Annotated in this window: 48 protein-coding genes, 2 tRNA genes, 1 other RNA gene and 2 pseudogenes (2 of these 53 cut by a window edge); 22 read left to right on the top strand and 31 right to left on the bottom strand. The window is 58.8% G+C overall.

The window, feature by feature from the left end; translation table 11 throughout:
* The 11 genes from HX818_RS01460 to HX818_RS01410 all read left to right on the top strand — a co-directional run.
* Positions 1-329, top strand: partial view of a sensor histidine kinase gene (locus HX818_RS01460; RefSeq protein ID WP_023659379.1) — the final stretch only. Its footprint begins 2,626 nt before the window's first position; 329 of the gene's 2,955 nt are visible here — the last part of the coding sequence; its start codon lies beyond the left edge, outside the window; it ends in the stop codon at positions 327-329.
* Between the two features lie 22 nt (positions 330-351).
* A complete protein-coding gene (locus HX818_RS01455) occupies positions 352-1,791 on the top strand; it encodes a sigma-54 dependent transcriptional regulator (RefSeq protein WP_003212159.1) in 1,440 nt (479 codons plus the stop codon).
* Positions 1,792-2,502: 711 nt separating this feature from the next.
* Positions 2,503-3,909, top strand: coding sequence for a polynucleotide adenylyltransferase PcnB (locus HX818_RS01450; RefSeq protein ID WP_003212161.1), 1,407 nt, complete (start codon positions 2,503-2,505; stop codon positions 3,907-3,909).
* A gap of 4 nt (positions 3,910-3,913) precedes the next feature.
* Positions 3,914-4,411 (top strand): 2-amino-4-hydroxy-6-hydroxymethyldihydropteridine diphosphokinase, encoded by a 498-nt coding sequence (gene folK / locus HX818_RS01445; RefSeq protein ID WP_177019343.1) that lies wholly within the window; start codon positions 3,914-3,916, stop codon positions 4,409-4,411.
* Positions 4,412-4,626: 215 nt separating this feature from the next.
* Positions 4,627-5,427: a 3-methyl-2-oxobutanoate hydroxymethyltransferase gene (gene panB / locus HX818_RS01440; protein WP_008436874.1), complete on the top strand. Its 801-nt coding sequence runs from the start codon at positions 4,627-4,629 to the stop codon at positions 5,425-5,427.
* Complete coding sequence (panC, locus tag HX818_RS01435) at positions 5,424-6,275, top strand: pantoate--beta-alanine ligase (protein ID WP_177019342.1); 852 nt, start codon at positions 5,424-5,426, stop codon at positions 6,273-6,275. Before panB ends, panC begins: the two co-directional genes overlap by 4 nt.
* Positions 6,276-6,500: 225 nt before the next feature.
* Complete coding sequence (gene pgi / locus HX818_RS01430) at positions 6,501-8,165, top strand: glucose-6-phosphate isomerase (RefSeq protein ID WP_003212168.1); 1,665 nt, start codon at positions 6,501-6,503, stop codon at positions 8,163-8,165.
* A 184-nt stretch (positions 8,166-8,349) separates the two neighbouring features.
* A complete protein-coding gene (acs, locus tag HX818_RS01425) occupies positions 8,350-10,287 on the top strand; it encodes an acetate--CoA ligase (RefSeq protein WP_177019341.1) in 1,938 nt (645 codons plus the stop codon).
* A gap of 6 nt (positions 10,288-10,293) precedes the next feature.
* Positions 10,294-11,169, top strand: a complete 876-nt coding sequence (locus HX818_RS01420; RefSeq protein WP_102604509.1) for an oxygenase MpaB family protein — start codon at positions 10,294-10,296, stop codon at positions 11,167-11,169.
* 43 nt (positions 11,170-11,212) lie between these two features.
* On the top strand, positions 11,213-12,229 hold the full coding sequence (locus HX818_RS01415; protein ID WP_177019340.1) for a class I SAM-dependent rRNA methyltransferase: 1,017 nt from the start codon (positions 11,213-11,215) through the stop codon (positions 12,227-12,229).
* A gap of 108 nt (positions 12,230-12,337) precedes the next feature.
* Entirely contained in the window at positions 12,338-15,277 is a 2,940-nt protein-coding gene (locus tag HX818_RS01410) for a DUF748 domain-containing protein (protein ID WP_177019339.1), read from the top strand.
* A 330-nt stretch (positions 15,278-15,607) separates the two neighbouring features.
* On the opposite strand, the gene HX818_RS01405 is transcribed toward HX818_RS01410, so the two are convergent.
* The 16 genes from HX818_RS01405 to rlmE all read right to left on the bottom strand — a co-directional run bounded on the left by HX818_RS01405 (position 15,608) and on the right by rlmE (position 31,878).
* Complete coding sequence (locus HX818_RS01405) at positions 15,608-16,228, bottom strand: BON domain-containing protein (RefSeq protein ID WP_003212178.1); 621 nt, start codon at positions 16,226-16,228, stop codon at positions 15,608-15,610.
* 295 nt (positions 16,229-16,523) lie between these two features.
* Positions 16,524-18,629: a polyribonucleotide nucleotidyltransferase gene (gene pnp, locus HX818_RS01400; RefSeq protein ID WP_003212180.1), complete on the bottom strand. Its 2,106-nt coding sequence runs from the start codon at positions 18,627-18,629 to the stop codon at positions 16,524-16,526.
* 194 nt (positions 18,630-18,823) lie between these two features.
* Positions 18,824-19,093 (bottom strand): 30S ribosomal protein S15, encoded by a 270-nt coding sequence (gene rpsO / locus HX818_RS01395; RefSeq protein ID WP_003177875.1) that lies wholly within the window; start codon positions 19,091-19,093, stop codon positions 18,824-18,826.
* 159 nt (positions 19,094-19,252) lie between these two features.
* Positions 19,253-20,170, bottom strand: a complete 918-nt coding sequence (gene truB / locus HX818_RS01390) for a tRNA pseudouridine(55) synthase TruB (protein ID WP_003212182.1) — start codon at positions 20,168-20,170, stop codon at positions 19,253-19,255.
* A 3-nt stretch (positions 20,171-20,173) separates the two neighbouring features.
* Entirely contained in the window at positions 20,174-20,575 is a 402-nt protein-coding gene (rbfA, locus tag HX818_RS01385; protein WP_003212184.1) for a 30S ribosome-binding factor RbfA, read from the bottom strand.
* A gap of 159 nt (positions 20,576-20,734) precedes the next feature.
* The gene (gene infB, locus HX818_RS01380) at positions 20,735-23,257 is read right to left on the bottom strand and encodes a translation initiation factor IF-2 (RefSeq protein ID WP_003212186.1); all 2,523 of its coding nucleotides are present in this window, start codon (positions 23,255-23,257) and stop codon (positions 20,735-20,737) included.
* A gap of 27 nt (positions 23,258-23,284) precedes the next feature.
* On the bottom strand, positions 23,285-24,766 hold the full coding sequence (gene nusA / locus HX818_RS01375; RefSeq protein ID WP_003212187.1) for a transcription termination factor NusA: 1,482 nt from the start codon (positions 24,764-24,766) through the stop codon (positions 23,285-23,287).
* A gap of 47 nt (positions 24,767-24,813) precedes the next feature.
* Positions 24,814-25,272 (bottom strand): ribosome maturation factor RimP, encoded by a 459-nt coding sequence (rimP, locus tag HX818_RS01370; protein ID WP_003235029.1) that lies wholly within the window; start codon positions 25,270-25,272, stop codon positions 24,814-24,816.
* A 140-nt stretch (positions 25,273-25,412) separates the two neighbouring features.
* Positions 25,413-25,489, bottom strand: a tRNA-Met gene (locus HX818_RS01365).
* A gap of 96 nt (positions 25,490-25,585) precedes the next feature.
* Positions 25,586-25,671, bottom strand: a tRNA-Leu gene (locus HX818_RS01360).
* A 21-nt stretch (positions 25,672-25,692) separates the two neighbouring features.
* Complete coding sequence (gene secG / locus HX818_RS01355) at positions 25,693-26,076, bottom strand: preprotein translocase subunit SecG (protein WP_026078118.1); 384 nt, start codon at positions 26,074-26,076, stop codon at positions 25,693-25,695.
* 4 nt (positions 26,077-26,080) lie between these two features.
* Positions 26,081-26,836: a triose-phosphate isomerase gene (tpiA, locus tag HX818_RS01350; protein ID WP_003212194.1), complete on the bottom strand. Its 756-nt coding sequence runs from the start codon at positions 26,834-26,836 to the stop codon at positions 26,081-26,083.
* A 66-nt stretch (positions 26,837-26,902) separates the two neighbouring features.
* On the bottom strand, positions 26,903-28,240 hold the full coding sequence (glmM, locus tag HX818_RS01345) for a phosphoglucosamine mutase (RefSeq protein ID WP_177019338.1): 1,338 nt from the start codon (positions 28,238-28,240) through the stop codon (positions 26,903-26,905).
* Between the two features lie 16 nt (positions 28,241-28,256).
* Positions 28,257-29,108 (bottom strand): dihydropteroate synthase, encoded by an 852-nt coding sequence (folP, locus tag HX818_RS01340; RefSeq protein ID WP_177019337.1) that lies wholly within the window; start codon positions 29,106-29,108, stop codon positions 28,257-28,259.
* Between the two features lie 8 nt (positions 29,109-29,116).
* Positions 29,117-31,027, bottom strand: coding sequence for an ATP-dependent zinc metalloprotease FtsH (gene ftsH, locus HX818_RS01335; RefSeq protein WP_008436840.1), 1,911 nt, complete (start codon positions 31,025-31,027; stop codon positions 29,117-29,119).
* 200 nt (positions 31,028-31,227) lie between these two features.
* On the bottom strand, positions 31,228-31,878 hold the full coding sequence (gene rlmE, locus HX818_RS01330) for a 23S rRNA (uridine(2552)-2'-O)-methyltransferase RlmE (RefSeq protein WP_003212203.1): 651 nt from the start codon (positions 31,876-31,878) through the stop codon (positions 31,228-31,230).
* A gap of 105 nt (positions 31,879-31,983) precedes the next feature.
* Between rlmE and yhbY the strand changes: the two genes are divergently transcribed.
* Positions 31,984-32,292, top strand: a complete 309-nt coding sequence (yhbY, locus tag HX818_RS01325; RefSeq protein WP_003212205.1) for a ribosome assembly RNA-binding protein YhbY — start codon at positions 31,984-31,986, stop codon at positions 32,290-32,292.
* An 8-nt stretch (positions 32,293-32,300) separates the two neighbouring features.
* Here yhbY and HX818_RS01320 read toward each other — a convergent pair whose 3' ends face one another.
* From HX818_RS01320 to grpE, 8 genes are all read right to left on the bottom strand, one after another.
* On the bottom strand, positions 32,301-32,705 hold the full coding sequence (locus HX818_RS01320; protein ID WP_003212207.1) for a hypothetical protein: 405 nt from the start codon (positions 32,703-32,705) through the stop codon (positions 32,301-32,303).
* 28 nt (positions 32,706-32,733) lie between these two features.
* Positions 32,734-33,210: a transcription elongation factor GreA gene (greA, locus tag HX818_RS01315; RefSeq protein ID WP_003212209.1), complete on the bottom strand. Its 477-nt coding sequence runs from the start codon at positions 33,208-33,210 to the stop codon at positions 32,734-32,736.
* Positions 33,207-36,428, bottom strand: a complete 3,222-nt coding sequence (carB, locus tag HX818_RS01310) for a carbamoyl-phosphate synthase large subunit (protein WP_003212212.1) — start codon at positions 36,426-36,428, stop codon at positions 33,207-33,209. Before carB ends, greA begins: the two co-directional genes overlap by 4 nt.
* Positions 36,429-36,533: 105 nt before the next feature.
* The gene (gene carA / locus HX818_RS01305; protein WP_003212214.1) at positions 36,534-37,670 is read right to left on the bottom strand and encodes a glutamine-hydrolyzing carbamoyl-phosphate synthase small subunit; all 1,137 of its coding nucleotides are present in this window, start codon (positions 37,668-37,670) and stop codon (positions 36,534-36,536) included.
* Positions 37,671-37,929: 259 nt separating this feature from the next.
* Positions 37,930-38,736: a 4-hydroxy-tetrahydrodipicolinate reductase gene (dapB, locus tag HX818_RS01300; RefSeq protein ID WP_134325716.1), complete on the bottom strand. Its 807-nt coding sequence runs from the start codon at positions 38,734-38,736 to the stop codon at positions 37,930-37,932.
* A 10-nt stretch (positions 38,737-38,746) separates the two neighbouring features.
* On the bottom strand, positions 38,747-39,871 hold the full coding sequence (dnaJ, locus tag HX818_RS01295; RefSeq protein WP_003212219.1) for a molecular chaperone DnaJ: 1,125 nt from the start codon (positions 39,869-39,871) through the stop codon (positions 38,747-38,749).
* A 316-nt stretch (positions 39,872-40,187) separates the two neighbouring features.
* Positions 40,188-42,104: a molecular chaperone DnaK gene (gene dnaK, locus HX818_RS01290; RefSeq protein ID WP_003212222.1), complete on the bottom strand. Its 1,917-nt coding sequence runs from the start codon at positions 42,102-42,104 to the stop codon at positions 40,188-40,190.
* Between the two features lie 102 nt (positions 42,105-42,206).
* On the bottom strand, positions 42,207-42,767 hold the full coding sequence (grpE, locus tag HX818_RS01285; RefSeq protein ID WP_003212224.1) for a nucleotide exchange factor GrpE: 561 nt from the start codon (positions 42,765-42,767) through the stop codon (positions 42,207-42,209).
* Positions 42,768-43,020: 253 nt separating this feature from the next.
* Here grpE and recN point away from each other — a divergent pair, with 253 nt between their 5' ends.
* Positions 43,021-44,694 carry a DNA repair protein RecN gene (gene recN / locus HX818_RS01280; RefSeq protein ID WP_177019336.1) on the top strand — a complete coding sequence of 558 codons (1,674 nt, stop codon included), beginning with the start codon at positions 43,021-43,023 and terminating at the stop codon, positions 44,692-44,694.
* Positions 44,695-44,790: 96 nt separating this feature from the next.
* On the opposite strand, the gene fur is transcribed toward recN, so the two are convergent.
* On the bottom strand, positions 44,791-45,195 hold the full coding sequence (gene fur, locus HX818_RS01275; protein WP_003212228.1) for a ferric iron uptake transcriptional regulator: 405 nt from the start codon (positions 45,193-45,195) through the stop codon (positions 44,791-44,793).
* 98 nt (positions 45,196-45,293) lie between these two features.
* Here fur and HX818_RS01270 point away from each other — a divergent pair, with 98 nt between their 5' ends.
* Positions 45,294-45,821, top strand: a complete 528-nt coding sequence (locus HX818_RS01270) for an outer membrane protein assembly factor BamE (protein WP_003212232.1) — start codon at positions 45,294-45,296, stop codon at positions 45,819-45,821.
* A gap of 62 nt (positions 45,822-45,883) precedes the next feature.
* Here HX818_RS01270 and HX818_RS01265 read toward each other — a convergent pair whose 3' ends face one another.
* A complete protein-coding gene (locus HX818_RS01265; RefSeq protein ID WP_177009217.1) occupies positions 45,884-46,198 on the bottom strand; it encodes an RnfH family protein in 315 nt (104 codons plus the stop codon).
* Positions 46,191-46,625 (bottom strand): type II toxin-antitoxin system RatA family toxin, encoded by a 435-nt coding sequence (locus tag HX818_RS01260; RefSeq protein WP_177019335.1) that lies wholly within the window; start codon positions 46,623-46,625, stop codon positions 46,191-46,193. The genes HX818_RS01265 and HX818_RS01260 overlap by 8 nt, the downstream gene beginning before the upstream one ends.
* Before the next feature lie 168 nt (positions 46,626-46,793).
* On the opposite strand from HX818_RS01260, the gene smpB reads away from it, so the two are divergent.
* Positions 46,794-47,276 carry an SsrA-binding protein SmpB gene (smpB, locus tag HX818_RS01255; RefSeq protein ID WP_003212238.1) on the top strand — a complete coding sequence of 161 codons (483 nt, stop codon included), beginning with the start codon at positions 46,794-46,796 and terminating at the stop codon, positions 47,274-47,276.
* 55 nt (positions 47,277-47,331) lie between these two features.
* On the opposite strand, the gene HX818_RS01250 is transcribed toward smpB, so the two are convergent.
* Positions 47,332-48,099, bottom strand: coding sequence for an FCD domain-containing protein (locus HX818_RS01250; protein ID WP_003212240.1), 768 nt, complete (start codon positions 48,097-48,099; stop codon positions 47,332-47,334).
* Between the two features lie 261 nt (positions 48,100-48,360).
* On the opposite strand from HX818_RS01250, the gene HX818_RS01245 reads away from it, so the two are divergent.
* From HX818_RS01245 to HX818_RS01225, 5 genes are all read left to right on the top strand, one after another.
* A complete protein-coding gene (locus HX818_RS01245; RefSeq protein WP_177019334.1) occupies positions 48,361-50,055 on the top strand; it encodes a lactate permease LctP family transporter in 1,695 nt (564 codons plus the stop codon).
* Between the two features lie 70 nt (positions 50,056-50,125).
* Complete coding sequence (locus HX818_RS01240) at positions 50,126-52,936, top strand: FAD-binding and (Fe-S)-binding domain-containing protein (RefSeq protein ID WP_177019333.1); 2,811 nt, start codon at positions 50,126-50,128, stop codon at positions 52,934-52,936.
* A 186-nt stretch (positions 52,937-53,122) separates the two neighbouring features.
* The gene (locus HX818_RS01235) at positions 53,123-53,407 is read left to right on the top strand and encodes a hypothetical protein (protein WP_008436825.1); all 285 of its coding nucleotides are present in this window, start codon (positions 53,123-53,125) and stop codon (positions 53,405-53,407) included.
* A gap of 103 nt (positions 53,408-53,510) precedes the next feature.
* Positions 53,511-53,904: a transfer-messenger RNA gene (ssrA, locus tag HX818_RS01230) on the top strand.
* A gap of 137 nt (positions 53,905-54,041) precedes the next feature.
* Entirely contained in the window at positions 54,042-54,527 is a 486-nt protein-coding gene (locus HX818_RS01225) for a hypothetical protein (protein WP_177019332.1), read from the top strand.
* Positions 54,528-55,113: 586 nt separating this feature from the next.
* On the opposite strand, the gene HX818_RS01220 is transcribed toward HX818_RS01225, so the two are convergent.
* A complete protein-coding gene (locus tag HX818_RS01220) occupies positions 55,114-55,875 on the bottom strand; it encodes a hypothetical protein (RefSeq protein ID WP_177019331.1) in 762 nt (253 codons plus the stop codon).
* Between the two features lie 326 nt (positions 55,876-56,201).
* Here HX818_RS01220 and HX818_RS01215 point away from each other — a divergent pair, with 326 nt between their 5' ends.
* Positions 56,202-56,354 carry a hypothetical protein gene (locus tag HX818_RS01215; protein WP_177019330.1) on the top strand — a complete coding sequence of 51 codons (153 nt, stop codon included), beginning with the start codon at positions 56,202-56,204 and terminating at the stop codon, positions 56,352-56,354.
* 105 nt (positions 56,355-56,459) lie between these two features.
* Here HX818_RS01215 and HX818_RS01210 read toward each other — a convergent pair whose 3' ends face one another.
* Together HX818_RS01210 and HX818_RS01205 are read right to left on the bottom strand one after the other, a co-directional pair.
* A complete protein-coding gene (locus HX818_RS01210; RefSeq protein ID WP_177019329.1) occupies positions 56,460-56,969 on the bottom strand; it encodes a lysis system i-spanin subunit Rz in 510 nt (169 codons plus the stop codon).
* A pseudogene (locus HX818_RS01205) lies at positions 56,966-57,217 on the bottom strand (cell wall hydrolase); the annotation flags it as partial. The pseudogene HX818_RS01205 and the gene HX818_RS01210, both read right to left, overlap by 4 nt.
* Between HX818_RS01205 and HX818_RS01200 the strand changes: the two are divergent.
* A pseudogene (locus HX818_RS01200) lies at positions 57,215-57,671 on the top strand (site-specific integrase); its annotated part runs 125 nt beyond the window's last position; the annotation flags it as partial. The pseudogenes HX818_RS01205 and HX818_RS01200 sit on opposite strands and share 3 nt — an antisense overlap.

The following is a 57,671-nucleotide window of genomic DNA, read 5'->3' as shown; positions in this document are numbered from 1 at the left end:
ACCTGCTGTCCAACGCCCGCGACGCATCGCCGGCCGGCAGCGCAGTACGGGTCAAGAGCGAGGCTTTCGAGCACACGGTCGATCTGATCGTCGAGGACGAAGGCAGCGGCATTCCACAGAACATCATGGATCGATTGTTCGAACCCTTCTTCACCACCAAGGATCCGGGTGAAGGTACCGGTCTGGGCCTTGCACTGGTCTATTCCATCGTTGAAGAGCATTATGGACAAATCACCATCGACAGCCCGGCTGACACCGAAAGCCAACGCGGCACCCGTATTCGGGTGACCTTGCCGCGTCATGTCGAAGCGACGTCCGCTGTGAACTGAGACCGTCGAGAGAGTTGAATCAATGCCGCACATTTTGATCGTCGAAGACGAAACCATTATCCGCTCTGCCTTGCGTCGCCTGCTTGAACGTAATCAGTACCAGGTCAGCGAAGCCGGCTCGGTGCAGGAAGCCCAAGAGCGTTTCAGCATTCCCACGTTCGACCTGATCGTCAGTGACCTGCGTTTGCCAGGCGCCCCCGGCACCGAGCTGATCAAGCTCGGCCAAGGCACTCCGGTGCTGATCATGACCAGCTACGCCAGCCTGCGCTCGGCCGTGGACTCCATGAAGATGGGCGCGGTGGACTACATCGCCAAGCCCTTCGACCACGACGAAATGCTCCAGGCCGTAGCGCGCATCCTGCGTGACCGTCAATCGGCCAGCAGCGCACCGGCTGAACGCCCGGCAGCGGGCAAGGCCGCCAATGGTTCTGAAAAACCCGGTATTGACAACAGTAACGGCGAAATCGGCATCATCGGCTCCTGCCCACCCATGCAGGACCTGTACAGCAAGATCCGCAAAGTGGCGCCAACCGACTCCAATGTACTGATCCAGGGCGAGTCCGGTACCGGTAAAGAACTGGTGGCCCGTGCCCTGCACAACCTGTCCAAGCGCGCCAAGGCACCGATGATCTCGGTGAACTGCGCGGCGATTCCCGAATCCCTGATCGAATCCGAATTGTTCGGCCATGAAAAAGGCGCCTTTACCGGCGCCAGCGCTGGCCGTGCGGGTTTGGTTGAGGCCGCCGACGGCGGCACGCTGTTCCTCGACGAGATTGGCGAACTGCCGCTGGAAGCCCAGGCACGCTTGCTGCGGGTACTCCAGGAAGGCGAAATACGCCGCGTCGGTTCGGTACAGTCGCAGAAGGTCGACGTACGACTGATTGCGGCTACTCACCGTGACCTGAAGAGCCTGGCCAAGATTGGCCAGTTCCGTGAAGACCTTTATTACCGCCTGCACGTGATCGCTCTCAAACTGCCGGCCCTGCGTGAGCGCGGCGCTGACGTCAACGAAATCGCCACGGCCTTCCTGGCGCGCCAGAGTGCGCGCATCAACCGTACCGACCTGAAGTTTGCTGCCGATGCCGAGCAGGCGATTCGTCACTACTCCTGGCCGGGTAACGTGCGGGAGCTGGAAAACGCGGTAGAGCGTGCGGTGATTCTGTCGGAGAGCCCGGAAATTTCCGCCGAGCTGCTGGGGATCGATATCGAGCTCAGCGACCTGGATGATGATGACTTCATCGGTTTGCCACCACAGCAAGGTGGCGGCAGTAACAACAGCCACGAGCCGACGGAAGATTTGTCACTGGAAGATTACTTCCAGCATTTCGTGCTGGAGCACCAGGACCACATGACCGAGACCGAACTGGCGCGCAAACTGGGCGTCAGCCGTAAATGCCTGTGGGAACGGCGCCAGCGCTTGGGTATCCCGCGGCGCAAGACCGGGGTTGCCAGCGAAAGCTGAGTGGGTTGCCCCCACAGGTAACACCCTCAGATGTGAAAAAACTGTTACCGCTGATTTTTCACGTAACAAAAGCCGGGGCTTACGGTAACGAAGCCCCGGCTTTTTTTCGCCTTCAAAAAACCTGAAAACGCCCCGAACCCCTTATTTTGCTGGGCCTCGCAAAAGTTGGCACGCACCCTGCTATATGCTTAGTACAAAAACAATAACAAGCAAATGTACAAGACAATAAAAATAAGACGAATCGACTCACGCATAACAAAAACAACACGGCGGAGGCGCAGCTAACTGATTCTTTTGGAGAGGCGTTGCATTTGGGGCTTGCCCCGCAACCAGGCCGAGAACAACAAAAACTGCCCTAAGGCAGAGCCTGAACTGGTTGGATCGTAGATCAGCAACACAGCGACCAAAGCAATCCGTTTGCTCTTGGCTCCCGATTGGGAGTGTCATGAAGGTGAAGCTTCATGGCGAGGGCGATCAACAAAAACAAGAAGCCCGAAACCAATAATAAAAATAGAGCACGCAACTACTTCTGGGGGAGCTTCGGCTCCCCTTGTAGTTTCCGCGATTTGGCACCTGCCACCCTTCTTTTAAGCTTCTGGCTCAAGCCTTGCAGCTAGTTCCTACACCATCCCCTGACTAAATGCTAGAATCCCGGCCCATCATGCGGTCATTCTTCGTTATGGCCGAACATTCCTTCAAACAGTGCATCCCATGCTGAAGAAGTTGTTCCAGTCATTCCGTTCTCCCTTGCGTCGTACGCAACACAAACGCAGCACGCCTGAAGTGCTCAATAGCAGCCAGCATTCGCTGCAACGCGCCCAGTTCAGCCGTTATGCGGTGAACATCGTCGAACGTTTGCAGAACGCCGGCTACCAGGCCTACCTGGTTGGCGGTTGCGTGCGCGACATGTTGCTCAATATCACTCCCAAGGATTTCGACGTCGCCACCAGCGCCACGCCGGAACAAGTGCGTGCCGAATTCCGCAATGCGCGGATCATCGGCCGGCGCTTCAAGTTGGTGCACATCCACTTTGGTCGCGAGATCATCGAGGTCGCGACCTTCCGCGCCAACCATCCGCAAAACGATGAAGAAGAAGACACTAACCAGTCTTCCCGCAACGAAAGCGGGCGCATCCTGCGGGACAACGTCTACGGCACCCTGGAAGAAGACGCGCAGCGCCGCGACTTCACCATCAATGCCCTGTATTACGATCCGGTCAGTGAGCGCATCCTCGATTACGCCAATGGCGTACACGACATCCGCAACAACCTGCTGCGCCTGATCGGCGACCCGACGCAACGCTACCAGGAAGACCCGGTGCGCATGCTGCGGGCCGTGCGTTTCGCCGCCAAGCTGAACTTCGGCATCGAGAAGCACACGGCCGCGCCGATTCGCGACCTGGCGCCGATGCTGCGGGAAATTCCCTCGGCCCGGTTGTTCGAAGAGGTGCTCAAGCTGTTCCTCTCCGGCTATGCTGCCGACACCTTCGAAATGCTGGTAGACCTGCAGTTGTTCGACCCACTGTTCCCGGCCAGCGCCGAAGCACTGGAGTACAACCCGACCTACACCCACACGCTGATCAGCGAAGCCTTGATCAACACCGACCTGCGCATCAAGCAGAACAAACCGGTAACCCCGGCGTTCCTGTTTGCCGCCCTGTTGTGGCCAGCGCTTCCAAAACGCGTCATGCGCTTGCAAGACCGTGGCATGCCGGCAATTCCGGCCATGCAGGAAGCCGCTCACGAGCTGATCGCCGAGCAATGCCAGCGCATCGCCATCCCGAAACGCTTCACCATGCCGATCCGCGAGATCTGGGACATGCAGGAGCGCCTGCCACGCCGCAGCGGCAAACGCGCCGATCTGCTGCTGGACAACCCGCGCTTCCGTGCCGGCTATGACTTCCTGCTGCTGCGCGAAAGCGCCGGCGAACAGACCGACGGCCTGGGCGAATGGTGGACCGACTACCAGGACGCCAACGACAGCCAACGCCGCGAGATGATCAAAGAGCTCAGCAGCAAAGGCGAAGCCACCGGCGATGGCCCGAAAAAACGTCGCCGCAGCAGTGGCAGCAAGCGCAAACGCAGCGCTGGCGATTCATCGAGCGCGTCGGGCGAGTAAGCACGTGGAACGTATCTACGTCGGCATGGGCAGCAACCTGGCTGCCCCTGAACAACAATTGCGCGACGCCATCGAGGCCCTCGCGCAATTGCCGGACACTACGCTGGCGGGCGTCTCCGCCTTCTATCAAAGTGATTCCCTGCTCCCGGGCCAGCCGCGCTATACCAATGCGGTCGCGGCCCTGGACAGCGCCCTGGCACCACTGGAACTGCTCGATGCGCTGCAAGCCATCGAGAATGACCAGGGCCGCGAGCGTCTTGAGCGTTGGGGCCCGCGCACCCTGGACCTGGATATCCTGGTGTTTGGCGACCGGCTGATCGACGAGCCACGCCTGAAGGTGCCGCACTATCAAATGCACCTGCGGGCGTTCGTGCTTTACCCGCTGGCAGAACTGGCCCCGGCCAGCCTGCAAATGGCCGATGGCCGCCTGCTCGGCGACCTGCTGGATGCCTGCCCGTTTGTCGGCCTGGAACGCCTGGCGCCTGCTGAATCGCATCAGTAACAGCGGTAACACCACCGCCGTAACAATGCGGTAACACATCCAATTGACTTCCAGAGTCCTCCTCACGACTATAGGCGTCCCGCTGCCGCCTACCCGGCGCTAAAGGGCGCAATCCAGGCCTTATAAGCACTGATCCTTAAGAAAGTGCGCCTGTATAAACGAAGACTCACGCGCGTTACTCGCTGTTTCCAAGCGCCTGAATGAGGACCCTTTTCATGCCAAACGTTACCCTGAGCACCTTGCAGAGCCTCAAGCTCAAAGGTGAAAAGATCACCATGCTGACCTGCTACGACGCCACTTTTGCCCAGGCCAGCAGCCAGGCAGGAGTTGAAGTGTTGCTGGTGGGGGACTCCCTGGGCATGGTTCTACAAGGGAATGACAGCACCCTGCCCGTCACCAACGATGAAATCGCTTACCACACGGCCTGCGTCAAGCGCGGCAACGAAGGCGCCTTCATCATTGCCGACCTGCCCTTCATGGCCGATGCCACCATCGAACAGACGCTGACCAACAGTGCTCAACTGATGCGTGCCGGTGCACACATGATCAAGGTTGAAGGTGCCGCCTGGCTCGCCGAGTCGATTCGTTTGCTGGCTGAACGCGGCGTGCCGGTTTGCGCGCACATGGGCCTGACGCCACAGTCGGTGAATATCCTCGGCGGCTACAAGGTACAAGGCCGCGGCGAAGCCCAGGCGCGCCAGATGCGGGCCGATGCCATCGCCCTTGAACAGGCCGGTGCGTGCATGATTCTGCTCGAATGCGTGCCAAGCGAGCTGGCAGCGGAAATCACCCAGGCCGTTAAAGTACCGGTGATCGGTATCGGCGCCGGTTCTGCCACAGACGGCCAAGTATTGGTACTGCATGACATGCTGGGCCTGTCCCTTACCGGCCGCGTACCCAAGTTCGTGAAGAACTTCATGGCGGGCCAGGACAGTATCCAATCAGCCCTCGCCGCCTACGTCAGCGAAGTCAAAGCCGTCACCTTCCCGGGCGCCGAACACGGATTCTCCGCATGAACACCGTCAAGACCGTGCGCGAACTGCGCGCCGCCGTCACCCATGCCCGCAGCGCGGGCAAACGCATCGGCTTCGTGCCCACCATGGGCAACCTGCACAGCGGCCATGCCACGCTGGTCACCAAGGCTGCGCAACAAGCCGATTTCGTGGTGGCGAGCATTTTCGTCAACCCGCTGCAATTCGGCGCCGGCGAAGACCTGGACAAGTACCCGCGCACCCTGGCGGCCGACCAGGAGAAGCTCTTGCAAGCCGGTTGCAACCTGTTGTTCGCCCCGACCGTCGAGGAGATGTACCCCGACGGCATGGCCGGCCAGACTCGCGTCAGCGTGCCGCAACTGTCCGAAGGCCTGTGCGGCGCCAGCCGGCCCGGGCATTTTGAAGGCGTAGCCACGGTGGTCAGCAAGCTGTTCAACATGGTCCAGCCGGACCTGGCGATCTTTGGCCAGAAGGACTACCAGCAACTGGCGGTGATTCTCGCCATGGTCCATGACCTGAACATGCCGATCCAGATTATCGGCGAGCCGACCGTGCGCGCCGACGACGGCCTCGCGCTGTCGTCGCGCAATGGTTACCTCACCGACGAACAGCGCGCGATCGCACCGGTGCTGTACCGCAGCCTCAGCCAGATTGCCGCCGCCATTGAAGCGGGCGACCGCGACTTCGCCAAACTGCGCGCCGCACAGGTCCAGCAGATCGAAGCGGCAGGTTTTCGCATGGACTACCTGGAGGTTCGCCAGGGCCTGCACCTGCGTCCGGCCACCGCCGAAGACAAGGACCTGGTGATCCTGGTCGCCGCCTACCTGGGCGCCACCCGGCTGATCGACAACCTGCATCTGCACCTGAACTGACCCCGCCGCACACCCCGCCTGTTGCACTGCCTGATCGGCCGGTATAAAAAAGTACCGGCCACAGCGCAGACAAAGCCAAGACAGATCGACACGCTAGGTTTAATGTATTCGCCCTACGCTCTTCGTTGGCGTTGACCGGAGCCTGTCATCTTCACAAAGACAGGACATTCCCGGCTTTCAAGTGTCCTAAAAGCAGTCCCAGCAATAAAAAGGAAACCCGCAGCGATGGCGTACTACCGCACTCCTCATGACGTTACCGCTCTGCCCGCCTGGCAAGCGCTCAATCAACATCGCCAAGCCATGCAGGATTTCAGCATGCGCGAAGCCTTTAATGCCGATCCCCAGCGCTTTACCCAGTTCACCTTGAGCAGCTGCGGACTTTTCCTCGATTACTCGAAAAACCTGATCACCAGCGAAACCCGCGACCTGCTGGTAGGCCTGGCCAAGGAAGTCGACCTTCAGGGCGCGATCAAGTCGCTGTTCAACGGCGAGCCGGTCAACTCTTCCGAAGGCCGCCCGGCGCTGCACACCGCACTGCGTCGCCCGGTGGGTGACAAGCTGTCGGTCAACGGCGTGAACATCATGCCGGACGTGCACAAGGTGCTGAACCAGATCACTGACCTGGTCGGCCGCATCCACGACGGCCTGTGGCGTGGCTACACCGAGAAGCCGATCACCGACGTGGTGAACATCGGTATCGGTGGCTCGTTCCTCGGCCCGGAGCTGGTGTCTGAAGCGCTGTTGTCCTACGCCCACAAAGGCGTGCGCTGCCATTACCTGGCGAACATCGACGGCAGCGAGTTCCACGAGCTGACCATGAAGCTGCGCGCCGAGACCACGCTGTTCATCGTCTCGTCAAAATCCTTCAACACCCTCGAAACCCTGAAAAACGCCCAGGCCGCCCGCGCCTGGTACCTGGCCCAGGGTGGCTCGGAAGCCGAGCTGTATCGCCACTTCATCGCCGTATCGAGCAACAACGCGGCGGCCGTGGCCTTCGGTATCCGCGAAGAGAACATTTTCCCGATGTGGGACTGGGTGGGCGGTCGTTACTCGCTGTGGTCGGCCATCGGCCTGCCCATCGCGCTGGCCATCGGCATGTCCAACTTCAAGGAACTGCTGTCCGGCGCCTACACCATGGACCAGCATTTCCAGACCGCTCCATTCGAGGCGAACATGCCGGTGCTGCTCGGCCTGCTGGGCGTGTGGTACGGCAACTTCTGGGGCGCGCAGAGCCACGCAATCCTGCCGTACGATCACTACCTGCGTAACATCACCAAGCACCTGCAACAGCTGGACATGGAATCCAACGGCAAGAGCGTGCGCCAGGACGGTACGCCGGTTTCCACCGACACCGGCCCGGTTATCTGGGGCGGCGTAGGCTGCAACGGCCAGCATGCTTACCACCAGCTGCTGCACCAGGGCACCCAACTGATCCCGGCCGACTTCATCGTGCCGATCGTCAGCTTCAACCCGGTTTCCGACCACCATCAGTGGCTGTACGCCAACTGCCTGTCCCAGAGCCAGGCCCTGATGCTCGGCAAGACCCGCGCCGAGGCTGAAGCCGAGCTGCGCGACAAGGGCATGGACGAAGCCGAAGTGCAGAAGCTGGCACCGCACAAGGTGATCCCGGGCAACCGTCCGAGCAACACCATTGTGGTTGAACGCATCAGCCCTCGCCGTCTTGGCGCACTGGTGGCGATGTATGAACACAAAGTGTTCGTGCAAAGCGTCATCTGGGGCATCAACGCGTTCGACCAGTGGGGCGTGGAGCTGGGCAAGGAGCTGGGCAAAGGCGTCTACAACCGCCTGACCGGCACCGAAGAACAGCCTGCGGACGATGCGTCCACCCAGGGGTTGATCAACTACTTCCGCGGCCGTCACCGCGGTTGATGGTATCAGCACTACAATGAGGGTCTGAACCTGCGGGAGCGGACCCTTGTAGGAGCTGGCTTGCCAGCGATGCAAACACCTCGGTGAAACTCAATACCGAGGTGATGCAATCGCTGGCAAGCCAGCTCCTACGAGGGTCGCAAAGCTCCCCTCTTGTCGCAAAAAACAAGAATAAGGATCCCTCATGTTCGATATCAGCACGTTCCCCACCGCCGATGCCGTCCGCCGGGCTGCGCAACTCAGTCAAGAGGACTACCAGCGCCTCTACCGCCAATCCGTCGAGCAACCCGATACGTTCTGGGCCGAACAGGCCAAGCGTTTTCTCGACTGGAGCACGCCCTGGCAGACCGTCCAGAAATCCGACATCAAGACCGGCTCCGCCCAATGGTTTGCCGGAGGCCAACTGAACGTCAGTTACAACTGCATCGACCGTCACCTCGCGCAACGCGCTGATCAGCCGGCCTTCATCTGGGAGGGCGATGATCCTGCGACGTCTTCCAAAATTACCTACCGCCAGCTCCACCAAAACGTCAGCCGCCTGGCCAACGTGCTGAAAAGCCGTGGCGTGAAGAAAGGCGACCGGGTGTGCATCTACATGCCGATGATTCCCGAGGCGGCCTACGCGATGCTGGCCTGTACGCGGATCGGTGCGGTGCATTCGGTGGTGTTTGGCGGATTCTCGCCGGACGCCTTGCGCGACCGCATTCTCGACGCCGATTGCCGCACGGTGATCACCGCCGATGAAGGCGTGCGCGGCGGCAAGCCGGTGGCGCTGAAACAGAATGTCGACAAGGCCCTGGCCAGTTGCCCGGGTGTCAGCACGGTACTGGTGGTGCAACGCACTGGCGCGGCAGTCAATTGGACTGAAGGGCGCGACCTCAAGTATCAACAGGCCCTGGATGCAGCCAGCGACGACTGCCCGCCCGAGCCGATGGATGCGGAAGACCCGCTGTTTATCCTCTACACCTCCGGCAGCACCGGCAAACCCAAAGGTGTGTTGCACACCACCGGCGGTTACCTGCTGCAGGCTGCGATGACCTTCAAGTACGTGCTCGATTACCGCGAAGGCGAAGTGTTCTGGTGCACCGCCGATGTCGGCTGGGTCACCGGCCACAGCTATATCGTGTACGGGCCACTGGCCAATGGTGCGACCTCGCTGATGTTCGAAGGCGTGCCGAGCTACCCGGACAGCTCGCGGTTCTGGCAGGTGATCGACAAACACAAGGTCAACATCTTCTACACCGCGCCGACCGCGTTACGCGCGCTGATGCGGGAAGGCCACGGGCCACTGGAAAACACTTCCCGCGCCAGCCTGCGCCTGCTGGGCAGTGTCGGCGAGCCAATCAACCCGGAGGCCTGGGACTGGTACTTCAACGCGGTCGGCGAACAACGCTGCCCGATTGTCGACACCTGGTGGCAGACCGAAACGGGCGGCATCATGCTCAGCCCGCTGGTCAGCGCCCAGCGGATCAAGCCCGGCTGCGCCACCCAGCCGATGTTCGGCGTGGTGCCGGTGCTGCTCGATGAGCAAGGCAAGGAAATCAGTGGCGCCGGCAGCGGCGTGCTGGCGATCAAATCCAGCTGGCCAGGGCAAATCCGCAGCGTGTACGGCGACCCTCAGCGGATGATCGACACCTATTTCAAACCCTACCCCGGCTACTACTTTACCGGCGACGGCGCGCGGCGCGACGAGGACGGTGACTACTGGATCACCGGCCGCATCGACGACGTGATCAACGTTTCCGGGCACCGCATCGGCACCGCCGAAGTCGAAAGCGCCCTGGTGCTGCATGATCAGGTCGCAGAAGCCGCGGTGGTCGGTTATCCACACGACGTAAAAGGCCAGGGCATCTATGCCTTCGTCACGCCCATGAATGGCGTCGAGCCCGACGACGCGCTGAAAAAACACCTGCTGGACCTGGTCAGCAAGGAAATCGGCAGCTTCGCCAAGCCCGAGCTGATTCAATGGGCACCGGCCTTGCCGAAAACCCGCTCAGGCAAGATCATGCGGCGGATCCTGCGCAAGATTGCCTGCAACGAGCTGGACAGTTTGGGAGATACATCCACACTGGCCGACCCGAGCGTGGTGGACGGCCTGATCGACAAGCGCCTCAACCGCTAGGAACCCATGGAATTCATTCGCAGCCGCATCGAAAACCAGCTGATGAGCCTGACCGGCTTGTCGCTGGGCCAACTCGACCTGGAGAACCCCAAGGGCGATCCGGGTCTCTTTGGGCCGAACTCGGTGAGCTGGAAGGTCCATGGCGACTTCAGCAGCATGTTGATCGGCGGCATCAGCGCGTTGATGTTGCAGGCATTGCACCCGCTGGCGTTGGCCGGCGTGTGGGACCACTCGAACTTTCGGCAGGACATGCTGGGGCGGTTACGACGCACCTCGCAGTTCATTTCCGGCACCACGTTTGGTTCGCGGCGTGACGCCGAATGGCTGATCGAGAAAGTGCGCACCATCCACCTGCAAGTGGTCGGCCATGCACCGGACGGCCGACCGTATGCCGCCAGTGATCCCGAGTTGCTGACCTGGGTGCATGTGGCGGAGGTCAGCAACTTTCTCGCGGCCCACCTGCGTTATCGCAACCCGGATTTATCTGCGAGGGATCAAGACCGGTACTACAGCGAAATCGCCCTGGTGGCCGAGCAATTGGGCGCGCGCCATGTGCCGCGTTCGCGCCAGGAAATTTCCGATTACCTTGAGCGTATTCGTCCGCAACTGCTGTGTGACCAGCGCAGCCACGAAGTCCTGCGCCTGCTGCTCAATGCGCCGTCTCCGAGCACCCTGGCCAAGCCGTTTGGCTCGCTGATGATGCAGGCCGGTATCGACCTGCTGCCGGACTGGGCCAGCGACATGCTCGGGCAGAAGCAAAGCCCGATCCAGCGCCAGATGATTCGTGCCGGGGTCAGGCGCAGCGCGCCGTTGTTGCGCTGGGCCATGCGCAATGGTTCGGTGCAGCGGGCCCACAGGCGAATGGGCCTGCTGGAGCCATAACTGTTAAACTCCCGCGCCCCAATTACTCTGCAAGGCGCGCACTATGTCTTCCTTGAATCAGGCGCTGCGCGCCGCCCTCGATCATCGCCAGGACCTGCTCGCCGAGTTGCATGCACAAGGTACCGATTGCTATCGCCTGTTCCACGGCAGCCAGGAAGGCGCCGGCGGCCTGACGATCGACCGCTACGGCCCGCAACTGCTGGTGCAGAGTTTTCACCAGTCGCTGGAAAGCGACGACCTGTTGCACCTGCATCAAGCAATCAACCAGCACCTGGGGCTTGAACTGCTGCTGGTCTACAACGACCGCTCCCGGGGCAACTCGCGCATCGACCGTGAAGACACGGTGTACCGTGCCGAGCCCGCAGCCCTGGAAGACCTGGTCGGCCACGAATGGGGCCTCAATTACCGCGTGCGCGGCCGCCATGCCGGGCAAGACCCGCTGTTGTTCCTGGACCTGCGCAACACCCGTGGCTGGGTCAAGGCACACAGCGCCGGAAAAAGCGTGCTGAACCTGTTTGCCTACACCTGCGGCGTAGGCCTGAGTGCTGCTGCCGGTGGCGCTCGTGAGGTGTGCAACCTGGACTTTGCCGAGGGCAACCTGGCGGTCGGTCGCGAAAACGGTCAACTCAACCCGCAATTGCCGACGATGGAATTCATCCAGTCCGACTACTTCCCGGCAATCCGCCAGCTGGCCGGCCTGCCCATCAGCCAGCGTCGGGGGCAGAAGCTGCCGAGTTACCCGCGCCTGGAGCAGCGTCAATACGATCTGGTACTGCTCGACCCACCCGCCTGGGCCAAGAGCGCCTTCGGTACCGTCGACCTGCTGCGCGACTACCAGAGCCTGCTCAAGCCGGCGCTGCTGGCCACGGCCGAAAACGGCGTGCTGATCTGCTGCAACAACCTGGCGAAAGTCGGCATGGACGACTGGCGTGACCAGGTCCTGCGCTGTGCGGAAAAGGCCGGGCGCCCGGTGCGCGACTGGCAGGTCATGACACCCGGCGCAGACTTCCCGTCCCACGACCAGCAACCACCGCTGAAGACCCTGATCCTGCAACTGTAGGACTTGTCCCAAAAGGGTCAGGGCGCAGTAATAAAGGCCCGGCTCTTCGGAACCGTAAACCCGTGCCATACTCCAAGGCACTCTTGATTGACATAGATGGCGTCACATATGCCCAAAGGATTGATTCGCGCCGCTGGCGCCTTGCTGACCGCCCTTGCCCTGTACAGCTTGCTGGGCTTCCTGATTCTCCCCGGCATTGCCCTTCGCGTGGCCAACCAACAGTTGGCCAACTACGCCACGGTGCCGGCGCGTGTCGAGCGTATCGAGCTCAACCCGTTCAGCCTCGAACTGACCGTGTGGGGCCTGAATATCGGTGAGCCGGGCAAGGAGCAAGTGGCCTTTGAACGCCTCTATGCCAACCTGCAGATCGACAGCCTGTGGACCCGCGCCCTGCACCTGGCCGACGTACAACTCGACAAGCCCAAGACCGAGCTGCTGTTCGACAAATCCGGCCAGCTCAACCTGGCGCAGCTGTTCAAATTGCCAGCCAGCGAGCCAACGCCCACCGATCCCAACGCCAAGCCGTTTCCGCTGCGCATCGATAACATCAAGCTGGCAGCCGGCTATGTGCACTTCCAGGATTTGCGCCCCAGCGAACCGATCGAGTTTCTCTACGACAAGCTGGATTTCGAGCTGAAAAACCTCAGCACGCTGCCCGAAGACAACGCTGATATGACGCTGGTTGCCGCAGGCCCCGAAGGTGGGCAGATCGACTGGACCGGTAACTTCAGCCTCATCCCGATTGCCTCCGAGGGCAAACTCAAGGTTACCGACGGCAAGATGAAAGTCTGGTGGCCGTATGTGCGTGATGCGGTGCCGCTGGTTCTGGAAGACGGCATCCTCAACTTCAGCACCGACTACAAGCTGAGCCTGGCCAAGGAAACCGAGCTGAACCTGACCAACGTTGCCCTGAGTGTCGCGCCGTTTGCGATCAAGGCACCGGATGGCCGGCCGCTCGCGCGCCTGCAGAAGCTGGACGTCAGCGAAACCACCGTGGACCTGGCCAAGCAGCAAGTGATCGTCGGCAAGATCCGCAGTAATAAACTCGAAACCTGGGCCGCCCTTGAAGCCGACGGCCAGCTGGACTGGCAGAAGCTGTTTGCCAGCCAACCGAGCAAACCTGCAACTGCACCCGCAGCCGAGCCAGCCACCGCACCCGCTACCGCCGACTCGCCAAAACCTGCACCGGCAGCGCCGAGCAAGCCTTGGCAAGTGCTGCTCAAGGACGTGCAACTGCGCGACTATCAAGTGCATCTGGCTGACCGCTCGGCCAAACCGGCAGTCGCCCTGGAAGTCGGGCCGCTGAACCTTGACCTGCAGGGTTTCGACAGCCTTAACCAGAGCCCGTTTACCCTCAAGCTCGATACCGGCGTAGGCAAACAAGGCAAGCTCGAGGCGACCGGCCAGGTCAACCTGAGCCCGGTCAGCGCCAAGCTGAAAGTGGACACCAAAGACATCGACCTGCGCGTCGCCCAGTCGTATATCAGCCCGTTTATCCGCCTGGAACTGCGTAGCGGCATGCTCGGCAGCAACCTCGACGTGAACCTGAAAAGCACCGCCCCCCTGGCATTCCAGGTGACCGGCCGGGCCCAGGTCGACCAGTTGCACACCCTGGACACCATGAAGACCCGCGACTTCCTCAAGTGGCAGCGCCTGGTGCTGGAAGGCGTGAATTATCAACATGGCGACAGCCTGTCGATCGACAAGGTCAACCTGTTGCAACCCTATGCGCGCTTCATGATCAACGATGACCGCACCACCAACATCGATGACCTGCTGATCCCGCAGCCGGCCAACAGCCCCGGCAAGTCTGCGGCGAAACCTGCGGCCAGCAAAGAGAAGCCCCTTGGCATTCATATTGGTCAAATTGCGATCAACGACGGCTCGGCCAACTTCGCCGACTTCAGCCTGACCCCGAACTTCGCCACGGCCATCCAGCAGCTCAACGGCCAGATCGGCACCATTGACAGTCGCCAGGCCAAACCGGCGAGCGTCGACGTCAAGGGCAAGGTTGACCGTTATGCACCGGTCACCATCAAGGGCAGCGTAAACCCGTTTGACCCGATGGCCGCACTGGATATCGCCACCAGCTTCAAACGCGTCGAACTGACCACCCTGACGCCATACTCGGGCAAGTTTGCCGGGTTCCGCATCCGCAAGGGTCGGCTCAACCTGGACCTGCATTACGTCATTACCAAGGGCCAGTTGAAGGCCGAAAACAAGGTGGTGGTCGAGCAACTGCAACTGGGTGAGAAGGTCGACAGCGCCGACGCCGTGGACCTGCCGATTCGCCTGGCGATAGCCCTGCTCAAGGACTCCGACGGCAAGATCTCGATCGAACTGCCGGTGACCGGCGACTTGAACAACCCGCAGTTCAGCGTCATGCCGATTGTCTGGCAGACCCTGCGCAACCTGGTAGTACGTGCGGCCACGGCACCATTCAAGTTCATTGGCGGCCTGATCAGCGGTGGTGGTGCCCAAGACCTTGGCAACGTGTCGTTTGCGGCAGGCTCGAGCGAGCTGAGCAAGGATTCCCAGTCGGCCCTCGACAGCCTGGCCAAAGCCCTCAAGGAGCGCCCTGCGCTGCGCCTGGAGATCGAAGGCACCGCCGCTGCCAGCAGTGACGGCCCGCTTTTGGCCGCACAACGGCTGGAACGCGAATACCAGTACAACTACTACAAGATCCTCCAGCGCCGTGGCGACAAGGTGCCGGCCCAGGCGTCGCTGCTTGAAGTACCGGAAAAGGAAAAGGCGCCGCTGCTGGAAGGCATCTACCGCACCCGCCTGAAACAACAGCCTCCGGCCGAATGGAAAGACCTGAGCAATGACGAGCGCACCGCCAAGCTGCGGGACGGTGTGATCAAGTTCTGGAGTGGCAGTGACGTGTTGCTGCGCCAACTGGGCCAGGACCGCGCCAGCGCGATCAAGGACTACCTGGTAGACAAGGCGCAGCTGGAAGATGAGCGGGTTTACTTTATCGATGCAAACCTTGGGGAAGCGGAGAAAGATGGTCGGGTGGTAACACCGATGCATCTGGATGCCGAATAAACCGGCACCCGCTGAGCACCTGTGGCGAGGGGGCTTGTCCCCCGTTGGGCTGCGTAGCGGCGCCAATGAGAGCGTCGCGGTCATTCAGGCGGATCACCGTCGTCATACCAAGGGGCCGCTACGCAGCCCAACGGGGGCAAGCCCCCTCGTCACAAGAGCCTCGCTGACCTCCCCACTTTTCTACCCACAATAGAACAGGCCCCGACACAAGTGCCGGGGCCTGTAATGACCACATCCGTGTGGTCGGTCGCATGAACCTGTGAGGTGCATTGAGCGGATATCTAACTCGCTCGTGGCCGCCTCCGCCTAGCTCAGGCGATTCGTTAAGCGTTACTCTGCTTTCAGGCCGTCGGCCGATACAGCTTTAACGCCTTTGATTTTCTTGGTGATGTTCACCGCGGTAGTTTTCTGCGCTTCAGTCACTGCGACGGTCGACGACAGGGAAACTACGCCTTTGTTGGTTTCGACTTTGATGTCGGTGCCAGGAATACCTTTCTCGGTTACCAGGTCAGCTTTCACTTTGGTGGTGATCCAAGTGTCCGAGGTGGACTCTTTGGCACCAGCAGCTGCGCTTTTGGTTTTGTCGACGTTATCAGCCTTGGTAGCGCCGCCAGCCATCAGGCCGTCAGCCGAAACTGCGGTTACGCCTTTGATTTTCTTGGTGATCGCTACAGCAGTAGCTTTCTGAGCGTCGGAGATAGCAACTGTCGAGGACAGGGAAACCACACCTTTGTTGGTCTCAACCTTAATGTCCGAACCAGGAATACCTTTCTCGGTCAGCAGGTCAGCTTTGACTTTGGTGGTGATCCAGGTATCCGAAGTGGACTCTTTAGCCTTGGTGACTTCACCGGCCGCCAGCGTCATAGGGGCTTGGGAAGTCTGAGCAAAGGCTACGTTAGCACCCATGGCCAGGGTCAGAGCGGTAGCAGTAGCGAGAGCGAACTTCTTCATACGAGTAACTCCTGTTTTATTAAAAGTCTGCAGTACGTAAACCTTGATGCTGCAGCGTTAACAGGGATATTGCAGACAGTGTGCCAACTCGATGCGACCAATTAAATCCTTATAAAACAACATGTTATGAAAACAGGTGATTTTCGGAATCGTGCAACTTGCATGAAGACGAACGTGCCTGCATGCAAGTTGCGGCTTTTGGGGTATGGCTAAACGCCTGATTTCGCGACACTTTCCCGCAGGCATAAAAAAAGGACTCCGAAGAGTCCTTTTTCAGCTTGCAGCGACGGGGTGATTAAACGCCCGAAGCCTTGGCTGCTGCTACGTCCTTGATGGACAGCTTGATACGGCCGCGGTTGTCCACGTCCAGTACCAGCACTTCCACTTCCTGGCCTTCTTTCAGGATGTCGGTCACTTTCTCAACGCGAGCATCGCTCAGCATGGAGATGTGAACCAGACCGTCCTTGCCCGGCAGGATGTTGACGAATGCGCCGAAGTCGACGATGCGCTCAACCTTACCGACGTAGATCTTGCCGATCTCGGCTTCAGCAGTGATACCCAGGACACGCTGACGTGCCGCTTCAGCCGCTTCCTTGGTTTCGCCGAAGATCTTGATCGAGCCGTCGTCTTCGATGTCGATCGAAGCCTTGGTCTCTTCACAGATCGCACGAATGGTCGCGCCGCCTTTACCGATAACATCACGGATTTTGTCGGTGTCGATTTTCATCGCGATCATGGTCGGAGCATTTTCCGACAGTTCGGTACGGGACTGGCCAATGATCTGGTTCATCTGACCGAGGATGTTCAGGCGCGCTTCCAGGGCTTGGCCCAGAGCGATTTCCATGATTTCTTCGGTGATGCCCTTGATCTTGATGTCCATCTGCAGCGCGGTAACACCTTTGGCGGTACCGGCTACTTTGAAGTCCATGTCGCCCAGGTGGTCTTCGTCGCCCAGGATGTCGGTCAGGATGGCGAACTTCTCGCCTTCTTTAACCAGGCCCATGGCGATACCGGCAACCGGTGCCTTCATCGGAACGCCGGCATCCATCAGAGCCAGGGAAGCGCCGCAGACCGAAGCCATGGAGCTGGAACCGTTGGACTCGGTGATTTCCGACACAACACGAATGGTGTACGGGAACACGTCGGCGGCAGGCAACATGGCTGCAATCGAACGACGGGCCAGACGGCCGTGACCGATTTCGCGACGACCAGCACCACCCATGCGACCACACTCACCTACCGAGAACGGAGGGAAGTTGTAGTGCAGCATGAACGGGTCTTTTTTCTCGCCTTCCAGGGTGTCCAGCAGCTGTGCGTCACGGGCAGTACCCAGTGTTGCAACAACCAGGGCCTGGGTTTCACCACGGGTGAACAGGGCCGAACCGTGGGTTTTTGGCAGAACGCCGACTTCGATGTTCAGCGGACGTACGGTGCGGGTGTCGCGGCCGTCGATACGTGGCTTGCCGTTAACGATGTTTTCGCGAACGGTGCGGTATTCGATTTCGCCGAAGGCTGCTTTGACTTCGCTGGAAGAAGGCTGGCCTTCTTCACCGGACAGCTTGGCAACAACCTGGTCCTTCAGTTCACCCAGGCGAGCGTAACGGTCGGCCTTGATGGTGATGGTGTAGGCGTCGGAGATAGCGGTGCCGAACTCGGAGCGGATAGCGCCCAGCAGTGCGGTAGCTTCTGGCTGAGGAGCCCAGGTCCAGGTTGGCTTGGCAGCTTCAGCGGCCAGTTCCTTGACAGCGTTGATCACAACCTGGAACTCGTCGTGAGCAAACAGTACAGCGCCCAGCATCTGGTCTTCGGTCAGCTCTTTGGCTTCCGATTCAACCATCAACACGGCTTCCGAAGTACCGGCAACGACCATGTCCAGGCTTGAAGCTTTCTGCTGTTCGTAAGTCGGGTTCAGCAGGTAGCCGGTGCTTTCGTGGAATGCAACACGGGCAGCGCCGATCGGGCCATCGAAAGGAATACCGGAGATGGCCAGGGCCGCCGAGGTACCGATCATCGCAGCGATGTCCGGATCGGTCTTCTTGCTGGTGGAAACGACGGTGCAGACAACCTGCACTTCGTTCATGAAGCCTTCTGGGAACAGCGGACGGATCGGACGGTCGATCAGTCGGGAAGTCAGGGTTTCTTTCTCGGAAGGACGGCCTTCACGCTTGAAGAAACCACCAGGGATCTTACCTGCAGCGTAAGTCTTTTCCTGGTAGTGAACGGAAAGAGGGAAGAAGCCTTTGCTTGGGTCAGCGGTCTTGGCGCCTACAACGGTCACCAATACGGTGACGTCGTCGTCAACGGTAACCAGCACTGCACCGGAGGCTTGACGGGCGATACGGCCTGTCTCGAGGGTAACGGTCGACTGACCGAACTGGAATTTTTTGATAACCGGGTTCACGGTGTCCTACCTTCTTTGTGGCTCTTGGGGAACTTGTCTTCTTGCGAAATTCTTGGGCAATGTCGGGAATCGGCCCAACGCCTGTCCAGGGTAAAACGTGTATCCAGATAAAACTTGAGGCTGGAAGCCTGCCATGGGCCAGCGGGAAACCCACTGACACACGACAGCCAACCAACCTCTAGCGCAATCGCTTATTAGCGACGCAGACCCAGGCGACCGATCAGAGTCTGATAACGACCCAGATCCTTGCCTTTCAGGTAGTCCAGCAGCTTACGGCGCTGGTTTACCATGCGGATCAGACCACGACGGGAGTGGTGATCTTTACCGTTGGCCTTGAAGTGACCTTGCAGCTTGTTGATGTTGTGGGTCAGCAGTGCAACTTGCACTTCTGGCGAACCAGTGTCACCAACAGCTTGCTGATAGTCAGCAACGATTTGTGCTTTTTCTTGAACGTCGAGAGCCATGAGGCAATCCTTTTTTCAGGAAACCACCCAAAGGGCAGTTTCAACAGGCCAGGGACAAATCCCTGTATCTAAAAATGAGTAGTGACCATGCCTGCTAACAGCCACCCTCGTTCCAGTTTGAGTAAAAGCTACTGCGCTTTTACCACAAACTGGTTTCGGTCATTCTGACCGAATCAGTCGACGCGGCGCGATGCGCCCGTCTTCGCTCACTTCACCGATACCGATAAAGCGACCGTTGTGATCTTGTACCCGCACCATGCCGAACTTCGGGGCATCCGGTGCACGTACCGGCTGGCCGTTAAGCCAGTAGAACGCGCTGTGCTCCGAGAAGTGCAGCAATGGCCAATCCAGTAAACCGCTGTCCGATGGCATCAGGAAGCGATCAACCGCTTCGTTGCCGCCTTCGGCATGCACTGCTTCCAGCTCTTCCAGCGTGACCGTCTGGGCCAGGGTGAAAGGGCCTGCCTGGGTGCGTCGCAGTTCTGCAACGTATGCGCCACAGCCTAGTTGCTCACCGATATCTTCCACGAGGGTGCGGATATAGGTGCCTTTGCTGCAGTCCACCGCCAACCGGGCGGTGTCGCCTTCAGCGGCGAGCAATTCCAAGCGCGCAATAGTAACAGAACGCGGTTCGCGCTCCACCACTTCCCCTGCACGTGCCAGCTTGTATAGAGGCTGGCCATCACGCTTGAGAGCCGAGTACATCGGCGGTATCTGACTGATTTGCCCACGAAAAGCAGGTAAGGCAGCTTCGATATCAGCACGACCAACGGTCACCTCGCGAACCTGCAAAACATCACCTTCGGCGTCTGCCGTGGTGGTGGTCTTGCCCAGTTGCATCAGGGTCTCGTAGCCCTTGTCGGAATCGAGCAGGTATTGCGAAAACTTGGTGGCCTCGCCGAAGCACAACGGCAACACGCCGGTGGCCAAGGGGTCGAGGCTGCCGGTGTGCCCTGCCTTCTCGGCATTGAGCAGCCAGCGAACCTTCTGCAACGCCGCATTGGAGGTAAAACCAATGGGTTTGTCGAGCAGAATGATGCCGCTGACATTACGACGGATGCGTTTGACCTGAGCCACCGATTACTCCTTGGCGTCTTCAGGCGTGGCGGATTCCGGGTGCTGATTGTCTTCAGCCACGGCCCGCTCGATCAGTGCCGACAGGTGCGCGCCACGCACGACACTTTCGTCGTAGTGGAAGTGCAACTGAGGAACGCTGCGCAGCTTCATTTCACGGGCCAACTGCATACGCAGGAAACCTGCGGCGGAGTTGAGCACCTTGATGCTTTGCGCGATTTCTTCGCTGTTGTCCTGGCCCATCACGGTGATGAAGATCTTGGCGTGACCAACGTCACGGCTGACTTCAACGGCGGTGATGGTGACCAGGCCAACACGTGGGTCTTTTACTTCACGACGGATCAGCTGTGCCAGCTCACGCTGCATCTGATCGCCGATACGTTGGGTACGGCTGTATTCTTTTGCCATGTCTTGTTACCTGTTGCTGCCACACGGTGAAACCCGTGGGGTCTGAAAGCGGCAAACGCCCGGCCTGACAAAAGCCAGACCGGGCGTTGCGTTTAGAGTCCGGACACAGCGCCAGGCATTTGCATGCCCGGGCGCTGCGTGGCCCTTGAAGTACGCGAGTTAGAGGCTGCGAGCAACCTGGACCTTCTCGTAGACTTCGATCTTGTCACCCGCTTTGACGTCGTTGTAGCTCTTGACGCCAATACCGCATTCCATGCCGGCACGTACTTCGGAAGCGTCATCCTTGAAGCGGCGCAGGGATTCCAGCTCGCCTTCGAAGATAACGATGTCTTCACGCAGTACACGGATTGGACGGTTACGGTGCACAACACCTTCGATAACCATGCAACCGGCGATCGCGCCGAATTTCGGCGAGCGGAACACATCACGCACCTCGGCCACACCCAGGATGTTCTCCCGGACGTCGCTGCCAAGCATGCCGGTGAGGGCTTTCTTGACGTCTTCGATGATGTCGTAGATGACGTTGTAGTAACGCATGTCCAGGCCTTCCTGCTCGACGATCTTCCGTGCGCCAGCATCGGCACGCACGTTGAAGCCGAACAGTACAGCGTTGGAGGCCAGCGCCAGGTTGGCATCGGATTCGGTGATACCACCGACACCGCCACCGACCACACGCACTTGCACTTCGTCGTTACCCAGGCCATTCAAGGCGCCGTTCAACGCTTCGAGGGAACCACGAACGTCAGATTTGAGGACGATGTTAAGCGTCTTCTTCTCTGCCTGGCCCATGTTCTCGAAGATGTTTTCCAGCTTGCCGGCGTGAGCACGGGCCAGCTTGACTTCGCGGAACTTGCCTTGACGGAACAGAGCCACTTCACGGGCTTTCTTCTCGTCCGACAGCACGCTCATCTCGTCGCCAGCGTCCGGGGTACCGTCCAGGCCGAGGATCTCGACAGGGATGGAAGGACCGGCTTCCTTGATTGGCTTGCCGTTCTCGTCGAGCATGGCACGTACACGGCCATAGTTCGAACCGACCAGAACCATGTCGCCTTGGCGCAGGGTACCGTCTTGAACCAGAACGGTTGCAACCGGGCCACGACCCTTGTCGAGACGCGATTCAACCACAACACCACGACCCGGGGCCGATGGAGTTGCTTTCAGTTCAAGAACTTCGGCTTGCAGCAGGACAGCTTCAAGCAGTTCGTCTACACCGGTACCGACTTTTGCCGAAACCGAAACGAATGGCGTATCACCGCCCCACTCTTCGGAAGTCACGCCGTGAACCGACAGTTCGCTACGGATGCGATCGAGATCGGCGCCCGGCTTGTCGATTTTGTTCACTGCAACAACCAGAGGAACACCAGCGGCTTTAGCGTGCTGGACAGCTTCAATGGTCTGCGGCATTACGCCGTCGTCCGCTGCAACTACCAGGATCACGATGTCAGTCGCCTTGGCACCACGGGCACGCATGGCGGTAAACGCGGCGTGACCAGGGGTGTCGAGGAAGGTGACCATGCCGCGCTCGGTTTCAACGTGGTATGCACCGATGTGCTGGGTGATGCCGCCGGCTTCGCCTGCAGCTACCTTGGCACGACGGATATAGTCGAGCAGCGAGGTCTTACCATGGTCAACGTGGCCCATTACGGTCACGACTGGCGCACGGGAGAACGTCTCGCCTTCAAACTTCAGGGACTCGGCCAGGGAATCTTCCAGGGCGGTGTCGCTGACCAGGGTCACTTTGTGGCCCAGCTCTTCAGCAACCAGTTGGGCAGTTTCCTGGTCCAGTACCTGGTTGATGGTCGCTGGGGTACCCAGTTTGAACATGAACTTGATGATTTCAGCAGCCTTGACCGACATCTGATTGGCGAGGTCGCCAACAGTGATGGTCTCGCCGATCTGCACGTCACGCACGACAGGGCCGGTTGGGCTCTGGAAACCGTGGGCGTTGCGCTTCTTCAGCTTGGCCTTGCCGCGACCACCGCGACGGAAGCTGTCGCTTTCTTCGTCGGTAGTACGTGGGGCAACGCGTGGCGCTGGCGCCTTCTCTTTGACCGAAGCACGATGTGGAGCGTTTTTGCGCTCACCATCGCCACTGCCACGACGATTGTTATCGTCGGCACGTGGTTTGTCCGGGCGGCGAGGTTCTTCGCGTTTGCGAGCGTCGGCTGCAGGAGCTGGCGCGGCGGCAACCGGAGCGGCCTCACGAACAGCTTCAACAGGCGCGCTAGGCGCAGCAACGGCCTCAGTGTTAGCAGGTTGCGCAGCAGCAGGCTGGCGACGCGCTTCTTCTTCGGCGCGACGCTTGGCTTCTTCTTCAGCCTTCTGACGAGCAGCATTTTCTACTGCGCGACGTTCTTCCAGTTCGCGTTTGCGCTCGGCTTCGATTTCTTCCGGGCTGCGCTGTACGAAGACTTTCTTCTTGCGTACTTCAACGCTGATGCTCTTGCTGCCAGCAACACGCAGGGTGCTGGTGGTTTTGCGCTGCAATGTAATCTTGCGCGGTTCTTCCACTTTCGCCTTGTGGCTGCTCTTCAAGTGAGTCAGCAAAGACTGCTTCTCACTATCGCTCACACCTTCATCGGCGGCGGTGTGCGGCAGACCTGCCTCACGCATCTGCTGCAACAGGCGCTCTACCGGTGTTTTGACCTCATCGGCCAGTTGTTTCACCGTGACTTGCGTCATGCACTTCTCTCCTCAGGCCGCGCCTAATTACTCGAACCAATGGGCTCGGGCGGCCATGATCAACTTGCCGGCACGATCATCGTCAATGCCGTCGATGTCGAGCAGGTCGTCAATAGACTGCTCGGCCAGGTCTTCGCGGGTAATTACGCCGCGCACCGCCAGTTCCATCGCCAAATCCTTGTCCATACCCTCAAGCGAGAGCAGGTCTTCGGCCGGATGGGCGTCTGCCAGCTTTTCCTCAGTAGCGATGGCTTTAGTCAACAAACGATCCTTGGCCCGAGCGCGAAGCTCGTTGACGGTGTCTTCGTCAAAGCCGTCGATGTTGAGCATTTCTTCCAACGGTACGTAGGCAATCTCTTCCAGGCTGGTGAAGCCTTCATCTACCAGCACCTGTGCCAGGTCTTCGTCGACTTCCAGCTCGTCGATGAAGTTGCGCAGGATGTCACCGGTTTCTGCTTGCTGCTTAGCCTGGATGTCCGATTCGGTCATCACGTTCAGGGTCCAGCCGGTCAACTGGCTGGCCAAACGTACGTTCTGACCACCGCGACCGATGGCCTGAGCCAGATTGTCTGCGCCAACGGCGATGTCCATTGCATGGGCATCCTCGTCAACGATAATTGCCGCCACTTCAGCAGGCGACATTGCGTTGATCACGAACTGCGCAGGGTTATCGTCCCACAGGACGATGTCCACACGCTCACCGCCCAATTCGCCCGACACTGCCTGGACGCGCGAACCGCGCATACCAATGCAAGCGCCTTGCGGGTCGATGCGTTTGTCCTTGGAGCGGACCGCGATCTTGGCGCGTGAACCCGGATCGCGGGACGCAGCCATGACTTCGATCAGGCCTTCGGCAATTTCCGGCACTTCGATGCGGAACAGCTCGATCAGCATTTCCGGCGCGGTACGCGACAGGATCAACTGAGGGCCGCGGTTCTCGGTGCGGATTTCCTTGAGCAGCGCACGCAAGCGCACGCCAACCCGGAAAGTTTCGCGGGAAATGATGTCTTCGCGGGCCAGCAACGCTTCAGCGTTGTTACCCAGGTCGACGATCACGTTGTCGCGAGTGACTTTTTTCACGGTGCCGGAGATGATTTCCCCCAGGCGCTCGCGATAAGCGTCAACGACTTGAGCGCGCTCGGCTTCGCGGACCTTCTGCACGATGACTTGCTTGGCAGTCTGTGCAGCGATGCGGCCGAACTCGATGGATTCGATCTTTTCTTCGACGACATCACCGACCTGGGCGCCCGGATGCGTTTCAGCAACCTTGCTCGGCCAGGTTTCGATGGCCGGATCATCAAGATCGGCTTCTTCGACGACCGTCCAGCGACGGAAAGTCTCGTAGGCACCGGTGTGGCGGTTGATTTCCACACGCAGATCAACTTCGTCTTCAAAACGCTTTTTGGTAGCAGTGGCCAGGGCCAGCTCCAGCGCTTCAAAAATCACGTTTGCCGGTACGCCCTTTTCATTGGATACCGACTCAACAACCAGCAGTACTTCTTTGCTCATCGTACGCCTCGCCTTTCGCAAGCCATTGGATCCGCGGGATCCGCGTCTCAGTCAAAACTGGGAATAATGTTGGCCTTGTCGATCATATCGATCGGCAACAGGAACTCATGGTCTTCTACCTGCACCACGACGTCCTGCTCTTCTACACCGCGCAGAAGGCCCTGAAAGTTGCGTCGCCCTTCAAAGGGAGAGCGCAGCTTGATCTTCACTTGTTCACCGGCAAATTTTGCAAACTGATCAATAGTGAACAGTGGGCGTTCCATGCCAGGCGAGGAAACTTCGAGGGTGTATTCAACGGAGATCGGATCTTCAACATCCAGGACACCGCTGATCTGACGGCTGACAATGGCACAATCGTCCACCAGCACGCCGCCCTCTTTATCGATATAAACGCGCAACATTGAGTGGCGACCTTGAGCCGAAAACTCAATACCCCAGCATTCATAGCCTAGGGCCACGACCACCGGGGCCAACAAGGCCTGCAACTCTTCTAGCTTGCTCGACACCTGAACCCCCTCGTGCATGTATGTGCATGCTGTGCAAAATAAAAAAATGGGCGAAACGCCCATCCTTGAAACGCCGTCGAACAGCGGCGTTGAAAGTGTCCAGCTAACAAAAAGCCCCTTAAAAGGGGCTCCGCTAAAACTGGTTGCGGGGGCCGGATTTGAACCGACGACCTTCGGGTTATGAGCCCGACGAGCTACCAGACTGCTCCACCCCGCGACAAAGCTGGGGCGGAAGTATACGACCGATCCCTTACAGGGTCAATGTAACCTTCCACCTACAAGAAAGCCCGCAACAGCGGGCTCTCCTGATAATTGGTACCGAGAAGGGGACTCGAACCCCTACACCCTATGGGCACAACCACCTCAAGGTTGCGTGTCTACCAATTCCACCACCTCGGCAATACAGCGTTTACAACCTTCTTACTTCTGCTCTTGAGCTGGAGGTACGTCAGTCGCTGGAGTAGCCGACTTTTGCTCTTGAAGCACCGGGACATCATCAGAAGCCGGTTTTGCTTTTGGTACTTCCAACACTGCTGGGTTTGGGAGACCTACTTGAGTCAGCACATGAGCTTTCTCTTTAGCAAAGTAACCTAACCCCAAGCTGGTTATGAAGAAACCGGCGGCAAGTATAGCAGTAAACTTACTAAGAAAGGTAGAGGAACCTTGGCTTCCGAACACAGTATTTGAAGCACCTGCCCCGAAAGACGCACCAGCGTCCGCACCTTTACCCTGCTGCAGCAAAACCAGAGCAACTACGCCCAGTGCACCCAGCAGATGAAAAACAACGATGACTGTTTCCAGCATTTTTTCAGTTTCCCGCGGCGCGACAAATCGCACCGAACTCATCTGCATTCAGGGAAGCTCCACCAATGAGCCCCCCATCGATATCCGGCATGCCGAACAGTTCGACCGCATTGGCCGCCTTCACGCTGCCGCCGTATAGAAGCCGCACACCTCGTGCGACCTCAGAATTCTCTGCCGCCAACTGCGCGCGGATGGCTGCGTGCACATCCTGCGCCTGTTGCGGCGAAGCAGTCAGCCCGGTGCCAATGGCCCAGACCGGCTCGTAAGCAATTACTGCATTTGCAAAGGCACCGACTCCCAGCTCCTCGATGATGCTGCCCAGCTGACGCCCGACAACCTCAAGAGTTTTACCGGACTCACGCTGCTCAAGGGTCTCCCCTATGCACAACACCGGAACCAAGCCGCAAGCCTGTGCCGCCGCGAATTTGCGATTGAGTGTCCCATCACGCTCGCCCATGATCTGGCGGCGCTCGGAGTGCCCAACAAGCACCAGGGAACAACCCGCATCAACCAGCTGACTCGGTGCAATCTCACCGGTCAACGCACCTTGCATGGATTCCACCGCAGAGTTCTGCGCGCCGACCTGGATCGACTTGCCTTTCAAGCCATCAATCACTTGATTGATATACAAGCAAGGCGGGAATACCGCGACATCAACACCGCTAGGCAAGGCCAAATGACGAAGGCCATTGATCAGCTCAGCGACACTGGCGCGGGTACCGTGCATCTTCCAGTTACCAGCTACCATAGTGCGACGCATGCTGTACCTCGTCGGTCAAAGTGGGCGCAGATGTTACCCAACCACATCATCACTGGCAAGCCGAATTCAGGCGCAAACTTCAGTTACCAGTTTTGCCAGCTCTTCGGCATAGCCGCGAACCTGTGTTTCGTCCTCGCCCTCGACCATTACACGCACCAAAGGCTCGGTACCCGACTTGCGCAGCAAGACCCGGCCACGCCCCGCCATGGCGGCAGTCACGCGCTCACTGGCCTCTTTGACAGCCGGATGCTCGATAGGGTTGTCACCGCCTGCAAAGCGCACGTTGAGCAGCACTTGCGGGCACTTGCGCAACGCCTGCCGCGCCTGGGCCAGGCTTTCTTCACGGCGACGCAGCGCCAGCAGCACCTGCAGCGCCGCAATGATCGCATCCCCGGTAGTCGTGTGTTGGAAGCAGACGATATGACCGGAATTTTCGCCACCCACCTGCCAATTACGCTCCAGCAGGTCGGCAATCACGTAGCGGTCACCGACATTGGCGCGCACAAACGGGATCCCCAGATCTGCCAGGGCCAGCTCCAGGCCAAGATTGCTCATCAAGGTACCGACGACGCCGCCTTGCAGCTTGTTACGCTCATGCAGGTCACGGGCGATGATGAACAACAGGTCGTCGCCATCGACGATCGCGCCAGTGTGGTCGACCATCAATACGCGGTCGCCATCACCATCGAACGCGATGCCCAAGTCGGCATGCTCAGCCAGGACAGCCGCCTGCAACTGACCCATGTGGGTTGAGCCGCAGTTGTCGTTGATGTTCAGGCCGTTCGGCTGCGCCGACAGTACAGTAACGTCTGCGCCAAGCTCCTTGAACACACTCGGTGCGACTTTGTAAGTCGCGCCGTGGGCGCAGTCGATGACGACCTTCAACCCGGCAAAATTGGTGCTGCTAGGCACGCTGCTTTTGCAAAACTCGATGTAACGGCCGGAAGCGTCGTTAATCCGCGAAACCTTGCCCAGCTTGCTCGATTCGACGACGGTCATCGGCGCATCCAGCAACTCTTCGATCATGTGCTCGATCTCATCCGGCAGCTTGGTGCCCTGGCCGGAGAAGAACTTGATGCCATTGTCATCGTGGGGATTGTGCGAAGCGCTGATCACGATACCGGCCTGAGCATGAAAGGTACGCGTCAGGTAAGCGATCGCCGGCGTAGGCATCGGCCCCAACAGCATCACATCAGCGCCGGCAGCAGACAGACCCGCCTCCAGCGCAGACTCAAACATATAACCCGAGATACGCGTGTCCTTACCCACCAGGATACGGCAGGCCCCCATGCTGCGGAACGCCATGCCGGCGGCCCAGCCCAGCTTGAGCATGAAATCGGGAGTAATCGGGAATTCGCCGACCCGACCGCGAATGCCATCGGTGCCAAAATACTTTTTAGTCATAAGTGCTCCATCATTCTTATTCGGCTGATTCAACCGCTGCGATCATCCGCACTACATCTATCGTCTCGGCCACGTCATGCACGCGCAAGATACGCGCACCCTTGACCACGGCAAGTGCCGCAAGTGCCAGGCCGCCATGCAGCCGCTCACCCACCGGACGATTCAACGCCAGACCTATCATGCTCTTGCGCGAAACCCCGACCAACAAGGGGCGACCAAGGGCATGCAGGGATTCCATATGCTTGAACAGGCTTAAATTGTGCTGCAAGGTCTTGGCGAAGCCAAATCCCGGGTCGAGGATTATCCGCTCGGGAGCAATCCCCGCCGCCGCGCATTGAGCCATGCGCTCGGCAAGGAAACCTTTCACTTCACCGACCAGATTGTCGTAATGGGGGTCGTCCTGCATCGTGCCCGGCTCGCCAAGCATGTGCATCAGACAAACCGGCAGCCCCGTCGCGGCGGCCGCATCCAGAGCGCCGTCGCGCTGCAAAGAGCGCACGTCGTTGATCAACCCTGCACCCAGCCGCGCAGTTTCGCGCATAACGGCAGGGGTCGAGGTGTCGACAGAGATGATGACGTCCAGCTCTTGATGGACGCGCTCGACAATCGGAGCAACCCGTTCCAGCTCCTCCAGGGGAGAAACTGCGCGCGCGCCGGGCCGGGTTGATTCGCCACCGACGTCAATCAGAGTCGCACCGGCAGCCACCATCGCTTCCGCATGGCGCAACGCAACATCAAGCTGACTGAAGCGACCACCATCGGAAAAGGAATCAGGGGTTACATTAAGAATGCCCATAACGTGTGTATGGGCCAAATCAAGAACCCGGCTGCCGCAAGGCAACCGGGTCGAGGACAACGCTGAAGTCATTTCAAACCTTAATGGTCAGCAGCAGGGCCGCCGATCGGGGCTTCAGGGCGTTCGTTCTGTACCACTGGCGGCGTGCCCGAAGTACCCGAACCACCCTCCCAATCGCGAGGCTCGCGAGGCGTACGACCAGCCATGATGTCGTCAATCTGCTCGGCATCAATGGTCTCGTACTTCATCAGGGCATCAGCCATGGCGTCGAGCTTGTCGCGGTTGTCGGTGAGGATCTGCTTGGCCGTGCCGTAGCACTGGTCAATGATGCTGCGCACCTCGGAGTCGATCAGCTTGGCTGTCTCGCCGGAGAAGCTGGCAGCTTGACCACCACCACCGCGACCCAGGAATACTTCGCCTTCTTCCTCGGCATACATCAAAGGACCGAGTTTCTCCGACAGACCCCACTTGGTCACCATGTTCCGTGCAATCTGGCTGGCACGCATGATGTCGTTGGAGGCACCGGTGGTAACACCATCGAAGCCCAGGGTCATCTCTTCGGCGATCCGGCCGCCATACAGCGAGCAGATCTGGCTGATCAAGGCACGCTTGGAGAGGCTGTAGCGATCCTCTTCCGGCAGGAACATGGTGACGCCCAGCGCCCGGCCACGAGGAATGATCGATACCTTGTAGACCGGGTCATGCTCAGGCACAACGCGACCAACAATGGCGTGACCGGCTTCATGATAAGCGGTGTTCTGCTTCTCTTTCTCGGACATGACCATGGATTTGCGCTCGGCGCCCATCATGATCTTGTCTTTCGCCAGCTCGAACTCCTTCATTTCAACGATGCGCTTGCCGGTACGGGCGGCAAACAGCGACGCCTCGTTCACCAGGTTGGCAAGGTCGGCACCGGAGAAGCCTGGAGTACCACGGGCAATCACGGCCGGAGCCACGTCGTCGCCCATTGGCACTTTGCGCATGTGCACTTTCAGGATCTGCTCACGACCGCGGATGTCTGGCAAACCGACAACGACCTGACGGTCAAAACGGCCCGGACGCAGCAAAGCGGGGTCGAGTACGTCTGGACGGTTGGTTGCGGCGATCACGATGATGCCGTCGTTCATTTCAAAGCCGTCCATCTCAACCAGCAACTGGTTAAGCGTCTGCTCACGCTCGTCATGACCGCCGCCCATGCCGGCGCCACGATGGCGACCAACGGCGTCGATTTCATCGATGAAGATGATGCACGGAGCGTGCTTCTTGGCCTGTTCGAACATATCGCGAACACGGCTGGCACCTACACCGACGAACATTTCGACGAAGTCGGAACCGGAAATGGTGAAGAAAGGTACTTTGGCTTCGCCGGCAATGGCCTTGGCCAACAGGGTTTTACCGGTACCTGGCGGGCCAACCATCAGCACACCGCGAGGAATACGGCCACCCAGGCGCTGGAACTTGCCCGGATCGCGCAGGAATTCAACCAGTTCGCCCACTTCTTCCTTGGCTTCGTCGCAGCCCGCAACGTCAGCCAGGGTGGTTTTCACCTGATCTTCGGAAAGCAGGCGCGCCTTGCTCTTGCCGAAGCTCATCGGCCCGCCCTTGCCTCCCGCACCACCTTGCATCTGGCGCATGAAGAACATGAACACGGCGATAATCACCAGTATCGGGAAGCTGGCCACCAGGAGTTGGGTCCAGATGCTCTGCTGCTCAGGCTGCTTGCCTTCGACAACCACGTGGTTATCCACCAGGTCGCCGATCAGGCCATTGTCCTGGATTGCCGGACGGATGGTCTTGAAGCTGTCGCCATCGTTGCGCTTGCCGGTAATCACGTAGCCATCAACCGCTACGCGCTCGACCTTGCCATCCTTAACTTGCTGGATGAAGTCGGAATAGTTGAGGGTCTGCGGCTCGTTAGGGCTGGAGAAGTTGTTCATCACCGTCACGAGGACAGCCGCGATGATCAACCACAGGATCAGATTCTTTGCCATATCGTTCAATTAACTACCCTCTGAAGCAAGCTCCGCTACTGGCGCGTGCTTCGCATGATATTCACCGGCCTAACTTACTACATTACCTACAACTCTGGCAGGCGCCGTCTGTAACCCTTTGTGAAACTTTGACTACACAATATTCGTAAAGCTTCGTGACGAAAGCGATATAAAAAAACCTATCGCCTCCGTCAAATTTCTCAAAAACGCTCTTCACTGGCAGCGCCTTCAATGCCACGGAAGCCGCGACCCAGCAAATACTGCTCGCGAGACCTGTCCCGGGAAGAGTCAGGCTTGCGTGTCTGTACCTTGTCGAACAGTTTGCGGATGTTCTTGTGATACTCGTCGAAGCCTTCACCCTGGAAGACCTTGACCAGGAAGTCACCACCCGGACGCAGTACCCGTCCTGCCAGGTCCAGTGCCAATTCGCACAGGAACATGGCTCGCGGCATATCAACAGCCGGTAATCCACTCATATTGGGGGCCATATCGGAAATCACAAGGTCTACCTGCGAATTTCCGACGGCCTCAAGGATCTGTGCCAGCACTTCGTCCTGGGTAAAATCGCCGTGAACAAAGGTCACGTCAGGGATGCTGTCCATTTCCAGGATGTCGGAAGCGATCAAACGACCTTGTCCACCAATCAGACGACTGGTCACCTGGGACCAGCCACCCGGGGCGGCACCCAGGTCGATAACGCTCATGCCAGGACGGATCAACTTGTCCTTTTCCTGGATCTCCAGCAGTTTGTAGCTGGCCCGGGAACGGTAGCCATCCTTTTGCGCCATTTTGACGTAAGGGTCGTTGAAATGCTCTTGCAGCCACTTAAGGCTAGTTTTGGAACGGGCCACGGGCCACCTCGAAAATAAAACGGGTCGTGATTAACTGGGCGGTCCCGGACTCGCTCGGGTAAACTGGCCGCCGCTTTTTACAAGATCAGACGCAGGGGTCAGATTATGCCGCTCACTCAAGAGCAGAAGAAACAGTACAAATCCATTGGCCACCATCTGAAACCAGTTTTGATTGTGGCTGACAACGGTTTGACTGAAGGTGTGTTAGCCGAACTTGAACGCGCATTGGGCGATCACGAGCTAATCAAGATCAAGGTCAGCATCCTTGATCGCGAGGCGCGCCTGGCAGCTATTGCAGAACTGTGCAAGGCTGGCAAAGCGGACCTGGTTCAGGTCATCGGCAAGATGGCGCTGCTGTATCGCAAGAACTTCAGCGCCAACAAGCAACTGTCGAACGTACACCGCTTCAAGTGAAACAAGGGTCACGGGCGTGCTTCGCACGCCCTGCCACTCCATCCTGGCGCCGGCTGTACAACCAGAACCAACCCGGAAAACCCTAGCACAAGATAGCTGAACAGCTGCCAGCGCAACGCCTCCGGCAGAAAGATGCGCACCACGCAAAACATTGCGCACGCATACAGCGCCATCAACAGCAGTTGCCCGCGAATATCCCGCCACAGACTCCCCAAGCCTTCGGCCTTGATCAGCACCAGCGCCTGAAGCGTCACACACGCCGCTGCAAAACCTACCAGCAACGCGCTTAATAATCCGCTGACCTCATCGATCAGCAACGGTGCCAGGCCAATCAGGCCCAGCGCCGGCAGCACACCAATATGTAACAGCCATAGGCCGCCAACCCAAAGCATCTGGGCAAACTGCCAAAGCATGGCGCCCGCACGAAGCGGGCGCCGTCTTTCAGATGTGACGAACTTCGACAATCTCGTACTCGATCACGCCACCAGGCGTCTTGACGGCCACCACGTCACCCTCCTCCTTGGCAATCAAGGCGCGGGCCAGCGGCGAACCGACGGAGATCTTGCCGAGTTTGAAGTCGGCCTCGTCTTCACCCACGATGTGGTAAACCACGCTTTCGTCAGTCTCGACGTTGGCGATTTCCACGGTGGTGCCGAAAATCACCTTGCCGGTATGCGGGATAGTCGTGACGTCGATAACCACCGAATTCTGCAGGCGGCCTTCGATGTCACGGATCCGTGCCTCGACCATACCTTGCTGCTCGCGGGCAGCATGGTATTCAGCGTTTTCCTTCAGGTCACCCAATTCCCGGGCCGTACCGATGTCCTGGCTCAGCTTTGGACGGACGACCTTGGTCAGGTGGGCGTGCTCTTCTTCCAGGGCTTTTGCGCCCTGGACGGTCATTGGGTATTTGATCATGCCTTCAATCCTGCGTGTAGATCCTGCAAGCGTCGCACGGTTTTTTCAGGACCGAACTTCAGCGCTTCGCAGATAGCTTCGCCAGCAGCAATGGTGGTGGTGCAGTAGATCTTGTGCTGCAAGGCGTTACGACGAATGGAGTAGGAGTCCGCGATCGACTGGCGACCTTCGGTGGTGTTGATGATCAAGGTGACTTCGTCATTCTTGATCATGTCGACCACGTGTGGACGGCCTTCCGTTACCTTGTTCACGCGACGCACTTTCAGGCCGGCAGCCTCGATCAGCTTGGCGGTCCCGGCAGTGGCCACGACTTCGAAGCCCAAGTTGATCAGATCACGGGCCACGCCTGCAACCAGCGGCTTGTCATCATCGCGCACGCTGATGAACGCAGTACCGCCGGTAGGCAGCACTTCGCTGGCGCCCATCTGGGCTTTGGCGAATGCTTCACCGAAGGTATCGCCCACGCCCATCACTTCACCGGTGGACTTCATCTCCGGGCCCAGGATCGGGTCCACACCAGGGAATTTGGCGAATGGGAACACCGCCTCTTTCACACTGTAGAAGTTCGGAATGATTTCCTTGGTGAAGCCGATTTCCTTCAAGGTCTTACCGGCCATCACACGGGCAGCAATCATTGCCAGGGAAACACCGATGCACTTGGAAACAAACGGCACGGTACGCGAGGCGCGCGGGTTGACTTCGATGACGTAGATGTCTTCGCCTTGCAGCGCCAACTGTACGTTCATCAGGCCGACCACGCCCAGCTCCAGGGCCATTTTCTTGACCTGTTCGCGCATCTCGTCCTGGATGTGTGCAGGCAGCGAGTATGGCGGCAGCGAGCAAGCGGAGTCACCGGAGTGAACGCCAGCCTGTTCGATGTGCTGCATGATCGCGCCGATCACCACGTCGGTGCCGTCGCAGACCGCATCCACGTCCATCTCGATGGCGCAGTTGAGGAAGTGGTCCAGCAGCACCGGGCTGTCGTTGGACACTTTCACCGCATCACGCAGGTAACGCTTGAGTTCGTCTTCTTCGTAGACGATTTCCATCGCCCGGCCACCCAGTACGTAGGACGGACGCACCACCAGCGGGTAACCAATCTTGCTGGCCGCGCGGATCGCTTCGTCTTCGCTGCGCACAGTGGCGTTTGGCGGCTGACGCAGGTTCAGGCGCTCAACCATCTGCTGGAAGCGCTCACGGTCTTCGGCACGGTCGATAGCGTCAGGGCTGGTACCGATGATCGGCACGCCAGCAGCTTCAAGTGCGCGAGCCAGTTTCAACGGGGTTTGGCCGCCGTACTGGACGATCACGCCTTTTGGCTTCTCGACACGGCAGATTTCCAGTACGTCTTCCAGGGTTACCGGCTCGAAGTACAGACGGTCGGAAGTGTCGTAGTCAGTAGAAACAGTTTCCGGGTTGCAGTTGACCATGATGGTCTCGTACCCGTCTTCGCGCAGGGCGAGAGCGGCGTGTACGCAGCAATAATCGAACTCGATGCCTTGGCCGATACGGTTTGGACCGCCGCCCAGGATCATGATCTTGTCGCGGCCCGACGGCGCGGCTTCGCACTCTTCCTCGTAGGTGGAGTACATGTATGCAGTGTCGGTGGCGAACTCGGCCGCACAGGTATCAACGCGCTTGTAGACCGGGAAGATGTCCAGCTTGTGGCGATGGGTGCGCAGGTTCTTCTCGGTCACGCCCAGCAGCTTGGCCAGACGCATGTCGGAGAAACCTTTGCGCTTGAGGCGGAACATCAGGTCGCGGTCGATGGAGGACAGACCGAGGGTCTTGACCTTCTCTTCTTCCTTGATCAGATCTTCGATCTGCACCAGGAACCACGGGTCGATCATGTTCATGCCGAAGATGTCTTCGACGGTCATGCCGGCGCGGAAAGCATCGGCCACGTACCAGATACGCTCGGCACCCGGCACGGTCAGCTCGCGCTTGAGCACGCTCATGCTTTCCGGGTTGCTCAGGTCGAGCTTCTCGTCCAGGCCGCAAACGCCCACTTCCAGGCCGCGCAGGGCTTTCTGCAGGGACTCCTGGAAGGTCCGGCCGATGGCCATGACTTCACCAACCGACTTCATCTGAGTGGTCAGGCGGGCGTCGGCTTTCGGGAATTTCTCGAAAGCGAAGCGTGGCAGCTTGGTGACGACGTAATCGATCGACGGCTCGAAGGAAGCCGGTGTTGCGCCGCCGGTGATTTCGTTCTGCAGCTCGTCCAGGGTGTAACCGATCGCCAGCTTGGCGGCGATGCGCGCAATCGGGAAGCCGGTAGCTTTCGATGCCAGCGCCGAAGAACGCGATACACGCGGGTTCATCTCGATCACAACCATGCGGCCAGTGTCCGGGCAGATGCCGAACTGGACGTTGGAGCCACCGGTTTCCACGCCGATCTCACGCAATACCGCCAACGAGGCGTTACGCATGATCTGGTATTCCTTGTCCGTCAGGGTCTGTGCTGGCGCAACAGTGATCGAGTCACCGGTGTGCACGCCCATCGGGTCGAAGTTTTCGATCGAGCAGACGATGATGCAGTTGTCCTTCTTATCGCGGACAACCTCCATCTCATATTCTTTCCAGCCGATCAGGGATTCGTCGATCAGCAGCTCTTTGGTCGGAGACAGGTCCAGGCCGCGGGCGCAGATTTCTTCGAACTCTTCACGGTTGTAAGCGATACCGCCGCCGGTGCCGCCCATGGTGAAAGACGGACGGATGATGCACGGGAAGCCCAGGCGCTCAAGGACCGCGTTGGCCTCTTCCATGCTGTGGGCGATACCGGAACGCGGGCAATCAAGGCCGATGGACTTCATGGCCTTGTCGAAACGCGAACGGTCTTCAGCCTTGTCGATGGTGTCGGCATTGGCGCCAATCATCTCTACGCCGAACTTCTCCAGGACGCCTTCGCGCTCCAGGTCCAGTGCGCAGTTCAGGGCGGTCTGGCCACCCATGGTTGGCAGCAGGGCGTCCGGACGCTCTTTCTCGATGATCTTGGCAACGGTCTGCCACTTGATCGGCTCGATGTAGGTGGCGTCGGCCATGTCCGGGTCGGTCATGATGGTGGCCGGGTTGGAGTTCACCAGGATGACGCGGTAGCCCTCTTCGCGCAGGGCCTTACAGGCCTGGGCGCCGGAGTAGTCGAATTCGCAGGCCTGGCCGATCACGATCGGGCCAGCGCCGAGAATCAGGATGCTTTTTATGTCTGTACGTTTTGGCATGGGTTTGTCACTCAAATCCGCAGGTCAGTCGGCAAGCCGTCTTGAACAATCTTTGAAGAGCCCGAGGGGGCCGCCGGTTTCCCGGGCCGCCCTCAGGCCGCTCAGTTAGCGTCGCTTGGCCATCTCATTGATGAAACGGTCGAACAGCGGCGCTACGTCGTTCGGGCCCGGGCTTGCTTCAGGGTGGCCCTGGAAGCTGAACGCGCTCTTGTCGGTGCGCTCAATACCTTGCAGGGAACCGTCGAACAGCGACTTGTGAATCGCCCGGACGTTGCCCGGAAGCGTCGCTTCATCTACCGCAAAACCGTGGTTCTGGCTGGTGATCATCACGACGCCGGTGTCCAGGTCCTGCACCGGGTGGTTGGCACCGTGGTGGCCGTGACCCATTTTCAGGGTCTTGGCGCCGGAAGCCAGGGCCAGCAGCTGGTGGCCGAGGCAGATGCCGAACACCGGGATCTCGGTTTCCAGCACTTCCTTGATCGCCTTGATGGCGTAGTCGCAAGGCTCCGGGTCACCCGGGCCGTTGGACAGGAACACGCCGTCCGGCTGCAGGGCCAGTACGTCGTTGGCCGGGGTCTGCGCAGGCACCACGGTCACGCGGCAACCGCGCTCGACCAGCATGCGCAGGATGTTGTGCTTGATACCGTAGTCGTAGGCCACGACGTGGTACGGCAGTTCGGAAGCTTCGATGGTCGCGTGGCTGTCGGTCTTCAAGTCCCAGACGGTGGAGCGCCACTCGTACGTTTCCTTGGTGCTGACGACTTTCGCCAGATCCATGCCTTTCAGGCCAGGGAAACCTTGGGCCGCTGCAATCGCTGCTTCTTCGGAGATGTTGTCACCGGCCATGATGCAGCCGTTCTGCGAGCCTTTTTCACGCAGGATGCGTGTCAGGCGACGCGTATCGATACCGGCGATCGCCACAACGTTGTTGGCTTTCAGGTAATCGGACAGGGACATCGTGTTACGCCAGTTGCTCGCTACCAGTGGCAGGTCACGAATGACCAGGCCAGCCGACCAGACACGATCAGACTCGGCGTCTTCCGGTGTAGTACCGGTGTTGCCGATGTGCGGATAGGTCAGGGTAACGATCTGTTGGGCGTAGGAAGGATCAGTAAGGATTTCCTGATAGCCGGTCATGGCGGTGTTGAACACCACCTCTCCAACGGTCTGACCGTCGGCTCCAATGGCTTCGCCGCGAAAAATGCTGCCATCAGCAAGGGCGAGTATGGCTGGCTTAGTCAAGAAGACCTCCCGTAAATAAAGCCTGAAAGGGCGATCGCAGGTTGTAAAAAAGCGGAGTGACGTATGGACACGTCACCCCGCTTCTTCACTGAATTATTCTGCGCGCTTTTAGTGGACACACTAAAGCTGTAGCTTACAGAAAAAGGCTTTTTTGGTCCACCGCTAATGAGCCTTAAAGGCAGGGGAATGCGACAGGACGTCGCCTAGCGGGTAAAAACGGGGCCTCAGCATATTCCTGAGACCCCGTTTTAGCTACTTCTTAATGCAGGTCCAGCACGTCGCGCATGTCGTACAGGGCCGGCGTACGACCCTCCAGCCACAGCGCCGCACGTACGGCACCCTTGGCGAACGTCATGCGGCTAGACGCCTTGTGGGTGATCTCAAGACGCTCGCCCTCGGTTGCGAACAGCACGGTGTGATCGCCCACCACATCACCGCCGCGAACGGTGGCAAAACCGATGGTGTCGTGGGCGCGGGCACCGGTATGGCCTTCGCGGCCATACACCGCCACCTTTGACAGGTCACGACCCAGGGCATCGGCAATCGCCTCGCCCATACGCAATGCCGTACCGGACGGCGCATCGATCTTGTGCCGGTGATGAGTCTCGATGATCTCGATGTCAGCCTCATCACCCATCACCCGCGCCGCCATGTCGAGCAGCTTCAGCGACAGATTGACGCCGACGCTGAAATTGGCCGCGAACACGATTGGAATATCCTTGCCCGCCTCCACCAGCAGCTGCTTTTGCTCGGCGCTCAGGCCCGTTGTGCCGATCACCATGGCCTTGCCCGCCTTGCGGCAGAACGCCAGGTTTTTCAGCATCACGTCCGGCAGGGTGAAATCGATCAGCACGTCGAACTCGTCGGCAACCTGCTCCAGATTGCCGGACAACGAAACGCCGATCCGCCCCAGGGACGCCAACTCACCGGCGTCCGCACCAATCAAGGTGCTGCCGGGACGAACAATCGCCGCCGTCAGCCCGGAGGCCGGCGAGCGCGCCTGCACGGCCTCGACCAGGGTCTTGCCCATGCGCCCGGCAGCGCCCATCACCGCGATACGTCGCATACTCACTTCCTTACAGGTCGCCGAAGAAGCGCTTCACGCCTTCGAACCAGCCGGTGGTCTTTGGCGAATGAGTGTCATCGCCGGCCAGGGAGCTGCGGAACTCTTCCAGCAGTTCGCGCTGACGACGCCCCAGGTTCACCGGCGTCTCTACCGCCACACGGCACATCAGGTCACCAGCACCGCCACCGCGCACCGGCGCAACGCCTTTGCCACGGATACGGAACTGCTTGCCGGTCTGCGTACCCTCAGGGATCTTCAGCTTGACCCGACCGTCCAGCGTCGGAATCTCAAGCTCGCCACCCAGGGCCGCATCGACAAAGCTGATCGGCACTTCACAGAACAAATGCTTGCCGTCGCGCTGAAAGATCGAGTGCTCGCGCACATTGATCACCACGTACAGGTCGCCCGTCGGGCCGCCCTGAGTGCCCGCCTCGCCTTCGCCCGACAGACGAATGCGGTCGCCGGTGTCAACACCCGCCGGCACTTTCACCGAGAGGGTCTTGTACTCTTCGACACGCCCTTCGCCGTGGCACGAGTCGCACGGATCGGAAATGATCTTGCCCTGGCCGTGGCAGCGCGGGCAGGTTTGCTGCACCGAGAAGAAGCCTTGCTGCATGCGTACTTGGCCGATACCGCCGCAAGTCGGGCAAGTGATCGGCGAGGAGCCTTTCTTGGCGCCCGAACCGTCGCACGGCTTGCAATTGACCAGCGTCGGAACACGGATATTGACGCTGGTGCCGCGCACCGCTTCTTCCAGGTTCAGTTCCAGGGTGTAGCGCAGGTCGCTGCCACGCTGGGCACCGCCACGCTGGCCACCGCGGCCGCCGCCAAAGAAGTCGCTGAACACGTCGCCGAAAATATCGGAGAAGTTCTGCCCGCCGAAACCGGCACCGCCGCCACCCATGCTTGGGTCGACACCGGCATGGCCATACTGGTCGTAAGCGGCGCGCTTGTTCGGATCACACAGGCATTCGTAGGCCTCATTGGCCTCTTTGAACAGCTCTTCGGATTCTTTGCTATCCGGATTACGGTCCGGGTGGTGCTTCATTGCCAGGCGACGGTAAGCCTTTTTCAGGTCCGCCTCGCTGGAGCCGCGCTCCACACCCAACACTTCGTAATAGTCACGCTTTGCCATAAGTCTTTGCACTCTTAAGGACGTCCGGCAAAACCCTCCTGAGCCTTGCCAAACTCGTTGAGCCCCAATACAGGCCCGGACCCAACTCACGTCAATTCAACGATCCTGGTCGTTACTGCTTTCAACCGGAAACCGGCCAAAAACGCGGTGACTGTCGTCCGGAAAGCAGGAGCATTCCCGATCACACCGCCAGCATCCGAGCGTTGTCGCATGCTGTAAAAATTCGCGTACCCCAGACACGCCAACGCGGGAGCAAGCTCCCGCGCGGCGACATCCTACCAGTCACCGCTTGTGAGCGGTCAACCGGGCGACCAAGTTACTTCTGGTCTTTGACTTCTTCGAACTCGGCATCGACAACGTCGTCGTGCTTGGCTTCAGGTTCTGCCTGGTGTGCAGCACCGTCAGCCGGCTGGCCTTGTTCGGCGTACATTTTCTGAGCCACTGGCGCAGAGACTTTCGACAGCTCTTCAACCTTGGCTTCGATAGCAGCCTTGTCGTCGCCTTTAACGGCGGCTTCCAGGGCAACTACTGCGGCTTCGATTGCAGTTTTCTCTTCAGCAGTCACTTTGTCGCCAGCATCAGCGATCATTTTGCGAGTCGAGTGAACCAGTGCATCACCCTGGTTACGGGCAGCGGCCAGTTCTTCGAACTTGCGGTCTTCGTCAGCGTTGGCTTCAGCGTCACGGATCATCTGCTGGATTTCTTCCTCGGACAGACCCGAGTTAGCCTTGATCACGATCGACTGAGTCTTGCCGGTGGCCTTGTCTTTGGCGCCTACGTGCAGAATGCCGTTGGCGTCGATGTCGAAGGTCACTTCAATTTGCGGCACGCCACGTGGTGCCGGTGGAATCTCGGCCAGGTCGAACTTGCCCAGGGACTTGTTCTGACCGGCTTGCTTACGCTCACCTTGCAGCACGTGAATGGTCACCGCGCCCTGGTTGTCGTCGGCAGTCGAGAACACTTGCGATTTCTTGGTAGGAATCGTGGTGTTTTTCTCGATCAGCGCAGTCATCACGCCGCCCATGGTTTCGATACCCAGGGTCAGCGGGCTTACGTCCAGCAGCAGAACGTCTTTCACGTCGCCGGCCAATACCGCGCCCTGGATGGCAGCACCCATGGCAACTGCTTCGTCCGGGTTCACGTCTTTACGCGCTTCTTTACCGAAGAACTCGGTAACCAGCTTCTGAACCAGTGGCATACGGGTCTGACCGCCCACCAGGATCACGTCGTTGATCGCGCCAACGTCGATACCCGAGTCTTTCAGCGCAATGCGGCAAGGCTCGATGGTGCGTTGAACCAGGTCTTCTACCAGCGCTTCCAGCTTGGCGCGGGAGATTTTCACGTTCAAGTGCTTAGGACCGGTAGCGTCTGCAGTGATGTACGGCAGGTTCACGTCGGTCGAATTGCTCGAAGACAGTTCGATCTTGGCTTTCTCTGCGGCTTCTTTCAGGCGCTGCATGGCCAGCGGATCACCCTTGAGGTTCATGCCGCTTTCTTTCTTGAATTCGTCAACGAGGTAGTCGATCAGACGAATGTCAAAGTCTTCACCGCCCAGGAACGTGTCACCGTTGGTGGCCAACACTTCGAACTGGTGCTCGCCATCGACTTCAGCGATTTCGATCACGGAAACGTCGAAGGTACCGCCACCCAGGTCGTAAACGATCACAGTGTGGTCGCCCTTGGCCTTGTCCATACCGTAGGCCAGAGCGGCTGCGGTTGGTTCGTTGATGATACGTTTCACGTCCAGGCCAGCAATGCGGCCGGCGTCTTTGGTCGCCTGGCGCTGGCTGTCGTTGAAGTAGGCCGGAACGGTGATCACCGCTTCAGTCACGGCTTCACCGAGGTAGTCTTCGGCGGTTTTCTTCATCTTTTTCAAGATTTCAGCCGAGATTTGTGGCGGCGACATTTTCTGGCCGTTCACTTCAACCCAGGCGTCACCGTTGTCAGCCTTGGCGATTTTGTACGGGACCATCTTGATGTCTTTCTGTACGACTTCTTCGTCGAACTTACGACCGATCAGACGCTTCACCGCGTACAGGGTGTTATGCGGATTGGTCACAGCTTGACGCTTGGCGGACTGGCCCACCAGGATTTCGCCGTCGTTGGCATAAGCCACGATGGACGGAGTGGTGCGTGCGCCTTCGGCGTTTTCAATAACTTTGGATACGCCGTTTTCCAGCACGGAGACGCAGGAGTTGGTAGTCCCCAGGTCGATACCGATAATTTTGCCCATGATTTACTCTCCCGAAACTTAGATTTTTTTGCCGCAGCAGTGGTGGCTAACTGCGGCAGTACTTAAACGCTTGACTTATAGATGGGGCCGTTACGACTTATTTCAAGCCTGCTCATCAATAGAAGGTGCAACCGGTGCAGGAGCCTTGCTCACCACAACCATTGCCGGGCGCAGCAAGCGACCGTTGAGCTGGTAACCCTTCTGGAACACCTTCAATACGCTGTTCGGCTCAAGATCAGCGTTTTCCTGCATCGCCATTGCCTGGTGATGCTCGGCATTGAACGGCTCGCCGCCTTGCGGATCGATGGCTTCCAGCTGATAACGCTTCAGGGTGTCCTGGAACATTTTCAGGGTCAGTTCGATCCCTTCGCGCATTGGGCGGATGTTTTCGTCGTCCGGGTTGGACAGCTCAAGGCCACGCTCCAGGCTGTCAATGATCGGCAACAGATCACCGGCAAATTTTTCCAGGGCGAATTTGTGAGCTTTTTCTACATCCTGCTCGGCGCGGCGGCGGACGTTCTGCAGATCGGCGGCAACACGCAACGATTGATCCTGTGCGCCTGCCAATTGCTCTTCGAGCACTTGCACACGAGCGGCCAGGTCTTCACCTGCGGCCTGGTTGGCGTCTGGATTTTGCGTATCCTGCGTCTGTTCGTCAGCCATAGATTTCTCCTTTCAAAATCATGCGCGAACTCGACTCGCGCTTCTGTTCCGGTATATGGGGCCACAATTTTCAGGTTCAAGGGTTGAAGCGTTACCAAAAGTCTTTCACTTGTCCTGGATCAATTCTTATCAATCATTCCCTGTTGCGCTTAAAAAGCCAGTTATTCAAGCAAATCGGACTAAGCATCAGGATTGTCACCTCCAAACAAAACACTGTATAAATAACCAGACCTAAAGCCTGGGAGCGGCCGTCATGCTGGTGCACCTGTCCGTACATAACTACGCCATCGTTGAACATCTGGATCTTGAACTGGATCGCGGGATGAGCGTAATCACAGGCGAAACCGGCGCCGGCAAGTCGATCATGCTCGACGCCCTGGGCCTGACCCTGGGTGATCGCGCCGACAGCGGGGTGGTACGCCCGGGCGCCGACAAGGCCGATATCCTCGCCACCTTTGACCTGGCCGATATCCCGGAAGCCGAGGCCTGGCTTGCCGAGCGCGACCTTAACAATGAAGGCCCGTGCATCCTGCGCCGGGTGATCACGGCCGAAGGGCGCTCCCGCGGCTATATAAATGGCACGCCCTGCCCGCTCGGCGATTTGAAAGCCCTGGGCGAACTGCTGATCGATATCCACAGCCAGCATGAACACCAGTCCCTGCTGAAAACCGACACCCATCGCCGACTCCTCGACGAATACGCCGGTGCCACCGATCTTGCGCGCCAGGTGCAATTGGCTGCGCAGCGCTGGCGCCAGACCCGCCAGGAGCTGGAGCGCCTCTCCAACTCCGGCGACGAGCAGCGCGCCCGTCACCAGTTACTCAGCTACCAACTGGAAGAACTGGAAAGCCTGGGGCTCGGCGAGACGGAACTGGAGCAACTGGAACAGGAACACAAGAACCTGACCAACGCCGAAACCCTGCTGGGTATCTGCCGGCAAGTGGTGGAGCAGTGCAGCGAAAGTGATTCCGGCAATGTGCTCAACGCCCTGACTGCAAGCCTGAACCGACTGTCCAGCGTGAATAACGCATCAGGCTCGCTGAACGAAGCCACCACCTTGCTGACCAGCGCGCAAATCCAGGTAGAAGAAGCCGTGGGCGAACTGAACCGTTTCCTCGATCACTTCGATGCCGACCCAGCCCGCCTGCAGGATATAGAAGAGCGCCTGGACACCATCTACACCCTGGCGCGCAAACACCGGATCCAGCCGACCGAAGTCGCAACCATGCAGCAAAAGCTGCTGGATGAAATTGAAACCCTGAACGCTAATGACGAATCCATCGAGCGACTGGGTGAAGAGCTGGCGTCGTTTGCTCGCCATTATCAAGAGAAAGCCCGAGAACTCAGCGACCTGCGCCATCAGGCAGCGACCGGCCTGGCCAGCGCGGTGGAGCAGGAAATCCAGCGCCTGGGCATGCCCGGCGGGCGCTTCACCATCGAGTTGCACACCAACACCAGCAATGAGCTGCTGCCCAACGGCCTTGAACAGGTAGAACTGCTGGTCAGCGCGAACCCGGGCCAGCCACTCAAGGCACTGGCAAAGGTAGCTTCCGGCGGCGAGCTGTCGCGGATCAGCCTGGCGATTCAGGTGATCACCGCCCAGACCTCTCGCGTGCCAACACTGGTATTCGATGAAGTGGACGTAGGGATCGGCGGCCCGACTGCCGAGATCGTGGGCCAGTTGCTGCGCCGGCTGGGCGATCGCGGCCAGGTACTGACCGTCACCCACTTGCCACAAGTAGCCGCCCAAGGGCATCAGCACTTGTTCGTGCACAAGGTGCGAGTCAGCGATGCGACCCATACCGCCGTGTCCAAGCTGAACAAGACCGAACGGGTAGAAGAAGTGGCGCGGATGCTCGGCGGCATCGACTTGACCAAGGAGTCCTTGGCTCACGCGAAGAAAATGGTGGTAACCGCGAAGGCCTGAAGCCTGGCTTACTGAGTATTTTCTTTCTATAGAAAGCACGAAGGCGACCCTAGGGTCGCCTTCGATCGTTTCGCAGAGCGAATCTGCGTAGCTTTCTTACTTTTTCTTACGTATGTAGAGAACCAGATTGTGGTCCACCAAATCGAACCCATGCTGCTCAGCGATCATGTGCTGGAGCTTCTCGATTTCCGGACTGGTGAACTCGATAACCTCATTGGTATCCAGGTCAACCATGTGGTCGTGATGACCGCCGTCGGCCAATTCGAACACTGCATGACCGCCGTCGAAATTATGACGAACCACCAGTCCTGCTGCTTCAAACTGGGTCAGAACACGGTAAACCGTGGCCAGGCCGACGTCCTCGTTAGACTCCATCAGCGCCTTGTATACATCCTCGGCACTCATGTGGCGCTGCTCAGCAGAATCGAGCATTTGTAGAATCTTGACTCGTGGCAGAGTCACTTTAAGACCGGCTTTGCGTAGTTCGCTATTTTCAACCATGGTTAGCTTTCTCGCGGATGCTGCTTCGCAGCTTCTCTTAATACGGGTATGATCGGCGTTTACGTTGTCCCAGCCAAGATAGTGGAAGTCGCCCACCGATGCAAAACACCAAGCTCTTGCTAACCAGTTTCACCTTTGTGGGACTGCTCGCACTCGCCGGTTGTTCATTCCCCGGGGTTTACAAAATCGACATCCAGCAGGGCAATGTCGTCACGCAGGACATGATAGACCAGTTACGCCCGGGAATGACCCGACGGCAAGTACGGTTTATCATGGGCAATCCCCTGCTGACCGACACATTCCATGCCGATCGCTGGGATTATCTCTATAGCATCCAACCTGGTGGCGGTGAACGCCAGCAGGAGCGGGTCAGTGTCATCTTCAATGGCAATGATCAGCTCGTCAGCCTGTCGGGGGACTTCAAACCGGGCGTAAGCCGCGATGAAGCCTTGCTGGGCAAGGACAACGGCACCACCGCTCCTGCGCCCGCGCAGAACGAGGAGAAGCCCAAGTCCGAGGTACCGGCCAAGCCCGGTTCCTTGCTGGACGAGATCCAGAAAGGCGTCGACGGCGTACAAACCGTTCCGGTGCCGACTCCAGAACCCCTGGATGCCAGCCCGCAATAAGTTTGCAGCGCTCGATAAAAAGCCCGGCATGCCGGGCTTTTTGTTGCCTGCTGTTTCGCAAGCTATGAATTCTGCTGTTTTGCCTTGGCGGCCTTGGCCGCACGCAAACGACGTATCTCCATCGGATCTGCCAGCAATGGCCGATAGATCTCGATTCGGTCTCCAGCCTGCACCACACGCACGTCAGCGTCTGCCACCACCTTGCCGAAAATCCCCAAGGGGCAATCCTGCAGATTCAGCTCCGGAAATTGCGCAGCCATCCCCGAGCCCAACACTGCGGCCCTGAGGGTTGAGCCCGGCGCTACTGCCAGGCTCATCAACACCTGGCGATCCACCGCGGCGTACACCACCTCGATTTCAACCAATGGCTCAGCCATGCATTTGCTTGGCGCGCTGGCAAAACGCGTCCACCAGAGTATTCGCCGCCTGATTGAACAGTGGCCCCAGGGTGGCACGCACGATAGGGCCGGCATAGTCGAACGACAGGTCCAGGCTGATCTTGCAGGCTTTCTCGTTCAACGCCTTGAACACCCACACACCGTGCAACTGAGTGAACGGACCTTCTTCGAGATTCATCTCGATGGACTGCCCGGGCACCAGCGTGTTGCGCGTGACAAAGTGCTGGCTCAAGCCGCCCTTTGCCACCCCCACGCTGGCAACCATGTGCTCATCACTGTTCTCCAACACCTCGGCAGTCGAACACCAAGGCAGGAACTCCGGGTAACGCGCCACGTCGTTGACCAGGTCATAGAGCGCCTGTGCCGGATAAGGCAGCAGGGCCGAACGTTGAATATGCGTCGTCATGTGAGCGTTATTTCCACAGCTGAGCGGCAAACATCGCGAAAGGACAACAGGATTCGCGAAAGAAAAAAATCAAAAACCAGCCTGCATTGTCCGGGATTCATTCAACACGCTCAAGCACGCAGGTTGACCGTAGCCGACGCGCTCGCAACTCCCTATAATGCCGCCCCTATGGCTAAACAAAAGAAACACCCAACAGGGACCATCGCGCAAAATAAAAAGGCGCGACACGATTACTTCATCGAACATCGTTTCGAGGCTGGTCTGGTCCTGGCCGGCTGGGAAGTAAAAAGTCTGCGTGCCAGCAAGCTGCAGCTGGTCGACAGTTATGTGCTGCTCAAAGACGGCGAGGCATGGCTGCTCGGCAGTCATATCACGCCGCTGATGACCGCGAGCACCCACGTGATCGCCGACCCGGTGCGCACGCGCAAGCTGTTGCTCAATGCCCGCGAGCTGGAAAAGCTCCACGCGGCCGTGCAGCAAAAGGGCTACGCCTGTGTCTGCCTGTCGTGGTACTGGAGCAAGCACCTGGTCAAGTGCGAGATCGCACTGGGCAAGGGCAAGAAGGAATACGACAAGCGTGATACCGAGCGCGAGCGCGATTCCAACCGGGAATTGCAGCGTGCCGTGCGCAACAAGGGCAAGGAAGACTGACTTTCTTGTGACTTGATGTGGCCGAGGGAGCCCGCTCCCTCAGCCAGCACAATTGCTACATTCCTTTGCGCCGCTCCGCCCGAGCCATGCGCTGAACCTCCTGCCGCACTTCCTCCAGCACTTCCTGCACATACAGCAGGTGACGTGTTGAGACTTCCCGTGCCTGCTCGGCACGCCCCTCGATAATCGCCAGGTACAGGTCACGATGCTGATTGATCAGCATGTCCCGAGTCTCCGTACGCTGCTGATACATGCCACCAATGTTGGTCACCACGTTGCGCTTGAGCAGGTCGAACAGGCCGCGAATGGTGTGCAGCAATACCGCGTTATGGCTGGCCTCGGCGATGGCCAGGTGAAACCTCGCATCCGCCGCGCCCTCTTCCGCCCGGCTCACTTCATCCGACCGCGTGTAGCAATCCTGCAACTCCTCGAACGCCGCGGTCAGCCGCTCGCGGTCCACCTCAGTGGCACGCAACGCTGCGTAATACGCGCAAGAGGCCTCCAGGGTCTGACGAAACTCCAGAAGATCACGCTGAGCCTCCGGATTATTTTCCAGCAGATGCAGCAGCGGATCACTGAAGGTTGAACCCAGCGACTCCACCACATAATTGCCACCACCTTGGCGACTGATCAGCAAACCTTTTGCCACCAGCTTCTGGATCGCCTCACGCAACGACGGACGCGACACCCCGAACTGCTCGGCCAGTGCGCGCTCGGCCGGCAAGCGCTCGCCCGACTTCAGCGTGCCCTCAAGGATCATGCCCTCAAGCTGCTCGACGATGTCGTCAGACAAACGGCGCTGACGCACCTGATCAAACCCCATAACTCACTCTCCACCATCCCGACCACTCGCCGGGGCCCCTATTCTGGCCTATCGCCGCGTATCCGGCACCTATCAGAACGCCCTCGTTTAAGCCAATCAGCACCCACCAACCCCGAGCTACGACCAAAGATTCACAAGCGGCAAATTGACACATCCCCCAGAAGGCTTTTAACCTAGCCAACGGTGATTGTAAATTGGTAATACCAATTACCCAAATCATCCAAGCAGTGCCTGACCAACAACAATTAGGGGCCACCCCATATGCAAACCTGGCAACAGCTCTACAGCCCGCTCGGCAGCCTCGGCCTGTCCGCACTGGCCGCCGTCATTCCCATCGTATTTTTCTTCCTGGCCCTGGCGGTGTTTCGCCTCAAAGGCCACGTTGCGGGCAGCATCACCCTGGCACTGTCGATCCTGGTGGCGATCTTTGTCTTCCAGATGCCGGTCGACATGGCGCTCGCCGCCGCCGGTTATGGCTTCGCCTACGGCCTATGGCCCATCGCCTGGATCATCGTCGCCGCCGTATTCCTGTACAAACTGACGGTCAAGAGCGGCCAGTTCGAAATCATCCGCAGCTCCGTGCTGTCGATTACCGACGACCAGCGCCTGCAAGTGCTGCTGATCGGCTTCTGCTTCGGCGCGTTCCTGGAAGGCGCCGCCGGTTTCGGTGCACCGGTGGCGATTACTGCCGCACTGCTGGTAGGCCTGGGTTTCAATCCGCTGTATGCCGCCGGCCTGTGCCTGATTGCCAACACCGCCCCCGTTGCGTTCGGCGCACTGGGGATTCCGATCATCGTGGCCGGGCAAGTGACCGGGATCGACGCGTTCAAGATCGGCGCCATGGCCGGTCGCCAGCTGCCGCTGCTGTCGCTGTTCGTGCCGTTCTGGCTGGTGTTCATGATGGACGGCCTGCGCGGCGTCAAGGAAACCTGGCCTGCCGCGCTGGTTGCGGGCCTGAGCTTCGCCGTTACCCAGTTCTTCACCTCGAACTACATCGGCCCGGAACTGCCGGACATCACCTCGGCCCTGGCCAGCCTGATTTCCCTGACCCTGTTCCTGAAAGTCTGGCAGCCCAAGCGCAGTGCCGGCGCGCAAATCGCTGGCGCAACGTCCGGCACTGCCGTCACTGCCAGCGCCGGTGGCTTTGGCCTGCCTCGCAACACCCTGGCTTCGCCTTACAGCCTGGGGGAAATTTTCAAGGCCTGGTCGCCGTTCCTGATCCTGACCGTGCTGGTCACCATCTGGACCCTCAAGCCGTTCAAGGCGATGTTCGCCGCCGGCGGCGCGATGTACAGCTCGGTATTCAACTTTGCGATCCCGCACCTGGATCAACTGGTGATCAAGGTTGCGCCCATCGTTGCTACGCCAACGGCCATCCCCGCGGTATTCAAGCTTGATCCGATTTCCGCCACCGGCACGGCGATTTTCTTCTCCGCCCTGGTATCGATGCTGGTGCTGAAGATTGATTTCAAAACTGGTCTGACCACCTTGAAAGAAACCTTTTATGAGCTGCGCTGGCCGATCCTGTCCATCGGCATGGTGCTGGCCTTTGCCTTCGTCACCAACTATTCGGGCATGTCATCAACCATGGCCCTGGTGCTGGCGGCTACCGGCGCGGCATTCCCGTTCTTCTCGCCATTCCTTGGCTGGCTCGGGGTATTCCTGACGGGTTCAGATACTTCATCCAACGCACTGTTCAGCTCGCTGCAAGCCACCACCGCGCACCAGATCGGCGTCAACGACACCTTGCTGGTAGCGGCGAACACCAGCGGCGGCGTGACCGGCAAGATGATCTCACCGCAGTCGATTGCCGTGGCATGCGCCGCCACTGGCCTGGTGGGCAAGGAATCCGACCTGTTCCGCTTTACCCTCAAGCACAGCCTGTTTTTCGCGACGATCGTCGGGCTGATCACCTTGGCCCAGGCTTACTGGTTCACCGGTATGCTGGTGCACTAAGACCTGCACGCGATAGGGTAAGAACCGACGCCGGGCAGCGATTCCGGCGTCAGCTATTTCTGGAGGACCGATGAGCCTGCCTGCTGCTTTTCTGAGCGACGCCGCACAACTGATCCCGAAAGATCGTCGTTTCGACGATCCACTTTCCACCCTCGCCTTCGGCACCGACGCCAGCTTTTACCGACTGATCCCACAACTGGTGATCCGGGTTGAATCGGAAGATGAAGTGGTGGCGCTGCTGCAACTGGCCCAGCGCGACCGCGTGCCGGTGACCTTTCGTGCGGCGGGCACCAGCCTTTCCGGACAGGCCATCAGCGACTCGGTACTGATCGTGCTGGGGGACAATTGGAACGGACGCGAGATTCGCGGCCAGGGCACACAAATCCGCTTGCAGCCCGGCGTGATCGGGGCGCAGGCCAACGCCTGGCTGGCGCCATTCGGGCGCAAAATCGGTCCGGATCCGGCGTCGATCAATGCCTGCAAAATTGGCGGCATCGTCGCCAACAATGCCAGCGGCATGTGCTGCGGCACGGCGCAGAATACCTATCACACCCTGGCGGGCATTCGCTTGGTACTGGCCGACGGCAGCCGCCTGGACACGGAAGATCCGGCCAGTGTTGCGGCCTTTCGCCAACGTCACGGCGACCTGCTTGAACGCCTGGCAACCCTGGGTCGCGAAACCCGGGCAAACGCTGAGCTGGCTGCAAAAATCCGCCACAAATACCGTCTGAAAAACACCACCGGCTTGTCACTCAACGCCCTGGTGGATTTCGACGAGCCACTGGATATCCTCAGCCATTTGCTGGTCGGCTCCGAAGGCACCCTGGGCTTTATCAGCGCAGTGACCTACGACACGGTGATCGACCACCCGAACAAAGCCTCGGCCCTGATCGTGTTCCCGGATGTGGAAACCTGCTGCAACGCGGTGACCGTACTCAAAACCCAACCTGTTTCAGCGGTTGAACTACTGGACCGCCGCAGCATGCGTTCGGTGCAGGACAAACCCGGCATGCCGGCTTTCGTACAGCAGCTATCGGAAAATGCCTGCGCCCTGCTGATCGAATCCCGCGCCGCCTCGCCCTCGCTGCTGCATGAGCAACTGGCACTGATCATGGCTTCCCTGGCCAGCTTCCCAGTGGAGAAACAAGTCGACTTCACCGAAGACCCGGTGGAAAACGCGCGCCTGTGGGCGATCCGCAAAGACACCTTCCCCGCCGTAGGCGCCGTGCGCAAAACCGGCACCACCGTGATTATCGAAGACGTGACCTTCCCGGTGGAACAACTGGCCATCGGCGTCAATCGCCTGATCGAGCTGTTCGACAAACATCACTACGACGAAGCGATCCTTTTCGGACACGCCCTGGAAGGCAATCTGCACTTTGTGTTCACCCAAGGCTTCAACAGCGCGCAAGAAGTCGCACGCTACCAGGCGTTCATGGACGACGTCGCCCAGTTGGTGGCCGTGGAGTTTGGCGGCTCGCTGAAGGCCGAGCACGGTACCGGTCGCAACATGGCGCCCTTTGTCGAACTGGAATGGGGCAGCGATGCCTACCAGTTGATGTGGCAACTCAAGCGTCTGCTCGACCCCAACGGCATTCTTAACCCGGACGTGGTGCTCAGCGAAGACCCGCAAATCCACCTCAAGCACCTCAAGCCACTGCCCGCTGCCGACGAGCTTGTGGATAAGTGCATCGAGTGCGGCTTCTGCGAACCGGTTTGCCCGTCGAAAGGACTGACCCTGAGCCCGCGCCAGCGCATTGTGATCTGGCGCGATATCCAGGCCAGGAAACGCGCCGGTATCGACACCACTGAACTGGAAGCGACCTATCAATACCAGGGCATCGACACCTGCGCGGCCACCGGGCTTTGTGCTCAGCGCTGCCCCGTGGGAATCAATACCGGCAACCTGGTGAAAAAGCTGCGCGGCCGCGACGCCGACCGTACGAAAACCGCCGAATGGTTGTCCACGCATTTCGCCACAGCACTGCAAGGTGCGCGCTTCACCCTGCACGTAGCCAACGGCGCGCGCATGCTGCTGGGCGCGCCGCGACTGGCGAAGCTCTCGGCCACGGTGACCCGCCTGTCCAAGGGGCAAATCCCCCAGTGGACCAACGCCATGCCGCAACCGGAAAAGGCCATTCGCTTCAGCCCCGCCGTGAGCGATGAGCGACCCCGCGTGGTGTACCTCGCTGCCTGCGTATCACGCGCGATGGGCCCGGCAGCCGGCGACCACGAGCAGATGTCGCTGTACGACAAAACCCGCAACCTGCTGGAAAAAGCCGGTTACCAGGTAGTCTTCCCCGACAATCAGGACAACCTCTGCTGCGGCCAACCATTCGCATCCAAGGGCTACGCCGAACAAGCCGAACACAAACGCCAGGAACTGATCGGCGCCCTGCTCCACGCCAGCCGTGGCGGCCTCGACCCGATCTACTGCGACACCAGCCCGTGCACCCTGCGCCTGGTCCAGGACCTGGCCGAAACCCGTCTCGACCTCTACGACCCGGTACGCTTTATCCGCACGCACCTGATGGACCGCCTCGACTTCACCCCCCAGGAAGCCCCGATCGCCGTGCATGTCACCTGCAGTACCCAACACCTGGGAGAGAGCCAGGCGCTGATCGACCTGGCCAGGCGTTGCAGCAAAAACGTGGTGATCCCTGAAGGCATTCATTGTTGTGGTTTTGCCGGCGACAGAGGCTTTACCACGCCCGAACTGAATGCCCACTCGCTACGCAGCCTGAAGGACGCGGTGCAGTATTGCAGCGAGGGCATCTCCACCAGCCGTACGTGTGAGATTGGCCTGACACAACACGGTGGAATTGATTACCACGGCCTGGTGTACCTGGTGGATCGAGTAACCCAGGCGCGCGCCCACTAGGGCCGCCCTCTTTGGGTGCAAAACCTAATGATTTCGGGGTTTTTCGACTAATCCAGCGACAAAACAGAACCCCTGCGCGCCGGCGTAGTCATCTGCATAGGCCTCGACAAACGAGGCTCATCAGTGACCTCGCTGGCTGCACGGAAAACCGGCAGCATCGAGCCCTATTTGCACAAGGAGATACCCATGAAGCGTTCCGCTCTTGCTGGTTTGTTCATTACCGCTGCGATGCTGGCGTCCCCCGCGTTTGCGGCCGGAACAAAAGACGATCTGTGCCAAATCAACCTGGACAAAATCAACAACGGTAAAGCGTTGCTCGCCACCGACACCAGCGGCAAATCTGGCGAAATCGACACCGCCGTTTCCCAAGCCAAGGCAGCCCATGCGGCAGGCGATGACAAGAAATGCATCGAGATCACCTCCAAGGCCCTGCAAAGCCTGCAAGACTCGGACAAAGGCGGCAATCAGTAACTCGCTGATTGCCCGAGGCCAACCTTCGGGTTGGCCTTCTGTGGCCGATTGACGTACACTGCACAGGCTTGTCACTCACTAAGAAACAACGAGTTACAAGCACGGGGCCGTTTAGGATTCGACGCCGGTTGCGAAACTTTAGGTGCATGCCGAGTTGGTAACAGAACTCGTAAATCCACTGTTGCAACTTCTTATAGTTGCCAATGACGAAACCTACGGGGAATACGCTCTCGCTGCGTAAGCAGCCTTAGCCCTTCCCTCCTGGTACCTTCGGGTCCAGCAATCATCAGGGGATGTCTGTAAACCCAAAGTGATTGTCATATAGAACAGAATCGCCGTGCAGTACGTTGTGGACGAAGCGGCTAAAACTTACACAACTCGCCCAAAGCACCCTGCCCTTCGGGTCGCTGAGGGTTAACTTAATAGAAACGGCTACGCATGTAGTACCGACAGCGGAGTACTGGCGGACGGGGGTTCAAATCCCCCCGGCTCCACCAAATAAGCTATACAAATCAGGCACTTAGCGTTTATCGCAAGTGCCTTTTTTGTGCCTGAATGGGTGGTTTTGGCTCGGTTATGCCAGCTTAATGACAGCCTTAACGTCGGCCGTATACATCACCGCATGGATCCGAAAATGGCAGAGCAACACGAATCAGCTTCTGACGGTAAACCGGAATACTCGGCAGAGCTCAACGAGCTCATTCAGAAACACAACGAGTCCCAGCAAGCTACCGTTGGGAGGGCTCAAGATCTGGTAAAAATGTTGCTCTTAACGAGCGGGGGTGCGCTTGCGGTATGCGCAAATTTTTTCTCGGCAAAGGTAAACATACCTCTGCAGGCTGTGTTGCCGATCCAATTTGCCTGGGCGACACTGTCAATCGCCATCGTTTTGTTCGGCACCGTTTTGCTATTGATGCTAGCGCGGGATTATTTTTTTGGCGAGATTCAAGGCGGCATCATCGAAGCGGCCTTGCACAAGGTAGATAGCGAGGAAAAACCGATGTCCCCGCACTGGGATCTTTGGATATGGGCGCCGGGATTACTCGGATTTGTGGCCTTTATCATCGGAATGGGAAGTTTCACGCTTTCGGCTTGTCTATTTTTGTCGGCAAATAATTGATCTCGCAAATCCGATAATGCAGCAGTATGGGCTGGAACAGTGCATAAGCCACGTGATACGTGGCTTTCAGCATTTCACTGTCTAAAACCATACCGTAATTTAGGCGCGTTTTAGGTCAGTGAATTCGCGGTAGGCGGGGTTAGTTTTAGACAGATATCAGCCCCTTTTTTACACGGTTTTGCCGTCAATCCTCACGATGGCGGTGCTTGTGTCAGAGTTCGGAATCCGCACCTCCACCCGCTTACCCGATTCGGTAGTCACCGTAATGACCACGCTCGTGGGAGGCGGTCGCAGATCATCACCGCATATCAGTTCTACAACGTCCTCGCCTGACGCACTCTCGCCGAGCGTATCCCACAAATCGCCGTTAACGAGTGGTGCCGTTACTTTGATTGACATCCCGTACTCCCGCTTGGTTAGGTTTGCAGTCTGACGCTACCAGATGCGCAGGAAATATTCCTGCGTCATACCAGGGAAAGCTAGAAGCTGGCTTTTTGGTCTGGGGGTTTTAAAGGGCTTCAGGGGGCATCGCCCCCCCCTGAAATCCCCTAAAAAACGCAGGAATGGTACAAAAAGTGGTACGAGATTACCTTATGAGTTTGAACATTATGGACGGGTGATTCATAAAGGCCTCGCGTCCGTGCTCAATCATGTTAGACGCTTGAAAAGAATCTTCAAAATTAACGCAATTAGCAATTACAACGGAATCGTCACCTACATAAATTCCAGCAGCTTCTGAATACCTTTTTTCCGAGACATTCGTATGTATATTTGCTACCAAGCCATCAAAATAAAATCGGTAGCTATTTAGCATTAATGGTCCATTACCTGCGCCAGCATCTAAGGGAGTCGACATTTTTAGCGGCCCTAGATTGTGCCGCGCCCCGCGGGTAACCATCTGAGTCAGGTGTACTGGAAAAAAACTCAAAGGAAAAGGATTCATATTTAAAACCATCAACCTAAGCTTCTCCAACTCAGAATACTGCAGTTCAATATCTGCGTATTGCGGCATGTCAGAGGCTGCAGCCCTCCAAAGCAAACTTAGAAAAAACACTCGTAACTTCAGGACTTCCAAACCAGGAACCAAGCGGACTAGTTGCTCGGTTCCCGGATACGGAATTATATTATCCTTGATTTCCGCTTCTTCTCCCCACCCACTCCAAACTAAGCGCGCTTTGCGGAGCTCGGTCGCAGCAAAGCTGTCCAAGTCGGCGAGAATATCTTCCCCTGCGCGAGTGACCAGTTCACGGTCATACCAACTGGTCGGCCTCCTGGTTGGCCGACCTCCGGGCGCTCCATCGATAAAATAGCACCCATTACTCGGGGCGGAGAACGCTTGGGGAATCATGTGTGATTTCACAAACTTCCCGGATTTCAATGTCAGCTTGCATGTCCCTATAGTCACGATCTGCCTCCGGCACTGGGTGACGGTTAGGGTGCCCTAATTTCTTCTGCGCGGCAAAATGACACCATGAAAAATCTATGGTAGTTTTTTCGCCTCTCTGGACATCAGCCACACGACCATTTCAGGTCGCTGTGCATCCGACCAGTTGGGTAGCTGCCACCGACCTCCTGGAAACACCGTGCGAGCGGAAAAAGGAAATAGGCAGAGATAGTCTGAACCTCCTTGCCAACTGCAATATGAGACCGGGAGAACAGCTAGGGAGGATTGCCATGCGCATTTCTGAACAGGCTGGTTCAGCAGCTTTACACCTTCGCCTCACGGCGTTAGGCAGCTTCGTCGGAGTGCTTTGCGCTTCTGGTGTCGCCCCGGTAATCGCTGTTGTGCTGGGGTTAATTGCTGCTGCTGTTTTAAACAGGGTGTAAAGCTAGGGTGGTCATGGACGCGAACGTGACCACTCGAACCTTGTCCAGCCTCTTCCGGCGATCTGCCGAACCAGCCATGCTAATTTTTTCGCCCTCGAATGTAGGTCAATGCGTTAGCGCCCTGACATACGCCTGGCAGGCCTGCAGCGCGATCAGTCCCCGGTCGCCTTCGTCGGTGATGGCGATAATTCGTTGAGCATGCGCTGGGTCAAGTTGGGCTCGACGGGTTGCATGAACCACGCCGACGGAGTCGGGGGCGGTAGGCACTCGGCAATCACGGGCTGAATCTGTGGCGTCGAGAAGGACTGACAACCGTACATCAGCAGTAGCAAGGCGGTCGCGCAGGCGGGCCTGGTCACGTTGGGCATCGGAAAGCTCTCGGGTGTGTTGTTGATCTTGGGCATTCAGTTGATGTTCCAGGGCCTGGCGCTTGCCCTGCTCGACCTGCTGTTGTCGTAATGCGGCCTGGGACAGTTGATTCGCCGCCTCTGCGTGCAGCGCTGCCTGGCGCTCGAGCACGCTTGTATAACGCCAGTCCTGCACCTGCCAGGCCGCCCCGAAGGCGCTCAGCAGCGCCACCAGCAGGCCGAGCAGGTTCTGCACAGCCACCCTCATGGCACATCCCTGAAGAAGACGTGACGCCCGAGGCGCAATGTCTGCTTGGCTTTCGCCGCCCAGGCCGGAGGCTTCGCCATGGTCGTCGCGTAGTAATGCGTTGCGCCCCCCGTGGGGTCCGGTACCGAGCCCGTCATCACCTGGTCGGCCACGATCTGCGCCTCGGCAAGCTCCCGGAACGGAATCTGCTTGGCGCCACTGAGGTAGGCATAGTTCGGATCATTCCTGTTCCAGCAACTGAACTGGTATCCGGACAGGCGCGCAACATGATGCAGTTCGCACTATGGACCGGCCTTCGAACCAGTGAGCTGGTGGCTCTGGACTGGGGCGATATCGATTGGCTGCGCGAAGAGATCATGGTGAGCCGGGCGATGACTCAGGCCGGCAAGGGTAAGGCAGAGACCACGAAGACTGCCGCCGGGCGCAGGAGCGTGAAGCTGCTCCGGCCGGCATTGGAGGCATTGAAGGCGCAAAAGGCACATACCTTTTTGGCTGACGCCGAAGTCTTCCAGAATCCACGCACGCTTGAGCGCTGGACTGGCGATGGGCCGATCCGAAAAACGATGTGGGTGCCGGCGATGAAGAAGGCTGGCGTCAGATATCGAAGGCCATATCAGACCAGGCATACCTACGCTTCGATGATGCTCTCAGCCGGAGAGCATCCGATGTGGGTGGCCAAACAGATGGGGCACACTGACTGGA

The organism is Pseudomonas sp. F9001 (assembly GCF_013385435.1).
In the GTDB taxonomy this organism is placed as follows: domain Bacteria; phylum Pseudomonadota; class Gammaproteobacteria; order Pseudomonadales; family Pseudomonadaceae; genus Aquipseudomonas.
The sequence above is the reverse complement of the archived record's forward strand: the minus strand, read 5'-3'. Positions and strand labels throughout refer to the sequence as shown.

Bases quoted from the DNA above. Each gene is read 5' to 3' on its own strand.
- HX818_RS01320 (WP_003212207.1), bottom strand. From the start codon at position 32,705: ATGCTTTGGCAGTTTGCCCAGATGCTTTGGGTTGGCGGCCTATGGCTG.
- ftsH (WP_008436840.1), bottom strand. From the start codon at position 31,027: ATGGCAAAGAATCTGATCCTGTGGTTGATCATCGCGGCTGTCCTCGTG.
- HX818_RS01260 (WP_177019335.1), bottom strand. From the start codon at position 46,625: ATGACGACGCATATTCAACGTTCGGCCCTGCTGCCTTATCCGGCACAG.
- panC (WP_177019342.1), top strand. From the start codon at position 5,424: ATGAACACCGTCAAGACCGTGCGCGAACTGCGCGCCGCCGTCACCCAT.
- HX818_RS01270 (WP_003212232.1), top strand. From the start codon at position 45,294: ATGCAAAACACCAAGCTCTTGCTAACCAGTTTCACCTTTGTGGGACTG.
- HX818_RS01210 (WP_177019329.1), bottom strand. From the start codon at position 56,969: ATGAGGGTGGCTGTGCAGAACCTGCTCGGCCTGCTGGTGGCGCTGCTG.
- tpiA (WP_003212194.1), bottom strand. From the start codon at position 26,836: ATGCGTCGCACTATGGTAGCTGGTAACTGGAAGATGCACGGTACCCGC.
- acs (WP_177019341.1), top strand. From the start codon at position 8,350: ATGTTCGATATCAGCACGTTCCCCACCGCCGATGCCGTCCGCCGGGCT.
- HX818_RS01250 (WP_003212240.1), bottom strand. From the start codon at position 48,099: ATGGGGTTTGATCAGGTGCGTCAGCGCCGTTTGTCTGACGACATCGTC.
- carB (WP_003212212.1), bottom strand. From the start codon at position 36,428: ATGCCAAAACGTACAGACATAAAAAGCATCCTGATTCTCGGCGCTGGC.
- smpB (WP_003212238.1), top strand. From the start codon at position 46,794: ATGGCTAAACAAAAGAAACACCCAACAGGGACCATCGCGCAAAATAAA.
- panB (WP_008436874.1), top strand. From the start codon at position 4,627: ATGCCAAACGTTACCCTGAGCACCTTGCAGAGCCTCAAGCTCAAAGGT.
- folP (WP_177019337.1), bottom strand. From the start codon at position 29,108: ATGACTTCAGCGTTGTCCTCGACCCGGTTGCCTTGCGGCAGCCGGGTT.
- dnaK (WP_003212222.1), bottom strand. From the start codon at position 42,104: ATGGGCAAAATTATCGGTATCGACCTGGGGACTACCAACTCCTGCGTC.
- rbfA (WP_003212184.1), bottom strand. From the start codon at position 20,575: ATGGCAAAAGAATACAGCCGTACCCAACGTATCGGCGATCAGATGCAG.
- HX818_RS01265 (WP_177009217.1), bottom strand. From the start codon at position 46,198: ATGGCTGAGCCATTGGTTGAAATCGAGGTGGTGTACGCCGCGGTGGAT.
- rpsO (WP_003177875.1), bottom strand. From the start codon at position 19,093: ATGGCTCTCGACGTTCAAGAAAAAGCACAAATCGTTGCTGACTATCAG.
- HX818_RS01235 (WP_008436825.1), top strand. From the start codon at position 53,123: ATGAAGCGTTCCGCTCTTGCTGGTTTGTTCATTACCGCTGCGATGCTG.
- HX818_RS01450 (WP_003212161.1), top strand. From the start codon at position 2,503: ATGCTGAAGAAGTTGTTCCAGTCATTCCGTTCTCCCTTGCGTCGTACG.
- recN (WP_177019336.1), top strand. From the start codon at position 43,021: ATGCTGGTGCACCTGTCCGTACATAACTACGCCATCGTTGAACATCTG.
- HX818_RS01420 (WP_102604509.1), top strand. From the start codon at position 10,294: ATGGAATTCATTCGCAGCCGCATCGAAAACCAGCTGATGAGCCTGACC.
- glmM (WP_177019338.1), bottom strand. From the start codon at position 28,240: ATGACTAAAAAGTATTTTGGCACCGATGGCATTCGCGGTCGGGTCGGC.
- HX818_RS01225 (WP_177019332.1), top strand. From the start codon at position 54,042: ATGGCAGAGCAACACGAATCAGCTTCTGACGGTAAACCGGAATACTCG.
- HX818_RS01220 (WP_177019331.1), bottom strand. From the start codon at position 55,875: ATGATTCCCCAAGCGTTCTCCGCCCCGAGTAATGGGTGCTATTTTATC.
- dapB (WP_134325716.1), bottom strand. From the start codon at position 38,736: ATGCGACGTATCGCGGTGATGGGCGCTGCCGGGCGCATGGGCAAGACC.
- nusA (WP_003212187.1), bottom strand. From the start codon at position 24,766: ATGAGCAAAGAAGTACTGCTGGTTGTTGAGTCGGTATCCAATGAAAAG.
- greA (WP_003212209.1), bottom strand. From the start codon at position 33,210: ATGATCAAATACCCAATGACCGTCCAGGGCGCAAAAGCCCTGGAAGAA.
- HX818_RS01405 (WP_003212178.1), bottom strand. From the start codon at position 16,228: ATGAAGAAGTTCGCTCTCGCTACTGCTACCGCTCTGACCCTGGCCATG.
- HX818_RS01215 (WP_177019330.1), top strand. From the start codon at position 56,202: ATGCGCATTTCTGAACAGGCTGGTTCAGCAGCTTTACACCTTCGCCTC.
- pgi (WP_003212168.1), top strand. From the start codon at position 6,501: ATGGCGTACTACCGCACTCCTCATGACGTTACCGCTCTGCCCGCCTGG.
- secG (WP_026078118.1), bottom strand. From the start codon at position 26,076: ATGCTGGAAACAGTCATCGTTGTTTTTCATCTGCTGGGTGCACTGGGC.
- HX818_RS01240 (WP_177019333.1), top strand. From the start codon at position 50,126: ATGAGCCTGCCTGCTGCTTTTCTGAGCGACGCCGCACAACTGATCCCG.
- fur (WP_003212228.1), bottom strand. From the start codon at position 45,195: ATGGTTGAAAATAGCGAACTACGCAAAGCCGGTCTTAAAGTGACTCTG.
- grpE (WP_003212224.1), bottom strand. From the start codon at position 42,767: ATGGCTGACGAACAGACGCAGGATACGCAAAATCCAGACGCCAACCAG.
- HX818_RS01410 (WP_177019339.1), top strand. From the start codon at position 12,338: ATGCCCAAAGGATTGATTCGCGCCGCTGGCGCCTTGCTGACCGCCCTT.
- HX818_RS01245 (WP_177019334.1), top strand. From the start codon at position 48,361: ATGCAAACCTGGCAACAGCTCTACAGCCCGCTCGGCAGCCTCGGCCTG.
- dnaJ (WP_003212219.1), bottom strand. From the start codon at position 39,871: ATGGCAAAGCGTGACTATTACGAAGTGTTGGGTGTGGAGCGCGGCTCC.
- HX818_RS01415 (WP_177019340.1), top strand. From the start codon at position 11,213: ATGTCTTCCTTGAATCAGGCGCTGCGCGCCGCCCTCGATCATCGCCAG.
- yhbY (WP_003212205.1), top strand. From the start codon at position 31,984: ATGCCGCTCACTCAAGAGCAGAAGAAACAGTACAAATCCATTGGCCAC.
- infB (WP_003212186.1), bottom strand. From the start codon at position 23,257: ATGACGCAAGTCACGGTGAAACAACTGGCCGATGAGGTCAAAACACCG.
- HX818_RS01455 (WP_003212159.1), top strand. From the start codon at position 352: ATGCCGCACATTTTGATCGTCGAAGACGAAACCATTATCCGCTCTGCC.